51 protein-coding genes (2 of these 51 cut by a window edge) are annotated in these 57,671 nt (G+C 39.4%); 29 read left to right on the forward strand and 22 right to left on the reverse strand.

The features are described from left to right. A protein-coding gene (locus tag KK487_RS15780) for a sugar phosphorylase (protein WP_128583288.1) crosses the window boundary here: on the forward strand, window positions 1-1,251 show its 3' portion. It extends 528 nt beyond the left edge of the window; the window shows 1,251 of its 1,779 coding nt (coding positions 529-1,779); its start codon lies beyond the left edge, outside the window; its stop codon occupies window positions 1,249-1,251. A gap of 52 nt (window positions 1,252-1,303) precedes the next feature. Here the strand turns inward: KK487_RS15780 and KK487_RS15785 are convergent, their stop codons facing one another. Continuing rightward, window positions 1,304-2,383, reverse strand: coding sequence for an ABC transporter substrate-binding protein (locus KK487_RS15785; protein WP_058155971.1), 1,080 nt, complete (start codon window positions 2,381-2,383; stop codon window positions 1,304-1,306). Window positions 2,384-2,519: 136 nt separating this feature from the next. Here KK487_RS15785 and KK487_RS15790 point away from each other — a divergent pair, with 136 nt between their 5' ends. Beyond that, entirely contained in the window at window positions 2,520-2,909 is a 390-nt protein-coding gene (locus KK487_RS15790; protein ID WP_128583287.1) for a cytochrome b562, read from the forward strand. Window positions 2,910-2,918: 9 nt separating this feature from the next. After that, the gene (locus KK487_RS15795) at window positions 2,919-3,305 is read left to right on the forward strand and encodes an OsmC family protein (RefSeq protein WP_016899710.1); all 387 of its coding nucleotides are present in this window, start codon (window positions 2,919-2,921) and stop codon (window positions 3,303-3,305) included. A gap of 54 nt (window positions 3,306-3,359) precedes the next feature. Here KK487_RS15795 and ykgO read toward each other — a convergent pair whose 3' ends face one another. Next, window positions 3,360-3,494, reverse strand: coding sequence for a type B 50S ribosomal protein L36 (ykgO, locus tag KK487_RS15800; protein WP_004586489.1), 135 nt, complete (start codon window positions 3,492-3,494; stop codon window positions 3,360-3,362). After that, window positions 3,491-3,757 carry a type B 50S ribosomal protein L31 gene (locus KK487_RS15805; protein WP_058155974.1) on the reverse strand — a complete coding sequence of 89 codons (267 nt, stop codon included), beginning with the start codon at window positions 3,755-3,757 and terminating at the stop codon, window positions 3,491-3,493. The genes ykgO and KK487_RS15805 overlap by 4 nt, the downstream gene beginning before the upstream one ends. A 252-nt stretch (window positions 3,758-4,009) precedes the next feature. Here KK487_RS15805 and KK487_RS15810 point away from each other — a divergent pair, with 252 nt between their 5' ends. The 3 genes from KK487_RS15810 (at window position 4,010) to KK487_RS15820 (ending at window position 6,279) form a co-directional block, all read left to right on the forward strand. Continuing rightward, window positions 4,010-4,279: a hypothetical protein gene (locus KK487_RS15810; protein ID WP_013463206.1), complete on the forward strand. Its 270-nt coding sequence runs from the start codon at window positions 4,010-4,012 to the stop codon at window positions 4,277-4,279. 277 nt (window positions 4,280-4,556) lie between these two features. Then, window positions 4,557-5,363, forward strand: coding sequence for an alpha/beta fold hydrolase (locus tag KK487_RS15815; protein ID WP_013463207.1), 807 nt, complete (start codon window positions 4,557-4,559; stop codon window positions 5,361-5,363). 4 nt (window positions 5,364-5,367) lie between these two features. Next, window positions 5,368-6,279, forward strand: coding sequence for a sensor domain-containing diguanylate cyclase (locus KK487_RS15820; protein WP_013463208.1), 912 nt, complete (start codon window positions 5,368-5,370; stop codon window positions 6,277-6,279). Between the two features lie 68 nt (window positions 6,280-6,347). Here KK487_RS15820 and KK487_RS15825 read toward each other — a convergent pair whose 3' ends face one another. Together KK487_RS15825 and KK487_RS15830 are read right to left on the reverse strand one after the other, a co-directional pair. After that, complete coding sequence (locus tag KK487_RS15825; protein ID WP_008115296.1) at window positions 6,348-7,388, reverse strand: metal-dependent hydrolase; 1,041 nt, start codon at window positions 7,386-7,388, stop codon at window positions 6,348-6,350. Between the two features lie 113 nt (window positions 7,389-7,501). After that, window positions 7,502-8,389: a LysR family transcriptional regulator gene (locus tag KK487_RS15830; RefSeq protein WP_171046524.1), complete on the reverse strand. Its 888-nt coding sequence runs from the start codon at window positions 8,387-8,389 to the stop codon at window positions 7,502-7,504. A 115-nt stretch (window positions 8,390-8,504) separates the two neighbouring features. On the opposite strand from KK487_RS15830, the gene KK487_RS15835 reads away from it, so the two are divergent. The 5 genes from KK487_RS15835 to KK487_RS15855 all read left to right on the forward strand — a co-directional run bounded on the left by KK487_RS15835 (window position 8,505) and on the right by KK487_RS15855 (window position 13,147). Then, on the forward strand, window positions 8,505-9,677 hold the full coding sequence (locus KK487_RS15835) for an MFS transporter (protein WP_029609950.1): 1,173 nt from the start codon (window positions 8,505-8,507) through the stop codon (window positions 9,675-9,677). 147 nt (window positions 9,678-9,824) lie between these two features. Continuing rightward, window positions 9,825-10,640: a 2,5-didehydrogluconate reductase DkgB gene (dkgB, locus tag KK487_RS15840; protein ID WP_013463211.1), complete on the forward strand. Its 816-nt coding sequence runs from the start codon at window positions 9,825-9,827 to the stop codon at window positions 10,638-10,640. Window positions 10,641-10,706: 66 nt separating this feature from the next. Continuing rightward, the gene (locus tag KK487_RS15845) at window positions 10,707-10,994 is read left to right on the forward strand and encodes a putative quinol monooxygenase (protein WP_016899714.1); all 288 of its coding nucleotides are present in this window, start codon (window positions 10,707-10,709) and stop codon (window positions 10,992-10,994) included. 494 nt (window positions 10,995-11,488) lie between these two features. Next, window positions 11,489-12,073, forward strand: a complete 585-nt coding sequence (locus KK487_RS15850) for a LemA family protein (RefSeq protein WP_016899715.1) — start codon at window positions 11,489-11,491, stop codon at window positions 12,071-12,073. A 12-nt stretch (window positions 12,074-12,085) separates the two neighbouring features. Then, on the forward strand, window positions 12,086-13,147 hold the full coding sequence (locus tag KK487_RS15855; protein ID WP_215522191.1) for a DUF3137 domain-containing protein: 1,062 nt from the start codon (window positions 12,086-12,088) through the stop codon (window positions 13,145-13,147). A gap of 241 nt (window positions 13,148-13,388) precedes the next feature. Here the strand turns inward: KK487_RS15855 and KK487_RS15860 are convergent, their stop codons facing one another. Then, entirely contained in the window at window positions 13,389-14,042 is a 654-nt protein-coding gene (locus KK487_RS15860; protein ID WP_016899717.1) for a DUF6058 family natural product biosynthesis protein, read from the reverse strand. Window positions 14,043-14,214: 172 nt separating this feature from the next. On the opposite strand from KK487_RS15860, the gene dapA reads away from it, so the two are divergent. Next, window positions 14,215-15,132, forward strand: a complete 918-nt coding sequence (gene dapA, locus KK487_RS15865) for a 4-hydroxy-tetrahydrodipicolinate synthase (protein ID WP_016899718.1) — start codon at window positions 14,215-14,217, stop codon at window positions 15,130-15,132. Between the two features lie 72 nt (window positions 15,133-15,204). Here the strand turns inward: dapA and KK487_RS15870 are convergent, their stop codons facing one another. Both KK487_RS15870 and KK487_RS15875 read right to left on the reverse strand, forming a co-directional pair. Further along, on the reverse strand, window positions 15,205-17,022 hold the full coding sequence (locus KK487_RS15870; RefSeq protein ID WP_016899719.1) for an Lnb N-terminal periplasmic domain-containing protein: 1,818 nt from the start codon (window positions 17,020-17,022) through the stop codon (window positions 15,205-15,207). Between the two features lie 39 nt (window positions 17,023-17,061). Beyond that, window positions 17,062-17,529: a DUF3015 family protein gene (locus KK487_RS15875; protein WP_008115277.1), complete on the reverse strand. Its 468-nt coding sequence runs from the start codon at window positions 17,527-17,529 to the stop codon at window positions 17,062-17,064. 317 nt (window positions 17,530-17,846) lie between these two features. On the opposite strand from KK487_RS15875, the gene KK487_RS15880 reads away from it, so the two are divergent. After that, the gene (locus KK487_RS15880; protein ID WP_016899720.1) at window positions 17,847-19,148 is read left to right on the forward strand and encodes a DEAD/DEAH box helicase; all 1,302 of its coding nucleotides are present in this window, start codon (window positions 17,847-17,849) and stop codon (window positions 19,146-19,148) included. A gap of 29 nt (window positions 19,149-19,177) precedes the next feature. Here KK487_RS15880 and KK487_RS15885 read toward each other — a convergent pair whose 3' ends face one another. Both KK487_RS15885 and KK487_RS15890 read right to left on the reverse strand, forming a co-directional pair. After that, a complete protein-coding gene (locus tag KK487_RS15885; protein WP_016899721.1) occupies window positions 19,178-20,683 on the reverse strand; it encodes an amidase family protein in 1,506 nt (501 codons plus the stop codon). Between the two features lie 92 nt (window positions 20,684-20,775). Further along, complete coding sequence (locus KK487_RS15890; RefSeq protein WP_013463219.1) at window positions 20,776-22,383, reverse strand: NAD(P)/FAD-dependent oxidoreductase; 1,608 nt, start codon at window positions 22,381-22,383, stop codon at window positions 20,776-20,778. A gap of 188 nt (window positions 22,384-22,571) precedes the next feature. On the opposite strand from KK487_RS15890, the gene fdxA reads away from it, so the two are divergent. Together fdxA and KK487_RS15900 are read left to right on the forward strand one after the other, a co-directional pair. Beyond that, a complete protein-coding gene (fdxA, locus tag KK487_RS15895) occupies window positions 22,572-22,895 on the forward strand; it encodes a ferredoxin FdxA (protein WP_008114035.1) in 324 nt (107 codons plus the stop codon). 141 nt (window positions 22,896-23,036) lie between these two features. Further along, complete coding sequence (locus KK487_RS15900; RefSeq protein ID WP_016899724.1) at window positions 23,037-25,283, forward strand: carbohydrate binding family 9 domain-containing protein; 2,247 nt, start codon at window positions 23,037-23,039, stop codon at window positions 25,281-25,283. 352 nt (window positions 25,284-25,635) lie between these two features. Here KK487_RS15900 and KK487_RS15905 read toward each other — a convergent pair whose 3' ends face one another. From KK487_RS15905 to KK487_RS15935, 7 genes are all read right to left on the reverse strand, one after another. Beyond that, window positions 25,636-26,340 carry a TorF family putative porin gene (locus tag KK487_RS15905; protein ID WP_028834775.1) on the reverse strand — a complete coding sequence of 235 codons (705 nt, stop codon included), beginning with the start codon at window positions 26,338-26,340 and terminating at the stop codon, window positions 25,636-25,638. A gap of 8 nt (window positions 26,341-26,348) precedes the next feature. Next, entirely contained in the window at window positions 26,349-27,566 is a 1,218-nt protein-coding gene (locus KK487_RS15910; protein ID WP_013463220.1) for a BCCT family transporter, read from the reverse strand. Between the two features lie 166 nt (window positions 27,567-27,732). Continuing rightward, entirely contained in the window at window positions 27,733-29,400 is a 1,668-nt protein-coding gene (gene betA, locus KK487_RS15915) for a choline dehydrogenase (RefSeq protein ID WP_036954848.1), read from the reverse strand. A 9-nt stretch (window positions 29,401-29,409) separates the two neighbouring features. Continuing rightward, entirely contained in the window at window positions 29,410-30,873 is a 1,464-nt protein-coding gene (betB, locus tag KK487_RS15920; RefSeq protein WP_024600893.1) for a betaine-aldehyde dehydrogenase, read from the reverse strand. Window position 30,874: 1 nt separating this feature from the next. Then, window positions 30,875-31,450 carry a transcriptional regulator BetI gene (gene betI / locus KK487_RS15925; RefSeq protein ID WP_024600892.1) on the reverse strand — a complete coding sequence of 192 codons (576 nt, stop codon included), beginning with the start codon at window positions 31,448-31,450 and terminating at the stop codon, window positions 30,875-30,877. A 438-nt stretch (window positions 31,451-31,888) separates the two neighbouring features. After that, entirely contained in the window at window positions 31,889-32,191 is a 303-nt protein-coding gene (locus KK487_RS15930) for a hypothetical protein (protein ID WP_024600891.1), read from the reverse strand. Then, a complete protein-coding gene (locus tag KK487_RS15935) occupies window positions 32,191-32,448 on the reverse strand; it encodes a DUF3081 domain-containing protein (protein ID WP_013463225.1) in 258 nt (85 codons plus the stop codon). Before KK487_RS15935 ends, KK487_RS15930 begins: the two co-directional genes overlap by 1 nt. Before the next feature lie 146 nt (window positions 32,449-32,594). Between KK487_RS15935 and KK487_RS15940 the strand changes: the two genes are divergently transcribed. Next, window positions 32,595-33,875, forward strand: coding sequence for a flavohemoglobin expression-modulating QEGLA motif protein (locus tag KK487_RS15940; protein WP_024600890.1), 1,281 nt, complete (start codon window positions 32,595-32,597; stop codon window positions 33,873-33,875). 213 nt (window positions 33,876-34,088) lie between these two features. Here the strand turns inward: KK487_RS15940 and KK487_RS15945 are convergent, their stop codons facing one another. From KK487_RS15945 to KK487_RS15960, 4 genes are all read right to left on the reverse strand, one after another. Further along, on the reverse strand, window positions 34,089-34,892 hold the full coding sequence (locus tag KK487_RS15945; RefSeq protein ID WP_013463227.1) for a DUF1338 domain-containing protein: 804 nt from the start codon (window positions 34,890-34,892) through the stop codon (window positions 34,089-34,091). A 27-nt stretch (window positions 34,893-34,919) separates the two neighbouring features. Then, entirely contained in the window at window positions 34,920-36,386 is a 1,467-nt protein-coding gene (gene astD, locus KK487_RS15950) for a succinylglutamate-semialdehyde dehydrogenase (protein WP_024600889.1), read from the reverse strand. Between the two features lie 8 nt (window positions 36,387-36,394). After that, window positions 36,395-37,429: an arginine N-succinyltransferase gene (gene astA, locus KK487_RS15955; RefSeq protein WP_013463229.1), complete on the reverse strand. Its 1,035-nt coding sequence runs from the start codon at window positions 37,427-37,429 to the stop codon at window positions 36,395-36,397. An 81-nt stretch (window positions 37,430-37,510) separates the two neighbouring features. After that, a complete protein-coding gene (locus KK487_RS15960; RefSeq protein WP_024600888.1) occupies window positions 37,511-38,716 on the reverse strand; it encodes an aspartate aminotransferase family protein in 1,206 nt (401 codons plus the stop codon). Window positions 38,717-38,907: 191 nt separating this feature from the next. Between KK487_RS15960 and KK487_RS15965 the strand changes: the two genes are divergently transcribed. The 3 genes from KK487_RS15965 (at window position 38,908) to KK487_RS15975 (ending at window position 41,142) form a co-directional block, all read left to right on the forward strand. After that, complete coding sequence (locus KK487_RS15965; protein WP_013463231.1) at window positions 38,908-39,336, forward strand: Lrp/AsnC family transcriptional regulator; 429 nt, start codon at window positions 38,908-38,910, stop codon at window positions 39,334-39,336. A 256-nt stretch (window positions 39,337-39,592) separates the two neighbouring features. Then, window positions 39,593-39,967: a hypothetical protein gene (locus tag KK487_RS15970; RefSeq protein ID WP_024600887.1), complete on the forward strand. Its 375-nt coding sequence runs from the start codon at window positions 39,593-39,595 to the stop codon at window positions 39,965-39,967. A 149-nt stretch (window positions 39,968-40,116) separates the two neighbouring features. After that, the gene (locus tag KK487_RS15975) at window positions 40,117-41,142 is read left to right on the forward strand and encodes a GGDEF domain-containing protein (RefSeq protein WP_013463232.1); all 1,026 of its coding nucleotides are present in this window, start codon (window positions 40,117-40,119) and stop codon (window positions 41,140-41,142) included. Between the two features lies 1 nt (window position 41,143). Here the strand turns inward: KK487_RS15975 and KK487_RS15980 are convergent, their stop codons facing one another. Continuing rightward, window positions 41,144-42,067, reverse strand: coding sequence for a hypothetical protein (locus tag KK487_RS15980; protein WP_058155990.1), 924 nt, complete (start codon window positions 42,065-42,067; stop codon window positions 41,144-41,146). 384 nt (window positions 42,068-42,451) lie between these two features. Between KK487_RS15980 and KK487_RS15985 the strand changes: the two genes are divergently transcribed. The 10 genes from KK487_RS15985 to rluF all read left to right on the forward strand — a co-directional run. Next, window positions 42,452-42,754: an isoamylase early set domain-containing protein gene (locus KK487_RS15985; protein WP_013463235.1), complete on the forward strand. Its 303-nt coding sequence runs from the start codon at window positions 42,452-42,454 to the stop codon at window positions 42,752-42,754. Window positions 42,755-42,763: 9 nt separating this feature from the next. Next, window positions 42,764-44,752 (forward strand): 4-alpha-glucanotransferase, encoded by a 1,989-nt coding sequence (malQ, locus tag KK487_RS15990; protein WP_128583283.1) that lies wholly within the window; start codon window positions 42,764-42,766, stop codon window positions 44,750-44,752. Continuing rightward, window positions 44,753-46,975 carry a 1,4-alpha-glucan branching protein GlgB gene (glgB, locus tag KK487_RS15995; protein ID WP_058155994.1) on the forward strand — a complete coding sequence of 741 codons (2,223 nt, stop codon included), beginning with the start codon at window positions 44,753-44,755 and terminating at the stop codon, window positions 46,973-46,975. Then, window positions 46,968-49,031 carry a glycogen debranching protein GlgX gene (gene glgX / locus KK487_RS16000; protein ID WP_051894360.1) on the forward strand — a complete coding sequence of 688 codons (2,064 nt, stop codon included), beginning with the start codon at window positions 46,968-46,970 and terminating at the stop codon, window positions 49,029-49,031. Before glgB ends, glgX begins: the two co-directional genes overlap by 8 nt. After that, window positions 49,024-51,549, forward strand: a complete 2,526-nt coding sequence (locus KK487_RS16005; protein WP_036954834.1) for a glycogen/starch/alpha-glucan phosphorylase — start codon at window positions 49,024-49,026, stop codon at window positions 51,547-51,549. Before glgX ends, KK487_RS16005 begins: the two co-directional genes overlap by 8 nt. Window positions 51,550-51,569: 20 nt before the next feature. After that, window positions 51,570-52,844, forward strand: a complete 1,275-nt coding sequence (gene glgC, locus KK487_RS16010; protein WP_013463240.1) for a glucose-1-phosphate adenylyltransferase — start codon at window positions 51,570-51,572, stop codon at window positions 52,842-52,844. 58 nt (window positions 52,845-52,902) lie between these two features. After that, a complete protein-coding gene (locus KK487_RS16015) occupies window positions 52,903-54,435 on the forward strand; it encodes a glycogen synthase (protein ID WP_024600881.1) in 1,533 nt (510 codons plus the stop codon). Window positions 54,436-54,518: 83 nt separating this feature from the next. Further along, the gene (locus KK487_RS16020) at window positions 54,519-55,733 is read left to right on the forward strand and encodes an EAL and HDOD domain-containing protein (protein ID WP_024600880.1); all 1,215 of its coding nucleotides are present in this window, start codon (window positions 54,519-54,521) and stop codon (window positions 55,731-55,733) included. Window positions 55,734-55,745: 12 nt separating this feature from the next. After that, complete coding sequence (locus KK487_RS16025; RefSeq protein WP_502704884.1) at window positions 55,746-56,846, forward strand: DUF418 domain-containing protein; 1,101 nt, start codon at window positions 55,746-55,748, stop codon at window positions 56,844-56,846. A 43-nt stretch (window positions 56,847-56,889) separates the two neighbouring features. Beyond that, window positions 56,890-57,671 carry the 5' portion of a 23S rRNA pseudouridine(2604) synthase RluF gene (rluF, locus tag KK487_RS16030; protein WP_024600878.1) on the forward strand. It continues 208 nt past the right edge of the window, so the window shows 782 of its 990 coding nt (coding positions 1-782); the start codon lies at window positions 56,890-56,892; its stop codon lies beyond the right edge, outside the window.

A 57,671-nucleotide genomic window follows, 5' to 3' on the forward strand; every position in this document is an offset into this window, starting at 1 on the left:
TTTAAAACAGCCAGTTTAACTGACGATTTAAGCCAAGTAGTTCGTCCTCGTACATCGCCACTATTAAATACGGTAACAACAACCAGTGGTGAAAAACATGTATGGTGCACATTTAGTCATGATCAAGTGGATTTTGATTTTGAAAATCCCGAGGTGTTAAAAGAGTTTGTCGGCATTATTCGTCATTATTTAGACAACGGTATTCGCTTATTTCGCCTTGATGCTGTGGCCTTTTTATGGAAACAACTTAATACCAGTTGTATAAATTTACCGCAAACCCACGAAGTAGTACGTTTATTACGAACGCTGATTGAGCATGCCGAGCCAAGTGTGGTGATCATCACCGAGACTAATATTCCCAATCAGGAGAACTTGTCTTACTTTGGTAATGCCAACGAAGCCCATGCAATTTACAACTTTGCCTTGCCGCCGTTGTTGTTGCATACCTTACTTAGTGGCGATAGTACGGCGCTTAAGCATTGGATGATGAGTATGCCGCCTGCACAAAACGGCACTGCGTATTTTAATTTTATTGCTTCTCACGATGGCATTGGTTTAAGGCCAATTGAAGGCTTGCTGCAACCCAGTGAGGTTGCTTCATTAGTCAGTACCACCATGCAGTTTGGTGGGCGCGTTTCAATGCGTACTAGTCACGATGGCACACATACCCCGTATGAGCTAAATATTGCCTTGTTTGATGCCTTACAAGGGACGCATAATGGCGCGGATAAATTTGGCCTTGAGCGCTTTTTATGTGCTCACGCCATTATGTTTGCAATGGAGGGGATCCCAGGGCTGTATATACATAGTTTACTTGGCACCACTAATGACTATGATCGCTTTGATAATTCGCAGCACAATCGCGCCATTAACCGTCATCGCTGGCAAGAGTCAAAATTATTAGCGGCAATTGCAGAAAAATATAGTCATCATCATCAAGTATTCAACGGAGTAAAACAGTTATTAGCAGTGCGTAAAAGGCAAGCGGCATTTCATCCTAATGCAACACAGTTCACTTTGCATTTAGGAGAGGGGTTATTTGGTTTTTGGCGACAAAGCATTGACCGCCAGCAAAGTATTTTTTGTATTTATAATATCAGCAGTCAGCCACAAAGCTTAACCTTGGCCGATTTGAACTTAATAAATACACAGCAATGGCATGAGCTGCTCTCTAAAACAGTGCTGGATGAAGAGCTTAAAACTATGCAATTAGCACCGTATCAAACACTCTGGTTATCTAATAGGGCATAATTAACGACGTTTAAAGTAATCAATGTAACTGTAAAGGGGCTTTACAGTTACATTACTCAAGCGCGAGTAGTAAGTTTTCTATAGTAAATTCAACTTTGTCTGGGCGGGTTTTACTAAACTGCGAAAAGTCTATTTCGGCTAGGTTATTCGCATTAATTGCATTATATAAAGGCTTATTTGTATCGTTGAGTGGCTGAAAAATATCATTAGTGCTGTGAAAAAGTGGCCAATGCTTTAAATCAGTATGGTTATCAAATAAGTTTATAATTGCATGAGCCCCTAATAAAACATGACCCCCTATCGATATATCAAGCGTGTATGCGTTATTAGGCGCAGAATCCCAGTTAATCCCACCCACAATAACCTGCGATTGTTTGTTTAGTTGCGTTAATGCTCTTTTAGCACCAAACGCAATGGCATCATTAGCGCACCAAATAATGTTAATTTCAGGCGCAAGTTGCATATAGGCCATGGTTTTTATATAGCCTTCTTGCTCAGACCAATTTGCAACCTCTTTAGCGGTTAAGGTTACTTTGGATGTTTGCACTAAAAAATCCATTAACCCTTGGGTACGTAAAGTGGAAGCAGGGGTTGTGTAGTCTCCTAGTAAAGCTAATGTATGAGCTGGCGTTTTTGTTTTATTGGTAAACTTTTTATAAAGCTGCTGCATCAATGATTTACCTGCAACACGATTATTTGGGGTAATACTGCCGACCACATTGACGCCATTTTTTTGCAATTGCTCGAGAGACGCAGGGGAAGGACGATTTAATAAAAAATAAATGGGAACCTTGTTACTGTCTATTTTAGATAGGTATTGGCTGGTGACATTTTTTTCGTTTACCAATAACAGGTAATCAGGCTTATCGTTAATGGCCTGCTGGATCAGCTCTTTCATTAAAATATGATTTCGATTGGCGTATTTTATAGTTAATGTCACATCTAAATCTGTGGCAGCATTTTGCATAATTTTAGAAACATGAAACCAAAAATCACCGGTTTTATTGCTATTAGCTTCAGTTGAATTTGAAAAGCCAGGATTGATGAATATGATCTCTAAGGCATTAATACTGTAACTACTGAATAGCAGGCAGGTATAAGTTATCAGGCGGTATAATTTAAACAAAGGCATATGTTTCTCTATAGATTTTATAAAGCTCGATTTTTACCTTGCTAACTAGCTCCGTGGTGACATCTAAGCGTTATGCTATATAATACCCCAGTAAGTTTAGCATGTATGCAGCAATTAATTTTTTTAGGATTTATGAATGAAAGCAGTTTTATTGTTAATAGTATTACTCTTTAGTCAAACAGTTGCCGCTAATGACGTAAGTGATTTAGAAAAGACCATGAAAAATATTGGGCTGGCTTATAAACAAAGTGTTGAAGCAACCCAACTTGAAGAATTTAATGGTGCTATCGATCAATTTATTGGATTGATAGAGCAAGGTAAGCAAGCCAAATTTTATAAAGAAGCTGAGAAGTCGGTGCAAGGGCTCGATAAAGTACTGGTTCAAGCCCAGTTGGCAAAAAAAGTAGCGAATGAGCAGGGACTCGAAGCTGCAAAAAAACCACTTAAAGCCATCGATAATTTACGCAAAAAATATCATAAATTACATGAGCCTCCAGGCTTTTTTGAATTACTGTTTGGAAAATAAGGATTAGCAATGGAAATTTCAGTTTCAATGTTAGATGGTCAAAAGTTGAGTGCTAAGTTTGGTGAGCATGAAGTGATAAGCGATCAAAGCATCAATGCCGGTGGTGGGGCAGAGCACCCAGAACCATTTGACTATTTTTTGGTTAGCATGGTTTTGTGCGCTGGTTTTTATGCGCGTAAATTTTGTCAGCAAAGAGAGATCTCAACCGACGGCATGACGCTGACACAAAATAACGAGAATGTGGATGAAAACGGTAAAAAACGTTTTTCTATTGAAATTGGGTTGCCTGAAGGTTTCCCCGATAAATATAAAAAAGCACTTATTGCTGCTGTAAATACATGCACCGTGAAAAAGGTTATTCAGGCAGTGCCTGAGTTTTCTGTTGAAGTAAAGTAAATGCCCTTTAATAATAATGCCGAGTAATAAACTCGGCATTATTATTTTATCCCACTATTTTTTCTTCATACCCTGTACGGCCTTAAATCTTGGGTTATCTTTACATATCACGAACACGCGCCCTTTACGTTTTACAATTTGACAACCAGGTCGTTGCTTTGCGCTTTTTAATGAACTTAATACTTTCATTTGCTTTCCTTTTTAGCCGAAGATAAGTTTTTAAAACGACGATTAAATTGCGCAACGCGGCCATCAGTAGCGAGCGTTTTTTGTTTGCCTGTATAAAATGGGTGTGAGTCAGATGAAACATCAATAGGCACATAGGGATATGTATTACCGTCTATTTCGATAGTGCGGTCGGTTTTGATGGTTGAACCTATAATGAAATATGAATCGGCTGCAGTATCATGAAAAGCAACCACATGGTAATCAGGGTGAATATTTGGTTTCATTAAACGCCTTTAATGTTATGTGATAGTATATCATTTAATTTAGCGCATTTAATTTCCCTTTGCAAATCATTTTAAATAGCTTGAACTTTGGTTAAATAGTCTTTAATGCACCGTAATTGCTGCGTATTTGCACAATCTAGTCAAAAAATAAGCACTTAGATCAAAAGTACTGGCTATTAGTATTTAGGCTGCTATAACTAGTTTCAGCAAAAAAAATAATAAAAATTTAAACACGTAGAATAGAGGTAGTTTATGAGTGACGCTCAAACAAAACAGGACCAAATCGACCAAGGAGTTATGGACACTCTAAGGGAGCGCGATCATAGTGTATTGGCAAAACAAGTTGACTCACTCGCATGTTCTCATAACGATATCATTGAATTGCTTGCTCATTATTTAGCATTAAGCGAACAAGAAGATGATGAGTTATTTGATGACTGGTTTGACTCTCTTTCAAAAGAACAACACACCGTGCTAAAAGTATTTGAAGTATATCGCGGACAGTATGAGCACCAAAACTAACTGTTTGTATTAGGCATATTAATTAGTCATTATGCTAACACTGGCTATACGATTGTAATTTAATGTTAAAAAGGCATTGTTTTTATAGATAAGCGAAATAATTAATTACACTTATTCAATAAAATAGTATGTACTTTGCCCCTTGATTATTTTTCAACTAACTAATTGATGTTTAAAGCTTTATAATAAGTTAAACTACATTTAGTGTTAAAATAGTAGTTTCGGCTCGTAGTTGAACTACCATTAATAAGTTGAAATAAGAAAGGGATAATTCAGCATGCAACATTTAAATGAAATACTCAGCAGAAACAACGTCAAAATAATTGGCAAGGGTGATAAAACCTTGGTGTTGGCTCACGGATTTGGTTGCGACCAAAACATGTGGCGATTTATTATTCCTGCCCTTGAACAACATTTTACTTTAGTGCTGTTTGATTATGTAGGCTCAGGTAACTCTGATGTGTCTAAATATAATAAACAGCGCTACTCAACCCTTGATGGGTATGCCAAAGACGTACTAGAAATATGTGCCGCACTTGAACTTACCGATATTACATTTATAGGCCACTCGGTTAGTGGCACCATTGGCGCACTTGCTGCCATTGAGCAACCAGAGCTATTTTCTAAGCTGGTTATGGTGTGCCCCTCACCGTGCTTTTTAAATTTACCCCCTGATTATTTTGGTGGATTTGAAAAACAAGACCTTCACGAATTACTAAACCTAATGGATAAAAATTACATTGGTTGGGCTAATTATTTAGCGCCTCTAGTAATGGGCAACTCTCATCCAGATGAATTTATAGCGGAACTATCGGGAAGTTTTTGCTCAACCGATCCCCTTATTGCAAAAACCTTTGCAGAAGCCACGTTTTTATCCGACTACCGTTTTATACTTGAACATATAAAACAGCCTACTTTAATTTTACAAAGTGAAAATGATGCTTTAGCCGCGCCTTCTGTTGGGGAGTTTGTAGCGAATGAAATTTCAAATGCAACACTTAAGGTTATTAGTGCGCATGGCCACTGTATTCATATGACGCACCCAGAAACAGTCAGCCGTTTAATTTTTGATTTTGTGAGTTAGCCACATGTCACTTGATAAAGTAGATGAAAAGCTTGCTGATTATTCCGCAGATCACTTTTTAAATGGTGCATTAGTGACAAATGCAGATAACATTATTGTTTATGCAAATACTTATTTTCAAAAGGAATTACAGTGGAATTGTAATGAGCTTATTGGCAAGTCGGTTGATAAAATTATAACTAAATCATCAAAAATATTTTTACAAAGTTATGTGCTTCCTACCTTACTGCATGAAAAAGCGTGTCAAGAAATGCAGTTAATTATGCTCAGCGCCCAAGGCGAGCGTATGGCCGTTACCGTTAATGCTCAGCTTGATGAAAAGGGCTATATATACTGGAGCTTTTTTAACGCGACTCAGCGAGATAAGCTTTACGACGAGCTGATTAAAACACGGGAAAAGTTAGAAGCGCAAACTGAACGCTTACAATCTTTAGCGTCTACCGATGAGTTAACCAATTTATTAAATAGAAGAGAGATGAATTGCCGCAGCGTGCTGTTACTCGAACAGGCTATGCGATCAAAGCAGTCGGTTGCATTGTTAATTATCGATATTGATAATTTTAAAGTCGTTAATGATACCTTTGGGCATTTAGAAGGGGATCGAGTTTTAAAAGAGTTGGGGCAACGTCTTAAACATTTTGGTCGACAAACCGACCTTATTTCTCGTTACGGCGGTGAAGAGTTTTTAATTATGGTGCCAGATACAAATAAAGCAGATACTTTGTCATTTTGCCAAAGGCTGCATTTATTAATTGCTGAAATTAAAGTAGGTAATCGCCCAGTAACCGCCAGTATTGGGGCAAGTTTGAGTACTGCGAAAACGACGTTTACTGATTTATTTGCCCAAGCCGATAATGCGGTATATGAAGCCAAAGAGCGCGGAAAAAACAGAACCCAATTATACGATAACCCCTAACTAAATAGAGGTAAACTCAACAAGGTATTGAGTTGAGTTTACTCAAAAGATGGCAGTTATAGTTGGTATTATTGCTCTACACAATTATTTTTTGCTAATGGCGATGCCAATACGGTATCGGGGTGCCAAATTCTATCCCATATTTTAGGTAGGTTGTTTAAGTTGGGTCTTTGACTTATTTTTTCAAAATTACCGACACTGATTGCTGAGCCATCTTTCTGACCGACAACAAAATTAAACACATAAGCACACTCCATGCCCATGCGTAAATCAGAGAGAATAACTTTGTCTTGCTGCTCGCGAACGGAATAAAACCCTTTTGTAAACCACTGCAAGCGTTTAACACCCCATTCATTTTTAATCTCGTTTAGTAAAGAAGGGGTTGTTTGGTATGCATTTAAGGTAACCTCGTTGGGTGTATCAAACACCGATGCATAGCCTTCATAATATTTCCCATCCGACATCACAACCACCCGCCAAAGTAAAGTAGTAAACGGTGCTGGAGTGCTAATGTATTCATTGACTGTGATGTCTCTGTTTTGTAGCGCAGTGTTGACTTTATCGTCAATAACAACTTTAAGAATAAGCGAACAACATAAATAGAGAGTACTTACTGTGAGCGTAATTGCGTTAATTTTGTAGGCGGTTGGGGCGGTTATTTTTGGTATTAAAGTGCCTATAACCCCTACTAATAGCGGTAACGTGTAGAGGGGATCAATAATAAACATATTTGAAATTGCAAACGGATGCTCTGTAAGTGGCCACATTAATTGCGTACCGTACACAGTAAGTGCATCCAATAGTGCATGGGTTGATAAACACAAAAACACTAACCAAAACCAACGTGTTTTATACGCTTGCATGCCAGTGTGTATTTTTAAAATTAGCCAAACAATCAAAGGGCTAATTAACAAGTGCACAAAAAATGAATGGCTAAAGCCACGGTGATAAGTAAATGCTTCAACACTGCCGCCATAGGGTAAAAACACATCTAAATCGGGTAAAGTGCCCAAAATAGCGCCCCATAACACCGCTTTGCGGCCCACTTTGTTACCTAATACTGCGTACCCTACGGCGCTACCTAACGCAACTTGTGTTAAAGAATCCATACTACCTCATCTAAATAATGCAACTGCAATGTTTATACTCAGCTTAATCTTAAAACCGTCAATAATGTAAATTATTTCATTAAGTTGCTCTTTAAACTCAATTTAAAAGTGATTTATAAACTTAGTCGCGGTTGTATAAAATCTAAAAATGCAACGATACGGGAAGAAACCGCCTCATTTTTGTAATAAACGCCATAAATAGATTCTCGATTATTTGGGCTACTTACGCTGTGAGGTAAAACTTCTATTAATCGTTTTTTGGCTAAATCTTCTGCAATCATAAATTGTGAGAGAAGTGCTATGCCTTGATCAGCAATACATAAATGCCTAATGGTTTCGCCGCTGCTAGCCCTTAAATCAAAGTGCAGCGATTGCTCATGCTTCAAGGGCCATTGATTAAGAGTATTGGGTTCACTGAAACCAATTAGGTTATGGTTTTTAAGATCTGAAACTTGCTGTAACGGTGGCGCATTTTTTAAATAATCAGTGCTTGCGACCAATTTTAATTTACTTTGGCCTAATTTACGCGCATGCAGGTTTGAATCTTTTAAGTCTCCAATGCGAATAGCTAAATCTGTTTTGCGCTCAAGTAAATCAATAATATTGTCGTGTGAGGTAATATCGAGCGTGATTTGCGGGTATTGCTTTTTAAACTCATTAACTAGTGGCGCTAGTTGATGCAAAACAAAAGGGCTTGCTGCATCTATACGCAAGTGCCCGCTAGGTGCTTGCTTAAGTAGGTTAATTGTTTCTTCGGCGCAAAGCAGCGTGTTTAAAGCCTTTCGCGCATATTCTATGTATATATGCCCTTCCTCGGTAAGTTCTAAGCGGCGTGTTGTTCTATTTAGTAATGTGCAGTTTAGCCTGCTTTCAAGACGAGATAGTGCTCTTGAAACTTTAGCTACATTTAAATCAAGTAAACTAGCCGCACCGGAAAAACTGCCACAATCAACAATGGTAATAAACATTTCTAGATCTTCAGTTTTAGCTTGAACAGGCATAAATTCACTCATTTATATTTGCAAAATAAACAAAAGTATTTTGCCATTTATGCCATTTATTGCAAAGGCATTTTTACTCACACTGTACATCTATTTTAAAAATGAGGATGTAACTATGCCATTGGCTTTATGGGCGCTTACCTTAAGCGCATTTGCAATTGGAACAACAGAGTTTGTTATAGTGGGTTTAGTGCCAACTATTGCAAACGATTTAGGCGTGAGCTTACCATCAGCAGGCTTACTAGTGAGCTTATATGCGGTTGGTGTAGCTATTGGCGCACCGGTTCTCACTGCATTAACGGGTCGCTGGAACCGAAAAGTGGTACTTATAAGTCTTATGGGCTTATTTGTTATGGGTAACTTATTAGCTTGGCAAGCCCCTAGCTACGAAACGTTAATAATAGCACGCATTTTAACTGGACTTGCTCACGGTGTATTTTTCTCTATTGGCTCAATGATAGCGACAAGCTTAGTAAGTAAAGATAAAGAGGCTAGCGCCATTGCAATTATGTTTACCGGCCTTACGGTAGCGCTAGTAACGGGTGTGCCATTAGGTACTTGGATAGGGCAGCACTTTGGTTGGCGCGCTACATTTTTAGTGGTGTCATCACTTGGTATTATCGCTTTAATTGGAAGTGCTGTATTAGTACCTAAAAATTTAAAGCAATCAGTACCGGCAACCTTTAAAGAGCAACTTCAAGTTGTTACTAAACCTAGATTACTGCTTGTGTATTTAATGACAATTTTAGGCTATGGCGGCACGTTTACTGCGTTTACTTACTTGGCCCCCATTTTAGAGCAGCAGACAGGATTTGCATCTTCAACAATTGGCATAATTATGCTGGTATATGGTGTCTCAGTGGCTGTTGGTAATATATGGGGTGGAAAATTAGCTGACAAGCGAGGCCCGATCAGTGCGCTGAGCATTATTTTTAGTGCACTTACTGTAATTCTACTGATATTTACTTTTACCATGGAGTCAAAGGTTGCTGCCGTATTAACCATATTAGTTTGGGGGGCATTTGCATTTGGTAATGTACCTGGTTTGCAGCTTTATGTTGTTAAGCAAGCTCAGCAACATACTCCTAACGCAGTCGATGTTGCATCTGGATTAAATATAGCAGCATTTAACATTGGCATAGCATTGGGTTCTATTACGGGGGGCCTTGTAGTAGAGCACATGGAACTAAAAGATACCGCATGGATTGGCGCCGTTGTTTCATTGCTGGCTTTAATAGTCACCCGGTACAGTGGCAGGCTAGATAAACAAAATGTTCAGGCTAAATAAAGCGAAACTTATGTAGGTTAGTCTTGAAATAAAAATGAATGACCTCAGTATTTTCATGAGGTCGAAATTTTAAATCAAAAAGTAATCGGTGTATTTAGTAAACACGACGTTTGAATTTTAAACCAATTATTTAATAAGGATAAAGCTATGACACAACGTGTAATTGAAATGCCAGACTTAGGTATGGGTACTTTTCGTTTAGAAGGTAAAACTGCTTATGAATCTGTAAAAATGGCGTTAGAAGTAGGATTTCGTCATATTGATACCGCGCAAATTTATGGCAACGAAGAGCAAGTTGGCCAAGCCATTAAAGACAGTAATATTCCCAGAGATGAGTTATTTATTACTACCAAAGTATGGAACAATAAACTCAATAAAAACGACTTTATCGCAAGTGTAGAAAAATCATTAGAAAAGTTACAAGTTGACTCGGTTGATTTATTGCTAGTTCACTGGCCTGCACCATCAAACAATGAGCCTATGAGCGAATACCTGACTGAGCTACTAAAAGCTAAAAAGTTAGGGTTAACCAAACATATAGGTGTATCAAACTTCACTATTGCGAACTTAAAAGAAGCGATGCAAACGTTAGACTCGCGTGAAATATTTACTAACCAAGTAGAAGTGCATCCCTATTTAACCAATACCAAACTGCGCGCCTTTTGTGCTCAACATGACATACATGTAACAGCCTATATGCCGTTTGTGGTTGGTAAAGTGTTAAACGATCAAACCATTATAGATATTGCTAATAAACACGATGCAACGCCAGCGCAAGTGGTTATTGCATGGGAAAATGCCAACGGCATGACCACAATTCCATCATCGACCAAGCGTAAAAACTTAGAAGATAACTTTAACGACAAGGTAAAACTTGATGATGAAGATATAGCGCGAATTGATGGCCTTGATTGCAACGACCGCCAAGCAACGCCTGACTTTGCACCACAGTGGGATCAATAACCAAAAAGCCAGAACCAAAACAGGTGCAGTTGAGCTGCACCTTTATTATTGAAACAAGGAACACCCATGTTAACGGTAATTGCTACACTATCGAGTGAAAATAGCGATGCAGAGCGTCTATTAACCGAGCTCGAAAACTTACAACAGTCCTCGCGCCAAGAAGTAGGCTGCCTGCGTTACGAACTATCAGTTAAAAACGAGGCTGAGCAACCCACCTATTTAGTGAGTGAGCAATGGGCGTCTAATGAGCACTTTGAAGCCCATAAAAACGCGCCCCACTTTAAAGCGTTTGGTGATGCAGTCGGTACATTTATTACCTCTACTAATATTGATGTGTATAAAACCATTGGTTAGCAGCACAAAGCTAATGCCCAAGTAGGGGCTGTAACTTACAGCTCCCTTTTTTAATATGATTTCCAAATACTCCCTACAAATATAAGCCATTCTATAAGTATAATGGTGCAACTCACTCAAATCCTCTGCGTGAAGAACTGTCGCCGGAAGAGTCGAAAGAGCGCTTGAAGTGTTTTTTTGAAGATATTGTTTCGATTACTGGAGATACCTAACAATCTGGTACTTACTTTAACTACAAAGAGCTTGCACTTTCATGTCTGTGATTTAAGTTTTGCAACGACATTTATTTAAAATTGAAACTAACCTTCTCAAGTTGCAAGAAATTAAATGTAGAGTTTAATAATAGTAAGTTTTGTAGAACAATTTCAGGATCTTTTTTAGGTTGGGATCATTTAATAAAGTTAATTTATCTCAGGTTATTTATTTAACGTTTTTTTTTAAAATTAATTATGTTATAAAGTTTGTGATGGACTATTTTTTAACAAGGGATTGATATGTCAGAGTTTTTCAGTAATAACTGGGTTGTGATCGCAATCGTCGTTGTTTTTGTTGTTATTTTTTATGCATGGTATGTATCAATTATTACTAAACGAAATGCGATGCAAGAGGCTTTTTCTGGTATAGATGTACAATTGAAAAAGCGAACAGAATTAATTCCTAATATTTTAGCTATCGCTAAAAAGTTTATGAGTCATGAAAAAGAGCTGCTTGAAGAGATAACACGTTTACGCAGCAACATATTACAATCAAGTAGTAATAATGATACTGATGAGCGTTTTAAATTAGAGGGACAGTTGCAAAACTCACTATCGGGTTTAATGGTTGCTGTGGAAAACTATCCAGAACTTAAGTCAGATAAAACTATGCTTGATGCACAACGTACCTATGCTGACATCGAAGAACATATTTCAGCGGCAAGACGCAACTTTAATAGTGCAAATCGAGTACTTAGAAATAGTATTCAGGTGTTTCCTGGGAATATTATTGCAAGCATAATAGGTGTTCGAACTGTTGCTTTCTTTGAGGTCTCAGAGTCTGAACGTCAACCAGTCATTGCCACAGACATATTAGATTCTTAATAAGGATTTGATATGTTGAATAAAATATCAGAATTCACTGATTATTTTGATGCTTTTAAACTACGCTTTGGGCAAAAAAATAAAGAGCTTAATAACGCTTATGCATCAGATGAGTTAAAAAATACATTTGAAAATGACATTAAGCCTCAATTAAAGTCAATTGAGCTAAATCGTGAGTCATTGCATGCAAAATTTATTAAACGTAAGCGTCAGCTAAACTTTGTAATTTTGCCTATCGCGGCTTTGATTACTATTTTTGCTTTATTTGCAGGTGAAGACGGTAGTTTCTTGTATATAATTCCAGTATCTTTTTGTATCGGAACCGGATGGGCATACAAGCCAGCGCTTGATTATGTTCGTCATTATAAACTTAAAGTAATGCCAATCCTTGTGAAAATGTATGGCGACTTTACTTATTCACTTAAATCGAATTTACAAGCAAACGACATCAAAAATTTAGCTATTGCTTCTAATTTTGATTATCTAAAAACTGAAGACTGCGTAACAGGAAAGATAGACGACATTGGATTTGAATTTACTGAGTTAACTCTTCATAAAAGAAGTAAAAATGGTAGTAATAGAGTATTTAAAGGGTGTTTAGTCTTACTTACAATGCCTTTTAATTTTAATTCACATACGCTTGTGAAACATGATCATGGCAAGGTATTAAACTGGCTCACTAAAGATAACAAAGCAACTGAGAAAGTCGCCCTAGAAAACGTCGACTTTGAAAATAAATTTGAAGTTTATTCAAATGATCAGGTTTTAGCGCGTTATATTCTAACACCGGTTATGATGGAACAACTGCTGTCGTTATTATACGCCTTTGTTATGAAAGTTAATGCTACTCAACTTGAATGTGAATTTGTTGGCAATAAAGCCGTATTTTTTATTCGGCATACAGAAAACCTCTTAGAGCCAACTTGGATCGACCAGTCAGCATTTGAAATTAATGCGTTACCACTTATTGAACAAGAGTTGGCCTTGCTCATATCAATAGCAAAACAATTGAATCTAGATCTAATGGCAGCTCGTAGAGTCTCAAAAGAAAATAACTTGGACAGTAAGTCTTAATATAGGTCCTAAAGCTCCACTACAGCTAAGTTCTTATCGATTTATGTCGAATAGAAGAAAGATAGCCATAACTTAGGGCTCTAAAACACGGTTAATATTCTCACATAATTCGTTACTGCTATAGGGATTAAAAACAATCAAGCTTGAGCAAACAATAAAAGCGCAAAAAATGTGTTCAGGGCTTTAGCAGCATTCAAATAACAACCTTAAATAGCTAAACTCCTCAGCCAAACACGACCCTTTACTTAATCGATAAATCGTATTTTAAAATAAGAGCATCAATATAGCGGCTACGTAATGTGAGTTGCTTTTCGTGATCGGCGCCATGGCTGAGGGCTTTATTTAAAAGCTTCATAGCAGGATGAATGCGGGTGCGCTCATCCTTATCTAAACTGGCTTTGCTGCGCAGTTCGGTTATATCGTCTACTAATAATCTGCCAATATCCACAGCCACAATTTCATCAATTAAGCCGTTTTGGGTGAGCACGCCATATTTGCTGCATAAAAATTGTTGCCATACTTGCTGTAAATGTTCTTCTATTTCACAGCCAAACAATTCTTCGTTAAATATAAAGCCTTGCTGTGCAAGCTTTGCCAAACATTGGGTATAGTGCTGGGTAAACAGATTAAAAGCTTGGTTAGATGATTCAATTTTTTGTTTAACTAATCCTTGCCCCCAATTTACACAACCTCGGGGATAATAATCGTCGTATTCTTCACATTCATATAACCCTGAATAAGAGCTGCAGCTCATTTGATTTTTAATGCAATAACTGGGTTTAGGGAAAATGCTCTGTGCTTGCCAATTTTCAAGAGTTTCAGTGTCTATGTTGAGTGCTTGGCATAACTCATCAGTGTGATAAAAGTGAGTGCTTAAATAGTCAGATAAACGCATAGTGGCTCGCTTAATAGTAAAAAACAAAATACTGTTTATTTATACAGTTGTTTATTTTGTATCATCAAACTCAATAACACAAGCCATTTTATAATTAAATACTGGCTATCACTGCAAATAGCGCGGTAAATATGGTACAAATAGGGCAAGTATTAATAACAATGATTTTTTTATGCGCACCCTAGAACAAATTAAACAAGCAAGCCTTATTACTGCAATTAAAACACCTTACTTAGCCAATGGTGAGATAGATATTGCAAAGTATGATGAACTCGTTGAAATACAAATTGCAGCGGGTGTTGACGGCATAGTTGTTGGTGGCACTACCGGTGAAGGCCAATTAATGAACTGGGAAGAGCACTTAATGCTAATTGCGCACAGTGCCAATAAATTTGGTGAGCAATTACTGATTGTAGGTAACACCGGCAGTAATAATACGCGCGAAGCAATTAAAGCAACAAAATATGGTTTTGCCAGCGGCATGCATGCCTCATTACAAATTAACCCTTACTACGGGCGCACATCAATTGCCGGTGTTAAAGAGCACTTTAAACGTGTGCTTGATATTGGTCCGGCGTTTATTTACAACGTAGCAGGGCGCACAGGTCAAGACCTCACCCCTGATATTATTGAACCACTGGCCCAGCATGAGCACTTTATTGGTGTTAAAGAATGTGGTGGCAATGAGCGTATAGCGCACTATGAACGACAGGGTATTGCGTGTTGGTCTGGTAATGATGACGAAGCACACGATGCACGCCATACTCATAAAGCACATGGCGTTATTTCAGTTACGTCTAACCTGATCCCGGGTTTGTTCCGTCAATTAATGGATAGCAAAAATGATGCGCTAAATAATTCATTACAACCATTAATGAACTGGCTGTTTTGCGAGCCAAACCCAATTGCCATTAACACCGCGATGATCATGACAGGCGCGGTTAACCCAGTGTTTAGAATGCCTTATGTGCCGCTTAGCGATGAGCAACAGCAACAAGGTGAAACCCTAATTAATCAGCTTAATGAGCAAGATTTTGTCGGTAGTCGAGCGCAGTGTGTGGATATTAGTAAGGTTTTGATTTTATCTTAAACTGTTAGACTATTTATTAAATACTAAATTTTCAAAGCAGCCTACTGTATACACAGAGGCTGCTTTTTTATATCACTGCCAATAGTAGTTGAGTTTAAGCTGCCACATAGCTGAATTAGCGTGAGTGACCGCTAATCTAATATCAATATCTTGGCTTAAAGGCACTGCCATTTCTAGTTTGGTTTGCGCAGGGTTTTTGGCATTTAAGAATGACTTTTCGTAGGATGCTTTAAGTTTAATACCTGAGTCAGTACCAGTAATAACCCCCACTTCTACCGACGAATCATAAAAGTGGCTGTTTTTAGCTAAATCACCTAAATAACCATTAATTAAGCTATAGGCTAAGGTGTTGTTGCTAAATTGCCAAGCTTGTCCGGCTCCCCCCATAACAAACCTACGTTTACAGGTTCTGCACAGTGCTGGTTGTCTGTCGAATCCAACATTAATTTTCCACGACCACTTAGATTCATTAGCCCAAGATAATTGGTTTGGATTGAATGACTCCAAATCTAATAAATGAACTTTGTTTATGTAAGTTTCGCCATCAGTAAACATCAGCTCGGTATCTAACATTTCTAAATTAGAAAATGGAATGCGGGCAATATCAGAGGCAAGGGTATCAAAATAACTCAACCTAAAACCCAAAGTGTACTGTGTTTGCTCAGCCGTGTGCACCGCAGAAACTGAGCTATTAGAGGGCTTTTGCCCTTGATGTGGTGGCTGTTGGGTAAATTGAAATTTTACTTTGTTTTCGCCCATTGGCAGCTTTAAGCGCGCTTTAATAAGTGCATTCTTTAACTCACTTATTTTTACTGGGGTTTGCTTTTGAATTTGTTTTACTTGTACGAGTTCAAATAAAGCGCCAATAATGGCTTTTTGAGAGTGTACTGGCAAAGCTAAAAACGATTCGTTTTTAAGTACAGGTGATTCGGCAAAGATTTGTTTTGCAAAGCTGAGCTCTTTTTCACTTAAAGATTGAACGTGCTTGGCAAATACAGTGTCGCGCGAGGGGGTAAATGTGATATTTTTAACCGCCGATTGGCCTTGGTAAGTGGCCGTGTTTAATCTTGAAAAAATAGTGGCTGGTATTACCCAAGGAGCGCCTTCGCTGGTTAGTTGATCGCCAATAACAAGTTCAATAATTTGCGCAAGATGAAATGCACAGTTTTCATCGGCAAAGTAATAATCAAATTCAGTGCCTAAAATTTCCCATAAGTGATTAGCAATAAAAGCCACGTCGCGCTCGTTTAGATTAAGCGTATATTCCCATAAATCTCTTAATTCTATCTCACCGTAATTATGCTGGTGGCGGTAAAATAGTTGATCTGAAAAACCGGCTTTATAACCACCAAACAAGCCCTTGAGAATATACACCAAGCCGTTTTCATTATCTGGAACGTGTGCGCCATAGTTAATACTGTAATCTAATAATTTGTTTTTTGATTCGGTCGAGCGATTAAGTTTAAGTAATAAATGACCATATAATGATGCGGGATTACTCATATAACCAGATGCAAATACTAAACTAACAGAGTGAATTGCTTGTTGCTCTCGCCATTGCTTTAATTTTGGGCACTCTGCAGCTGGCATTGAAAAGGTTAAACCTTGCTCTTTGAGCCATTGGTAACGAGCAGGGTAGCGACATGGCATTGAGGGCAGGTTATTAAAAGCATGGATTGTTGCTTTTAATTCGGCAGCCGGATCAGTACGTCCGTTATCTGCAATAAAAAATGATGCGTTAGTAATATAACTGATGGTAGCTGGTTGGTTTTTGTAATGCCCTAATTTCAACCATATTGGGTGTTTGGCTAAAACAGAGATAGATTTCGTGGCAGAGCTTGAGAAAGAGATGAATAAAAAAGCACTAATTAAATAAAATAGAGGTTTCATTGTTTAACCAAAAAAAAGGGCTGTTAAGCCCTTTAATTATTAGATTGCAGCGCATTGAGATGAAAAGTTAGTTGTAATTTTACCTTCAACTAATTCATAAAATGCTTGTGCATTGTCTATTGGCGCGTTTGCGTAATCGTTACGTACCGAAGTGATAATTTGTTGATGTGCAGTTACATCACAACCACGTACGTTAAGCATTGCAGCGATATACTCGCCTTCACCCTGTGCTATTTCTTGTTCTAATACAGGAAAAGTTTGTTGAATAAACTGCGCTGTTTTTACGTTAGCGCCTTCACAACTTTCTACTGAAGAGATGTTAGAAGACACTGCAGTTGTGCCTAAATCCCAAATAATATTAGAAATTGCTGCAGCAACGCCATTATCTGGGAAAACCATCGCGCCAATACCACATTGTTGCCATGGGTTGATGCCACTTTTTGCTTGTGACGGCATTGAAACAAACGCGCTTACTAATACCGCAGCAGTTAAACATCTTTTTATCATTATTAATTTCCTTTAATTTATATTCACCCAACAAAATGGGCGGGAAAGTGTACCTGCTTTTTTTATTTAAATGCAAATGGTTATGTAACACAATGTAAAAGAACGGTGTAAAGTTTATAAAATCGCAATAAAGAAGTGAATAAGCGAGGATTAATATTGCGAGTTAAAATCATTTAGCTAATTCAAACAGCGGCTAATAATAGCTAATTACCCTGCATTTTATAAATTAGTGGTTTCTGGTGTTTAAAACTAACTGTTTAAGCGATTTTACTGTATAATTTGCGACCCTTGATAATGTGGCCGCAGGTTATACAGCAATGAATTTTAAATCTTTTAGTTTTGCCCCTGAACTTATTCAGGCGTTAGACGAACTTAATTACCACACCCTTACGCCCATTCAGCGCGCAGCTATTCCGGCTGTTCGTAAAGGTAAAGACGTTTTAGCGAGTGCACAAACCGGCACAGGTAAAACCGCTGCCTTTGCACTCCCTATTATCCAAAAGTTATTTGAGTCAGATTGCAGTACTACGAATGCGCCAAGCGCCTTAGTCCTTGCGCCTACGCGTGAGCTTGCAGAGCAAATAGCGAATAACTTTAAAGACTTTGCTAAGTACACTTCGCTAAAAGTAGTGAGTTTATTTGGTGGTGTTAATACCGCAGGACAAGAAATTGCACTCAAAGAAGGTGTGGATATTGTAGTAGCAACACCAGGGCGTTTACTTGATCATATTCGTTTAGGTAACTTAAGCCTTGCCCAAGTAAAACACTTAGTACTTGATGAAGCTGACCGTATGCTCGATATGGGCTTTATTAATGACATGCAAAGCGTGATAAAAAGCTGTGCTGATGAGCGTCAAATCTTATTGTTTTCAGCAACTTTCCCAGCAGCAATTAAACAATTTGCCTCTAAAGTGCTAAAGCAACCTGAAATTGTGCGTGTTGATCAAACTAACAGCACCGCAAGCACAGTACAACACGTGGTTTACCCGGTAGAAGAGCGCCGTAAGCAAGAGTTACTTTCTGAGCTAATTGGTAAGAAAAACTGGCAGCAAGTGCTGGTGTTTGTAAACATGAAAGAAACCGCAGATGAGCTAGTCACTGAGCTTAACCTAGACGGTATCCCAGCGGCAGTGTGTCATGGTGATAAATCGCAGGGTAACCGTCGTCGTGCGTTACGTGAATTCAAAGAAGGCAAAGTACGCGTTCTAGTTGCAACAGAAGTTGCAGCACGTGGTATTGATATTGACGGTTTACCGCGCGTTATTAATATTGATTTACCTTGGCTTGCTGAAGATTACGTACACCGCATTGGCCGTACAGGCCGTGCTGGTAACCAAGGTCAAGCAATTTCGTTTGTTAGCCGCGAAGAAGAAAACATGTTGTTTGAAATTGAAACCTTAATTGGTCAAAAAATTAAACGTGTTTACTTAGAAGGTTACGAAGTAAGTAATCGTGAAGTACTGATTGATAAAATTGGTAAAAAGCCAGCGCATTTACGCCGCACCCGTGCTAATAAGCCATCAGGCCAAGCTACCGGTGAAGCGAGAGCGAAGAACCGTTCGCGTATTTCTAATGTACGTAAAAGCTTAAAAGGCGAAAAGCTATCACTTAAAAAGTAAGATAGCTAAGCCATTAAAAAAACCTGAGTTTACTCAGGTTTTTTTATGCCTAATACATTATCGATAATAGCAGCGTACGCATAAGCAGCCGCTTCAGCATTTTGATTAGCAATAACCGACAATCCAACCGGTAAGTGGCTTACTTTACCTACTGGCAGAGTGATATGGGTTGTTCCTGCAATAGCAGGCAATGAACTACTACTGCCTTTAAAGTTATCACCGTTAATTAAATCGGTTTTCCAGGCGGGCGAAACGGTGGGCGCAATCACAATATCGAGCTTATTATTGCGGTATAAATTGCTAATAGCGCGGTTTGCTAGTGCGCGATAACGCGCCTTGGTTTTTTGATATTGTTGTTTCTCACTCAAATCAACCGCGTTGGCTTGCTGTAAAATATCTTGCTCAAAGTAGAGCATTTCTTGCTTTTTATTTGCGGTATTGAATGCGATTAAATCGTCTAAACTTTTTACCGTTACTTGCGTTGGTGTTTGGCTTAAATAGTGATTAATTTCGGCTTTAAAGTCGTAAAGCAAGATGGCGTATTCATCAACGTAAAGTGTGCTTAAATCATCTTTTACTTCAACATTGACAACGGTATGACCTCCGTCTTTTAATGCTTGTAGCTGTTTAGCGTAAAGTTTTTGTGTTTCCACAGTAAACTTACTGGCAGGTAAAGCGCCTATTCTCAGTGACGGCTTAGGCGCTATACTATCAAGCTTTCTATTTACGTTGAGTGTTGATACATCATTAGGGTCTTCCCCTTGAATGACGGACAATACTGCGAGTGCATCTTTTAAAGAATGTGCCATTGGGCCTACCGAATCTTGGCTACTAGAAAGTGGCACCACGCCTGCGCGCGAAACTTGTCCCATACTGGGTTTTATGGCGTACACCCCATTAACAGATGCAGGGCAGGTAATTGAGCCGTCGGTTTCAGTGCCCAGCGCAATAGGTGCAAAATTTAAAGCAACCGCGACAGCAGAGCCCGAGCTTGAACCACACGGATTACGCGTTACATCATGGGCGTTATGGGTTTGCCCACCTATTGCACTCCAACCAGATGACGAATACGATGAGCGAAAATTAGCCCATTCACTTAAGTTAGCTTTGCCTAAAATAATAGCGCCTGCTTGGCGTAATTGTTTAACCACAAAGGCATCTTTATTGGTAATGTTATTTTTAAGTGCTAATGAGCCCGCTGTAGTGGGTAATGTACCTGTTGTTTCAATGTTATCTTTTAGTAATACCGCAATACCATGTAAAGGGCCTGCCCATTTTCCGGCTTTAAACAGTGCATCGAGTTGTTTGGCTTGTTCAATTGCAGTGGGCTCAATACTAATTACTGCATTATATTTAGGATTGAGCGCGTTTATTCTGTCGATATAAGTGCGGGTAAGCTGTTCAGCTGTAGTGCTATTATTTTTATAGGCGCTGTGAATGTCACTAATGGTTTTAAGCTCTGTATTGTTAGCCGCTGCGTGTAAGTTAGTTATTGTACAAACACATAAGGTTAAAAGTAGCCGTTTTATAATCATTGTTATTATCTATTTTATGGAAACACAGGTTATTTTTAGCACAAAAAAACCTCACATTGTGAGGTTTTTCGATAAAGGTCGATTAAATCGAGTTAGGCGTTTTCTAGCATCGATAACGCAACCGCCTCTGCGGCTTTAATACCATCAATACCCGCTGATAAAATACCACCCGCATAACCCGCGCCTTCACCTGCAGGGTAAAGCCCTTTAGTATTAATACTTTGGAAGGTTTTATCGCGCTTGATACTTATTGGTGATGAAGTACGCGTTTCTACCCCAGTGAGTAAGCCATCATTAGTTGAAAAACCACGAATTTGCTTGTTAAAGGCTGGAATTGCTTCACGCAAGGCTTCAATCGCAAAAGGAGGTAATACGTTGCTCAAATCAGTCAGTTTTATGCCCGGCGTATACGAAGGCTGTACATCGCCTAAATTAGCCGATGATTTACCTTTTAAAAAGTCGCCAATAAGCTGTGCAGGGGCATCGTAGTTTTTACCACCAAGTTCATAGGCTTGCTCTTCTAGTTTACGCTGTAAATCAATGCCGGCTAGGGGATGCCCAGGGAAGTCTTTTTCTGGCGAAATACCCACTACAATAGCGCTGTTAGCATTACGTTCACTACGTGAATATTGGCTCATACCGTTGGTGACGACTCGGCCTTCTTCAGAGGTTGCGGCAACTACAGTGCCGCCAGGGCACATACAAAAGCTATATACAGTACGGCCGTTATTACAATGGTGTACTAATTTGTAATCTGCAGAGCCTAAAATAGGGTTACCCGCATTATCGCCAAAGCGGCATTCATCAATCATTGATTGCTTATGTTCTATTCTAAAGCCCACTGAAAAGGGTTTAGCTTCAACATAAATGCCTTTATCGTGGATCATTTTAAACGTATCGCGGGCACTGTGGCCAACCGCTAATATCACATGGCGAGTTTCAAGCTGTTCACCATTAGAAAGCGTAAGCCCAGTCACTTGGCCGTTGTCTAAATGGATATCGTCAACGCGGGTGCTAAAACGAATTTCTCCACCAAGTTCAATAATACGTGCACGCATTTTTTCAATCATGGTTACCAGTTTAAAGGTACCAATATGCGGCTTACTCACGTATAAAATTTCTTCAGGAGCGCCGGCCTCTACGAACTCAGTAATGACTTTACGACCATAATGTTTAGGATCTTTTACTTGGCTGTAGAGCTTACCGTCTGAGAACGTGCCTGCGCCACCTTCACCAAACTGTACGTTTGATTCTGTATTAAGGGCCTTTTTACGCCAAAAGCCAAAGGTGTCTTTGGTGCGCTCACGCACTTCTTTACCGCGCTCTAAAATAATTGGGTTAAAGCCCATTTGTGCCAACACTAAACCGGCAAATAAGCCACAAGGGCCAAAGCCAATTACCACAGGGCGTTCTTTAATACTGCTATTGGCGTGCGCTACAAATTTGTAGTTGGTGTCAGGGGAGACTTTAACGTGTTGGTCTTTTTCAAACGAGGTTAACAGTTGTGCTTCGTTATCCACTTCAACATCAAGCGTGTAAATCAGTAAAATGGCGCTTTTTTTACGTGCATCGTAACCGCGTTTAAACACATTGTAGCTGTGTAGCTGCTCTGGGCTTATATTTAATTTATTGATGATGGCTTGGCCAATGGCATTTTCGTCATGGTCAAGCGGCAGCTTTATTTCGGTTAAACGTATCATTAATATCTCTTTAGGTGTCATAGCGGGGATTAAATTCCGCTCACAATAAGGGGTGTGCACAAAGCGCTGATTTATAAGCGCCATATGTTACGTTAAATTGCCCACTTTTGGCACTTATTTATTGTGTTTTGGTAAGGGTTGGGTATGATCCGCAGCTGTTATTGTGAAACATTAGGTATTAAACCATTATGGCGTTTGTAGTCACCGAAAATTGTATAAAATGTAAGTACACTGATTGCGTATCAGTATGCCCTGCAGATGCATTTTTTGAAGGTCCTAATTTTTTGGCTATTAGTCCTATTGACTGTATTGACTGTGGTTTATGCGTACCTGAGTGTGCCGCTGATGCTATTTTTCAAGAAGATGAATTACCTGAATCGCAAAAAGAGTTTACCCAATTAAATGCGGAGCTAGCAGAAATATGGCCACGCATCACCCAAGTTAAACCCGCCCCGGAAGATGCCGATAGTTGGAATGGTGTGGCTAATAAATTAAAACTTCTCGACACATAATCATTCCATTTTGTTGTGTATTAGTTTTTTGTTAATTTTATTGCAAATATTAACGCGCAAGTATTAACAAACGTACCTGTATAATTTACACTCCAGACCAAAGTTTACTTTTAACAAGTAAATAAATCTAAATGGATGTTTATGCAGTACTTTATACCTACAAAAATAATAAAATGGCTGTTGTTGATCAGCTTCAGCCTCGGTTTAACTCTCAGCCCTAATGCACTTGCCGATAAGCTTAATTATCAACTCGCGCACATTAATAAAAATATTGATGTAGATGGCGTGCTTAACGAGCCACATTGGCAACAAGCAACACATGTTGCGGTAAATTACCAAGATGAGCCGAATGAAAAAGGCACACCGCCAGTAAAAACAGATGCATACCTTTATGACGATGGTCATAATTTATATGTGGCGTTTGTAGCTTATGACCCGGATCCGAGTAAAATTCGCGCGGCGCTTCGTGACAGAGATACCCTCTGGCAAGATGATACTGTCGGTTTGGTGATTGATACCTTTAACGATGAACGTACAGGCTATGAGTTTTATGTAAACCCACTGGGCGCTCAAGGTGATCTTCGCATGACGGATACCGATGAATGGGTGTCAGACTTATCATGGGATGCCATTTGGGACAGTGCCGGTACCATAAACGAGCAAGGTTACGTAATTGAAATGCGTATTCCGTTTAAAGCTCTGCGCTTTGCACAAAATAAAGATCAATCTACCTGGGGTTTTGCTGTAATGCGCAACTATCAGCGTGATGTGTTGTATCAATTATCAAGTACAGGCTTTGACCGTGATATTAAATGTAGTTTGTGTCAGTTTGACAAAATAACTGGATTTAATAATTTAGCACCGAGTAAAAATCTGCAATTAACGCCAACCTTAACCGCATTAAGAAACGATCAAAAAACACAGGTACCTGGTGCGTGGGATAACGGCGATGTAAATACAGAAGTAGGGCTTGATCTGCGTTGGGGCGTCACTAAAGATGCAGTTATTAATGCCACCATAAACCCTGATTTCTCTCAGGTAGAAACCGATTCGTTAGAACTGGATGTAAACACCACATATTCTATTTATTACGCAGAAAAACGCCCGTTTTTCTTAGATGGCGCATCTTACTTTAAAAGTAACTTATTTGAACTCCTTTACACCCGTACCATAGCTGAGCCAAATATTGGCGCCAAGCTCACCGGTAAAACCGACAGCCACAGTTATGCGCTGATGTTTGCAGATGACGATAACAGTAATATTTTATTGCCAACTAACCAAGGCTCGGGCTTTGCCAACTTAAATGATAAAACCAAAGCAGTGGTGGCACGTTATCAATATGATATTGGCCAACAAGGTACTATTGGTGTCACTTCTACACATAGAGAAAGTAGTGACTACCATAATACGGTGCTATCGGTTGATGGAAGCTATTGGTTTAATCAGTCAGATACGCTTAATTATCAAATCGCGAATGCTGATACCAATAACTCGCCGTTTTTAGTTGATAACTACAATTTAGCAGACTCTCAGTCGGATATGGCGTATGCATTAAAGCTGACACGCGATAAGCGTGATTATAAGCTCTACGCGACCTATGACAATATTGGTGAGGATTACCGGACCGATTTAGGTTATCAAGAAAAGGTAGACTATGAAAAGGTAGGCTTTGGTGGCGGACAAACTTGGTATGGTGATGAACATGACATGCTAACAACCTGGTCATACACCGCCGATTGGGATAAAACCTGGGCGCAAAATGGCGAGTTACTTGAAGAAGAATACGAAGGTTACATGACCTTTCAAGGTCAAAAGCAGTCTGTATTTGAGCTGGGTTTGTTAAATCGCTATGAAAATTATAACGGCAAGTTTTATAACCAAAATATTGGTTATTTTTATACGGCTTTTAGACCGTCAAAAGATCTGAGATTATCGTTATATGCCGAATATGCAAGCCGTATAGATTACACTAATGAGCAGCTAGGCGATGTTTTAACCACACAATCGCAGGCTGTTTGGGATATTAATAACCATTGGCAGGTCGATGTTAGGCATAATTATAGCCATTTAGATGATTACCAAGGGCGACGTGTTTTTACCGCAAACCTTATTGATTTTAGGCTTTATTATAAGTTTAGTATGCGCGCTATGCTTAAGCTGATTTTACAGTTTGAAGATATAGACAGAAATGAGGATGCTTACTTTTATCAGGTTAGCGAAATCAACAAAGATTACGGTAGTCAGCTGGTGTACTCATACAAAATTAACGCACAAACCTTATTTTACTTAGGGTATTCAGATAAAGGTTATCAGGATGACTCGTTAAAAAGCATTGAGCGAGACCAACGTACTTTCTTTACTAAAGTCAGTTATGCGTGGCAGTTATAACGCTATAAATAATATAAAAGTAAGATTTTGCTAGGCAATAAAAAAACACGCTAACCAGTAGCGTGTTTTTTTATATTTACTAGGGTCTGTTGACCTTTGTGGATTGAAATTTGTTCAAACTAGGGGGTGTTTAATCGCGGCGCGAGGTTTGTAACCTAGTGGGCTAAGTAAAAACCGAGCAACAAAGAGTAAATAGCCCCTAGGAAGAACCCTTTGGGCAGCGCCTGTTTGGCATTAATGCTACGTTATCGCCTATTTATGGGGAATAACACTACATAGGCTCTGCTTTGCCTAAATACCAAACAGGCTGCTGCAAATTCAATCTTAAAAGTACAACAGACCCTGCTAACTATTACAAATCAAATGTACGTGAGATAGCCAGTACAATTCGCTCATCTGCGTAATCGTAATCTAGGCTGGTATTCTCAGCAGCCACTTCAATGCCAAACCCTTCATAGCTCGTTTGGTATGCTAAGCGGTAGTGATAATACGATTTGTCGCCCTTAGCTTCATCCCATTGGAACTTATTGCCATCGAGTGAGTTTGAAATATCAAAGCTGGCACGAATCGCATGATTTGGCGCAAGCTCGTAAGTGTGCGCAATCATAGAAATCACATGGCCAGTATCGTAGCCAAAGTAATCCCAGCTGTACCAAAAGTTAAGCTCTGTTTGGCCGTAGTCACTGGCGTAACCAAATTTAGTATACGCTTCTGCGTAGTTACCATCGCTGTTATTACCTTGGTAAGTGTAATAAGCAATACCGTAATCCAGGCTTACTTGTTCGTTTAACTGAATGTATCGGCCTACGTAAGCATCTAGTTCAAAGTCGGTGTCATCACCAAAATCTACGTTTGATGCCCATACACCGGCATAAACACCGTTATCATAAGCGTAGTCAAGGCTTGCTTGTAGTGCCGGATCGTTATCTGTTTGTGATACACCATTAAAGGTGTAATCAGATGCAGCCGTAATCGTTGTTGACCAGTTAGCCGCTGCCGTTGTTGATAAAACGGTGAACGGTAAAGCGATAAAAAGTTGTTTTAATTTATTGTTCATGTGTTTTCTTAGCTGATAGTTTCTATTTTTGTGTAATCAATTTTATTCGCTTTAGGCGATCCTTCGATATTGCTGACCGTTTTAAGTTTGCTGTAGGCAATAAAACCAAGGCAAATAAAGAATAACCCTATAACTAAAGCACCAACCCATTGAATTTGCAAAAACTCAAGCTTAAATAGCAGTGTTAGTAGCGACAAAGCGACAACGTTCATGGCAATATATTTAAATTTACCAAAGCGTTTTACGGTTAGGTTTAAATTATCTGTGTATAAACGGATCAGGGAATCGAGCGAATTAATAACAAATACGATACCTACAAACACCATAGCAAAGTTTTTAATTCCCTCGGTTGGAATACCGGCTTCATGGTAGTGATATAACACACTAAACCAGATAGCGATTGGAATCGATGGGAAAATCAGCATAGCACCAAGGACTTGATAGGTTTTTAAACCGCCCACAAAACGCGATGTAAATTGACCAATCATAATGCTCCACGCAAACCACCAAAATAAGTAAAACTCATGGTAATCATTCAGTGGTAATACAAACTCATTGATGTTGGCAAAGTAATTACCAATTAATCCGATGTTTTTAGTAAATGCAGAGAGTTCACTGTCGCCAAATAAGAAGGCATCAGCCCACATAAAGCCAATTAGGGCGATAAACAACCAAGTAGTTGCAATACTTAAAAAGCGCACATATTTAATATCGGTACTTGAATACACCGCAAAGCAAATAGCGGCAAGCACGATTAAGTAAAACGCAGGAATAACATTTGAGCCATCACCGAGTTCAGGTAAATACCACGGCAAGTTACTCAGTAATAAGTAAGCGGTAAACGCACAAGTACCAATAATGACCACGTTGTTTAAAAACTTAACCCATGGAATTTCAAAAAACTTCACTTTGGGTTCTATTACACAGAAATAAAAGCACGTAAGAAAATAAAATCCCCAAATTAAAAATCCCCAATAACCAAACTCAATTGAGAGAGGATTGGCAAATGCATATTCTGGGCTTGCTTTTATGTCTGCATAACCGGCAAATTCGGTTAAAGGGAACATAATAAGGCCAACGTCTAGGCCTGAGGTAAACAGGATTGCTATAAAAGTGAATGTTCTCACTGGTGTGACGCCCACTACGCGTACATTGCCCCATTTTATTAAAATAGTAACAATGGCAAGTAAGGTGAAAATAATGCCTGCATTAAGCCAAATAGTCATTATCGCCCTCCCAGAATGAATAAAAATAACACATATATACTCCGTTTTTTTATTGTGCTTGCATTAACACAGGCATAACCTATTTATGCTTGTGAGCCACTGCAAGGCGCATAAAGGCACTCCTTAAAGCATTTTGCTAAAAGAGTGGCCTTTATGGCAGGCTAAATTAAAGGGTTTTATTTCGTTGTGAAGTTTGCCAATCAGTGGCATTCACAACATCAACTCCTGTATGAGCTAAAGGCTTATTACCTAAAATAATATCAGCGGCTTTTTCGGCCACCATGATGGTAGGCGCATTTAAATTACCATTAGGTATGGTTGGAAAAATCGACGAGTCAACTACACGCAAGCTTTGCATGCCATGCACTTGGGTATTTGAGTTAACTACAGCCATGTCGTCTTCACCCATTTTACAAGAGCAAGAAGGGTGGTAAGCACTTTCCACTGCTTGGCGCACAAAGGCATCAATTTGCTCATCCGTTTGAACTTGTTGCCCTGGTTGAATTTCTTCACCACGGAAGTCGTCAAAGGCAGGTTGTTCAATAATTTCACGCGTTAAACGTACGCACGCCCTAAAGCCTTCAATGTCGTCTTGATGCTCAAGATAATTAAACACAATCTTTGGCGGCTGCGTCGGATCTGCTGAGGCAATAGTGACACTGCCACGACTTTTAGGTTTGTTATGACCTACATGCACTTGAAAACCATGCCCTGCAAAAGCACTGCGTCCATCATAACGCATTGCTGCTGGTAAAAAGTGATACTGAATATCAGGCCATTCAACACCGGGTTTTGAGCGAATAAAGGCACACGATTCAAAGTGATTAGTTGAGCCTAAACCTTTACGGGTAAGCAGCCATTTTGCACCAATTAAACCTTTAGAAAACAAGCCTAATTTACCGTTTAAGGTAATGGGTTGTTTACACTTATATTGAAAGTAAAACTCTAAATGGTCTTGCAAGTTTTGACCAACACCTGGTAGGTGATGTTTTACTTCAACACCTGCTTTTTCAAGTATTTGTGTATCACCAATACCGGACAGTTGTAACAGGTGAGGTGAACCGATAGAGCCCGCACTTAAAATAACCTCTTTACTTGCTGTGGCTGTTTTAACTGTGCCATTGAGCTTGTATTCAACACCGGTTGCTTTTTTACCGTCTAAAATAACGCGCTGCGCAAGTGCACCGGTTACAATTGTTAGATTACTGCGATGCTTAATCGGATCTAAATATTCACGAGAGGCTGAGCTGCGCACACCGTTTTTAACGGTCATGTGCATAGGGCCAAAGCCTTCTTGTTGAGCACTATTATAATCAGCTGTAGTGGCATAACCCGCTTGAGCACCAGCATCAATAAAGGCGCTATACAAAGGGTTTTCCATGTTATTACCGTTATTAACGCCAAGGGGGCCTGTTCCACCACGATGGCTGTTTTCACCTAGATAAAAGCTTTCTGCTTTTTTAAAATACGGTAAACAGGCTTGATAATCCCAGCCATTAGCGCCATGTTGCTGCCATTCATCAAAATCTTTCGCATGACCACGTACATACACCATGCCATTAATAGATGATGAGCCGCCAAGCACTTTACCGCGTGGGCAGTGCATTTCACGGTTATCTAAGTACTTTTCTGGCTGCGTATGAAATTGCCACGCATACTTATCGGTATTCATTGGAATCGACAGAGCAGTGGGCATTTTAATAAAAATGCTTTTATCGCTGCCGCCGGTTTCAAGTAACAATACCTTGTTACTTGAATCTTCAGACAAGCGATTTGCTAACACACAACCTGCTGAGCCCGCGCCTACAATAATATAATCAAAAGAGTGGTTCATAATGATTCCTTAAAATGGGCTTTCTATGTCAGCCATACCAACATAAACAGACTTAGTTTGCGTGTAATGATCAAGCGTTTGTATGCCGTTTTCGCGGCCGATACCTGATTGCTTATAGCCACCTACAGGCATTTCTGCCGGCGAGTTACCGTAAGCATTGATCCAACAAATCCCCGCTTGTAGCTGATGAATAACGCGATGAGCACGTTTAATATCGCTTGTGAATACGCCAGCAGCTAAACCTAAGTGAGTGCAGTTAGCACGTGCAATTACATCATCTTCGTCATCAAATACTAAAACGCTCATTACTGGGCCAAAAATTTCTTCTTTAACGATGGTCATTTCATCGTTGCAATCAACAAATACGGTTGGCGCTACAAAATAACCATTTGGCGCAGATGCTGGTGAAAGCGTTGAGCCACCGGTTAATAGCGTTGCCCCTTCTTCAAGGCCTTTGTTGATGTAGCTCAGTACTAAATCTTGATGCTTTTTAGAAATAAGCGCGCCAAAGTTAGTGTTTAAATCTTGTGGATCGCCGGCAATAATATTGTTTTCGGTGCGAGTTTTAAGCTCATCAATAAACTGCTGGTACACATTTTTGTGAACATAGATACGAGTGCAATTAGTACAAATTTCACCTTGGGTATAAAAGTTCCCTAACATTGCCGCGCTTACTGCTTGCTCTATATTGGCATCGTCAAAGACAAGTAACGGCGATTTACCACCTAGCTCCATAGTCACATCTTTTAATGTACCTGCTGCACTGGCGACGACTTTCTTACCGGTACCTACTTCACCAGTAAACGATACTTTTTCAATATCTTGATGTGCAGTAAGCCATTGGCCTACTTCACCCGCGCCTTGAACTACATTGAATACGCCAGCGGGTACACCTGCTTCAATAAATACCTCGGCTAATTTAATTGCGCCAAGCGGGGTTTCTTCTGAAGGTTTAAAAATAAATGCATTACCCGCAGCAAGGGCAGGGCCAGACTTCCAACATGCAATTTGTAATGGGTAGTTCCATGCACCAATACCAGCACAAATACCTAAAGGCTCTTTGCGTGTGTAGTAAAAATCATCGCCAACCATTTGTTGTTGACCAACTTGCGCAGGGGCAAGGCCTGCAAAATATTCAATTACATCTGCGCCTGTTTCAACATCTACGCAGTTAGCTTCTTGCATTGGTTTACCGGTATCGAGCACTTCAACTAGTGCAAGCTCATCATTACGCTTGCGTAAAATAGCAACGGCGTTTAATAAAATACGGCTGCGCTCAATAGGGGTCATGGCTGACCAAACTTTAAAGCCTTGTTTTGCACTTTCAATTGCTGCGTTTTGAACGTATTCATCGGCAACTTCAACGGCATAAATTACTTGGCCGGTTGCAGGATTTACTACATCAAATGTTTCGCCGCTTTTGTTTGCAAGGAATTGACCGTTGATAAAGTTTTGATAGATAGGTGTAGTCACGTTAGGCTCCATATTGCTTGATAAGTGAATGCACGTAGTTTTTAGCCAGTGATTCACTGTGTTTAAACTGATTTTCGTCTGATTGGCTTAATACGGCTCGTAGCCATAAACCATCGATCATTGCTGCGGTTAACTCTGCCGCGAGATTTGCTTGCGCTAAAGGCATTAATTGCTTAAATGAAACGGTTAAATTGCTTTGCAAGCGTTTGCTGTTTACATTTTGTAAACGATGAAGTTCCTTGTCGTGCATTGATTGCGCCCAAAAACTTAACCACGTCCGAGTGGTGTCTTTTCGTTGTTGTACTAGCGCAAAGTTTGATTCAACAATAAACATTAACCTTTGAGTTGGCGTGGTCTTTTCATCTACTTTGCTGATCAAGTCATATTTCAAGTTAGACAGTAAGTAACGCACAGTTGCTTCAATTAGCCCCTGTTTCCCACCAAAGTAATGGCTAATTATGCCAGAAGACATCCCCGCATTTTTGCTAATACTATTAATTGTGGTTGCTTGTAACCCTTTTTGAGCAACTGACTCTATTGTTGCGTCAATTAGCTGCTGACGCCTTACAGGTTCCATTCCAACTTTAGGCATGATTTTTATTAATTGATCGTTCAATAAAGATAAGCTTAAGGTAATAGCTCTAACAATTCAAGGTTCGTGCAAATGGTGAGTGTCTGAAATGTGGATAAATAATTAATAAAATAAGTCTAAAATGAAGTTATATCAACAAGCTGGGTTTTTATAAAATATCGTTTAATAACAATTTGTTATGTGTGTTTCTTTGATTGCCTTTTGCGGTGTAATTATTTGTTTACATAATTGGCGAAACTTTTAGTGATTTATTTATTAGTGTGATAACTATTAGAGTACTAATTGTATTTTTTGTGGGCAGATTACTTTAAAAAGCGGTAAGGCGAGTTTGTGGGAAGATCCAAGAAAAAAGATTTAGGAAGTGAAATATGAGATTAATTTACAGAAATGTTAACTTAGTTAAGAGATAAATAAAGACGCTGTTTAGGTTTCAACAACGCCTTTAAAGAGCAAAGGATAACGTCTTAAACGGTTGCCAATATAATCATCAGCCATAATTTGGTCGCAAATTTCATCAATATTATCGGTCGCTTCAAATACCCAATCAAAACGTTCTATTGCAAGTAAAAATCCACGTTTTAAATGCGTTTGCGCACGGTAATAAGCAAGGTTGTTTTTGATGAGTTGCAGTTTTTCAGGCTCTGCTTTTAATTGCGCAATAACTTGATTAATAAACTGCAAATTGCGCGAACTGGTTGGTCTGTTTCTTCTATTTGTTGATCGCATCACTCTTCATTAGCTATGTTGTAAAGTTTTTTCAAAAAGTCGTCTTTGTGTTTGTCGTGTTCATAATCAAGGTGATAAGTATTATGAAACCCAAAGCGAAGTAAAACACCACTGCCTTGTAAATAGACGGTGTAGCCATCTATATCAGAATATGCAGTGATCCCTTGATAAAATTTACCTTCTTCTGTGACTTCTCCGCGTTGTTGAATGCGTTCGTAAACCGCTAGAATCTGTTTATTGTCGATTTCATTTTTCATTGTTTGTCCCTTTTATTTAATCACTCATACGCTATAGAAGTGAGGGTCGATCATCATAAAAACAATAGTCTAAAAAGTATGATATTGCTTTGTTATTTTTCATTTATAAATTATGCTCAAAGTTCACTTTTTGTTGAGCTTTTACCATGATAGACAAAGCGTTACTTTCGAAAACTCGTGAATTATCCGACCAACTCATTGCATTGCAAACACCTATTAGAATACTCGATGCAATAAATTGGGATAAACAAATTAAAGAGGAATTTTTTAGACAAAAATGTCAAAAAAATCCACTTATTGATCGTGCTTATTATCAACAGCGCGATTTAGGATTTGTTCCTAGCGAGTTGCGCCAAGCATTTTCAACACTGCACCGCAATATTATTAACCAGTTGGGGCAATTAAACCCAATTGCACAATATATGGGTAAAATGTGTACCGAATATAAAACGGTTCTGAGCATGCTTGAATACCGCGGTACGCCAGAGTTTCATGACTTATCAGTGGAGCTATTTGGTCATCCTAAAGATTTGTTTCATGCTGGTGAGCCATCGCTATCAGAACTGGCTAATATGCTTGAACAGCCTTTAAAAAATTTACTTGCAGCGGATATTTTGCCTGAAGATCCTAAAAATATTGATGCCAGCGACGCGGTGCGGATTTTATCTGAACAGGTCAATGCCAGCATGCCGGGAATAAACGTAGAAGTGATGCTAAGTGATGGTATTGTCAGCGATGCGGCAGCAGGTGCTAATAATATTAAGCTCAATCAAGATGTTAAGTTTTCTCAGCGCGAATTAGATATTTTAGAAGTGCACGAGGGCTGGATCCATGTAGGCACCACTCAAAATGGCTTAGCGCAACCTTATTTAACTTGCTTGAGTAAAGGCACACCAAGCTCTACGGTTACCCAAGAGGGGCTTGCAGTACTGACGGAAATTATTACTCTTAAATCAACACCACGTCGTTTATCAAAATTAGTAAACCGTATTCAAGCGGTGACGAAAGTGATTGATGGTGCTGAGTTTATCGATATTTACCGAGATTACGTTGCTCAAGGTTTATCAAAAGACGACAGCTATACTCTTGCACAGCGCGTTTTTAGAGGCAGTACCGCAACCGGCTTACCCTTTACCAAAGATATTGCTTACATAAAAGGCTTTGTTTTAGTTTACAACTTAATTAGGGTGGCGATACAGCTTGGTCGAATTGATCAGTTGCCATTATTGCTGGTGGGTAAAATATCAATTGATGACTTTAGATTAATATCGCAATTGCATGACTTAGGTGTCATTGAAAATCCGCAATTTGTGCCGCCTCATTTTAAAGATTTAAGAGGCCTTGCTACGTGGCTCAGCTTTGGTCGATTTATTGGCGATTTGTCTTTTGAACAATTAGAAAATGACTATAAACCGTTGTTTTTATAATATTAAAGAGGAAAGCTGCTCCTTTTTTAGTAAAAAACGCAGTGGGAATAAGCAACTGCGTTTAAGTTTACACACATAAGCCTGCATGCCCATAAGGGGGCAATTAATTGTTCTCATTTTTTATTGTTTTATCGATACATAAAATTGTTTTAAACCATTCATTAGGCATAAAAAAAGCCCAAAAGTGGGCTTTTTAAATTCAACACACTTTGGTTATCGTGCGTTGGTGCTTTCAAATATTTTGTCTGCAGAGGCAGCGACAAAACCGGTGTAAATTTCACCATCAGGTTTTGGATAACGAATAGCAAACTCGTAAAAACAGCTAGGAATGCGCATATCGCCATCGCTAAAGGTTACAGCGTATTCATCAGCTAATGTTGATGATTGCTCTAATAGTACCTCTGGTGAGCCTTTTACTTCACCCCCTGAGGTATTAAGTGAAAAACCAGCATCTTTAAGAGCTTGGTTTACATCATGGATGTTATCAAACTTAGCTAAGGTATTAATGTTCACAGTAAAGTGATTTGCACGGTAACCCCACGCAGACATCCACGCCGCATATTCGCTCTCTGCTAATAGCTTTTTGTAAGTATCAGTGCTTACTTGCCAATGTGTACCTGAATATAAAAAGTTATCGGCAGTCACCGCACTTTCGTCAATTTGTGCAACCATATCAGTAACAATTGCTTGAAGCTCAGGTGAACATTTTTCAACTAATAACTCAGAAATAAACACTTTAGGTTGCGTTGGATCGCTGTGCTCGTAGTGCTTAGCGTAGAGTTTTTTTGCTTCAAAATGGTACTCACCACATTCTTTGTAGCCAATGGCTAAAAAGTGTGCAGCTAGTTTTTCAAGGCCTACTTTTTCAATATTAAAAGTACGCAGCGCAATATGATCGTTGATTATGTCGTCTTTTTGCGTTGAGCCTAATAGGTCATGAATTTTGTCAGCCGATGGCGTTACGCTTAGGTAGTTTTGCCACAGGTTATCAAATAATGTGTTTACATCAGTATGCATGGTAAATCCTTAAATCTATTTAAATTGTTATTCAATTATTAAGCCCGGCGCGAGGGTTTGCGGTAAGTTAACTTTTTCTGACTCTACAGAGGCCACTGGGTATGCGCAATAATCTGCAGCGTAGTATGCACTGGCTCTGTGGTTGCCACTGGCACCTATACCACCAAATGGCGCTGCGCTTGATGCGCCTGTAATAGGGCGGTTCCAGTTAACAATACCGGCACGAATACGTTTTAAAAAGTGACTGTAATCATCTTCGCTATCAGCAAGTAAACCAGCAGATAAACCAAAGCTGGTGTTGTTTGCTTCTGTTATAGCGCTATTGAAATCAGTGTAACGATATACTTTTATAAGCGGGCCAAAGTGTTCTTCATCGGCAATTTCGCTTATATTAGTGACATCAATAATGCCCGGGCTTACAAACCCAGTGCCTGATTTTAACTGTTTAAGCTCAACAAGAATCTCAGCACCTTGTTTAACTAGCTCAGCTTGCGCTGCAACCATGCCTAATGCGGCTTTTTCACTGATCATGGCACCCATAAAAGGTTGATCGTCCGCAAAGCTATCGTCTACTAGGATATTTTTGGTGGCGCTGATCAGCTTTTCTAAAATAGCATCGCCATTGGGCGACTTTTCAATAAATAAACGGCGTGCACAAGTACAACGCTGACCCGAAGTAATAAAGCCCGATTGAATAATATCGTGCACGGCGGCGCTAACATCAGCAACATCTTTAACCACTAGCGGGTTATTACCGCCCATTTCAAGCGCTAAAATTTTACCTGGGTGGCCGGCAAATTGTTTATGTAATAAATGACCTGTGTTTGAGCTACCAGTAAAAAATAGGCCATCTATATCTTGATGTGAGGCCAGCGCTTTACCTGTTTCTAACTCACCTTGAACAAGGTTTATAACCCCAGCAGGTAAGCCTGCTTTTAACCATAGTTCTAGCGTAAACTGCGCTACATGAGGAGTTAATTCTGATGGTTTAAATACCACGGTATTACCGGCTAGTATGGCTGGTACAATATGGCCGTTTGGTAAATGCCCAGGGAAATTATACGGACCAAAAATAGCGACCACACCGTGAGGTTTGTGGCGAATAAAGGCTTTTGCACCAGGCATTGGGTTTTCGGTTGTACCAGTACGTTCATTGTAAGCACGGATCGCAATGGCCACTTTGCCTTTCATCGCGCCCACTTCTGTGCGTGTTTCCCATAGCGGTTTACCTGTTTCACGAGCAATAATAGTGGCAAACTCTTCGCTGTGTTCTTTTAGTTGGGCTACGAAGTTTTCTAAAATAGTAATACGTTGCTCAATTGGCATGTCTGCCCATTGAACTTGCGCGGCTCTTGCCGCTTTAATGGCACTGTCAACTTGCTCTGCGTTGGCGCCATTACCTTGCCATACAATTTCACCATTACTTGGGTTAATAGAATCAAACGCTGGGCCTTTGCCTACAAGCCATTGATTATTAATTAGTTGTGTGTTCATAAATAATGTTACAGGCGGAAAAATCGCGCTGCATCTCCTTGTTTTAAATGAAGTGCATCAGCTACTTCTTGGCTGATGATTAAGGTGTGCTTTGCCTGATTGTAATGAGCATGTTTAGTAAATGTGGCTCTGAAATCGCTAACCCCTTGATTACAAATAGCAAGGGTGTCTGAGCTTTGCTCATTGATATGTTCAAGCTCGCCAATAGTAATAGGGCACACCTGTGAATCACGAATACTGCGAATATTACCGAGCTTTGCTTCTACTGTGGGGCCTGCGTCAAATAAATCAACGTATCCGCGGTGTTCAAAGCCTTCTTTTTCAAGCAGTTTAAGTGCTGGTTTGGTTTTATCATGCACATGGCCAATCACCGCTTGTGCTTTTTTGCTCAGCAAATTCACATAGATAGGGTATTTAGGCATGAGTTCGCTAATAAACACTTTATCGCCTAATCCCACTAAATGGTCGGCTTGTGGGAATTCAATGCTAAAAAAGTGTTCCTGCAACCATTGCCAAAATGGCGAGTGACCGTCTTCATCGCTAACACCACGCATCTCAGCAATTACTGTGTCGGCAAAGCGCTCGCTGTGTTGCGCCATAAATAAAAAACGTGAACGTGATAAAAAACGTCCCGTCAGGCCTTTTCTACTGTCTTCACGTAAAAATAAAGTACATATTTCTGAGCAGCCAGTGTAGTCGTTACACATACTCAAAATATCTACGGTATTGTAAACGTTTAAAGTGGGTGAATGGTGAACGGTTTTACCTAGATGATAATGATACAAAGGTACAGATAACCCGACGGCCGCTTCAATGGCGGTAGTACCAATTACCTTGCCGGTTTCACTGTCTTCTAAAACAAATAGATAGCTTTCGTCGATGGGCTTATCTACGTTTTTAGTAAAACTGTTTTGCGCACGATCAATTTTTTCTTGTAGTTGCCCATCATCGACAGGTAAAGAGGTAAAGCCATGGCCAGACTCAATGGCAATCTCTTTAAGTGCTGCAAAATCATTGACAGTAATAGGACGTAATACTTGCATTAACTACTTGCTCCAACAACATATAAAATCCTGAGGTAAACGTGTGTTTGCCTCAGGACTTAGTTATGTTTTACTTAGTTATTAACCGTTTACTACATCGCTTACTGCTTTTTCAAAGCGAGCTAAGCCTTCTTTAATGTCCTCAAATGGAATCACTAATGAAGGTGTAAAACGAATAACGTTCATACCGGCTACTAAGTTCATTAAGCCGTTATTTGCACTTGCTACTAAAAAGTCACGAGCACGGCCTTCAAATTTCTCATTTAGTACCGCACCGATTAGTAAGCCTTTACCACGGACTTCGCTAAATACATGGTATTTTTCATTAATTGCATTTAAACCATCACGGAACATTTGTTCACGCTCTTTTACGCCATCTAATACAGCAGGCGTATTAACGGTATCAAATGCCGCTTCTGCAACAGCACAAGCCAACGGGTTACCACCATATGTAGACCCATGCGTGCCTACTTTTAGGTGTGCTGCAATTTCAGTGGTGGTGATCATAGCGCCAATTGGAAAACCGCCACCTAAGGCTTTAGCCGTAGTTAATATATCAGGAATAACATCTAAGCCTTCGTATGCGTATAAGTGACCTGTACGGCCAACGCCTGTTTGCACTTCATCAAAAATAAGTAGTGCGTTGTGTTTAGTACACAGTTCACGTACTTTTTGTGCAAATTCATTAGTTGGTGGCACAATGCCGCCTTCACCTTGTAATGGCTCCATCATTACCGCACAGGTATCATCACCAATTAAGGCTTCAAAAGCGGCAATATCATTGTAGTCACAATGAACAATATCAGCAGGTTTTGGACCAAAACCGTCAGAATAAGCAGCTTGGCCACCCACTGTTACAGTGAAAAATGTACGACCATGAAAACCTTTATTGAAAGCAATAATTTTAGTTTTTTCAGCACCAAATTTATCCAGTGCAAAGCGACGTGCTAATTTTAATGCTGCTTCGTTTGCTTCAGCCCCTGAGTTTGCAAAGTAAACTTTTTCAGCAAACGTGGCATCAACCATTTTTTTAGCTAGACGAAGAGCTGGCTCATTGGTCATTACATTTGATAAGTGCCAAATTTTTTCGCCTTGCTCTTTAAGTGCACCGACTAATGCAGGATGGCAATGCCCTAAACAATTAACTGCAATACCACCGGCAAAATCGATAAATTCGTTATTGTTCTGATCCCACACACGTGAGCCTTCACCGCGAACAGGAACAACAGCCGAAGGGTTGTAATTAGGGACCATTACGTCGTTAAATAAATCTCTGGTTACTTGCATTTTTACACCTAAATTATTCACATAAAAAAATACGTTGCTGAAAAAATAACGATAAGGTCAGGATGATTCAGCAATACAATGTGTTTTACTTATTAAAAATGTCATTATCAAAGGTTATGAATGAAATTTGCAGTGCTATTTTGTGAAAAATGATTAGAATAATAGTCAAATTAACGAATTTAATTAGCATTATGATAACTCCCCAAGATGAAAAACTACTCTCAGTATTAAAAACGAACGCCCGCGCTAGCATTTCTGACTTAGCAAGGCATTTGAGTTTATCTCGTTCAACGGTGCAAAGCCGAATGCTAAAATTAGAGCAAAGTGGGATCATTAAGGGTTATAGCGTTGACTTTGGAGATGACTTTTTAAATAGCTTGGTCTCTGCGCATGTTTCAATAAAAGTAAAACAGAAGCTAACAACAAAAACTAATATTGAATTAAAGCAAATTGATGCGATTTCTCAGTTGTATGCAATCAGTGGAGAGTTTGATTTAATTGCTATTGTAGAAGCACAGAACCTTGAGCAGTTAAGCCACTTACTTGATGATATTGGTAACTTAGATGGGGTAGAGCGTACCCGTTCATCGGTTATTTTAGAGACTAAATTTAAGCGTTAATTCGATTTATTTAGTACATTCAGTGAGCATTAATTATTTGCATTTAAGCTAACTTGATTGTAGTCTACTTGATATTAGGAACAAGGAATGTTTTTAACCAAATCAATAGGCTTATTGCCCTACATTTGTTGCAATCCTCCAGTACTTAAAAAATCTCATCAATACAGTTATTAATCTTATTAGCATTGGCTAATAAGGTGTGAGTGAAATAGGACGTTTTTGGCACCACTGGGCTAAGACTTTACAAGGAAATGTTATGAAATACACAACAATGGCTGCTGTGGCATTATTAATAGCTGGCTCATATTTAAGTGCAAAAGCGACTTTATTTGACCCTGCACAGAGCATAACGGTTGAAACTTACAGCGATATATTCTTCAAATTAGAATCCTCTCCTGTCAGCATTAATGAAATTATTACCGGGGCGAGTCAATTTGCCGATAGCTTGTGTGATGAAAGCATCTACCAAGAAGTAATTGGCGAATCGGTAAACTCATGTAAGCAAAAATTCAAACAATCTCAAGCACAATGTGCTGAGTTTATAATAAAAAATAACGAGCCTATGTACACTGATAAAGTGGCAATAACACAGCTCTCTGAGAAGTTTATTAATTGCATGACCAATAGCTAAAATAGCGCTTACAGTTCTTAATTTATTAAAAATGCGGCTCCTAAACTGGATGAGCATTGATGCTTTAATTTTTATTTAGCATATTCCACTGCGTGGTCTATGCTAAATTTTATTAATGCTCAAACGCCCAGTTTGCTTTAGGGAGTACAATGCAAGAAAATTTACTGAATTCAGTCATCAAAATAACAAAAAATAGAGATGTAGATTCTCTTGAATATAGTTTGATATCGACCATCCAAGAATTTATAGGCTGTAAAGAAGTCTCAGTTTATAAAGATATAGAAGTTCAAGGCCAACTGACTATTGAGCAAAGTCTTTGCTTAAAAGTGACGGGTGAAAAGCAATTCGAGTGGGTACAACGACAAATTGTTGCACAGCCTGAGGATGAACTTCTATCGTGTTTACGTTCTGCCTGTATTATTACTGTTCAGTCTGCCGATGGAATTGAACGCCGTTGGCTCCCCATTACCCGCCAAGAAAAAACAGTTGCTGCCATTTCTGTGGTTTCAAAAAGTTTAGATAGTTCGGCTCAAGTGATGCTAAATGCTTTTTGCCGCATATTTGAAAACTATTTAGTGATACTCCATGAAAACGAAAGAGACAAATTAACGGGTCTGTTAAATAGACAGACCTTTGAGAAAAAAATAAAACAGCTAATTGAAAAACAAGTATTAAAAATGCACGGCTCATCCCGAGATAAAGATAAAAGGCAACAAAAGCAGGCATCAACATCTTGGCTGGCTATTTTAGATATTGATCATTTTAAAAATATAAATGATCAATACGGTCATATCTGTGGAGATGAAGTGTTACTCGTATTAGCGCAAAAAATGCGTCACTTTTTTCGCTCAACAGATTTAATTTTTCGTTTTGGTGGGGAAGAATTCGTGATTGTTTTTGAGCCCACAGATGCTGACTCAATCAGTAATAAAATGGCTGAATTTATACAGCTCATTAGAGATACATCGTTTCCTTTTGTTGAAAATATGACGATCAGTGCTGGTTTAGCGCGTATTAGTCCTTATGATTTTCCAATTGCAGTGCTAGAAAGCGCAGATAAAGCGCTTTATTATGCAAAAAATAATGGCCGAGATAAATTTTGTATCTATGAAGATTTACTTGCCGAGAACTTAATCAGTGTACAAGTTAATTCCTCAGAAATAGATTTATTTTAAACTACTGCGGCTGAGGATGGCTTCGCTGCACTTTCACTTTGGTTACTTGGTCGAGCTTTATAAAATAAACATTGCCGCCAATGCCTTTAAACTCCTCATCGGTAAAGGCGATTGTATTGTCATCATAAAAGGTGATTGCCTCTTTTTGGGTTACAATACCTAAGTCAATTTTAAATACATCGCCAGAGAAAAACTTATCGCCTTTAAAGTTTTCAAACAGCCAAATACTGGTTGAATCTAATAGCGCGAGCTTTTTTCTATCTGGGCTAAGTGCTGCGGATGTGATCCAGCAAAGCTTTTCCATGGTGGTGCACGTTTTAAATGAATCTATCAGCTGGGCATCAAAATTCGCTGCATGGTCACCTACTTTGTAAACGTTAGTAATTCCATCGAATGGCTCTGTGCGATTTTTAGTAAACAAGTATAAATGTCGACCAAAAGCCACAAACGCTTCTAAGTCATAATTACGTTGATCAGGTTGTATTGGGCTGCCATCTAATTCTGGGTAGGTAAACTTTATAATTTCAGCTTCTGTTGTATTGGTTTTTATATCTATAGGGTTTTCTATTTTATAAATTGTTAGCCATTTACGATCATTTTTATTATTACCAAAGTCGCCTAAAAAGAAATGACCAAACTTATTTTGCGTCATATCTTCCCAATCTATATTTTTTGCATTCGTGACGAGTACTTCTTTTGCAATTGAACCATCGTCATTGAGCCTATAAAGCTTAGGCTCGTCGCCACTGTCGTTAATAGCCCAAAGCCGTTTATGTTTATCAAACTCAATGCCTGAAATTTCTTTTAGTTTTGGGTCTACAGAGACCACCTTTTTACTATATAGTGTATAAATTGAACTGCCTACAACAGCCGTAATGATGCTAAAGACGATAACAGAAGTAATAAGGATGCTTTTTTTCAACATTGTATTTAAGTGTTCATCGGGTTGGCTGAGTAGATAGTTATTATCGCTGATGATGTTGTTAAGCTAAAGGTTTTTATAGTTTTAATGTAGTAATAAAAATTAATAAGTATGTGTATAAGGACAAAAGCAAATTAATTAGCTGTTATGGTGTAGTTGGTTTAAAAGTTGCTCAGTTGCAGTGCTTACTTAAAAATCAGTTTTAATGGTTAAAATTGCACCAAACCAGTGCGGTAAAATAAATAACGCACTGTAATAATGCGTAAATAAAGTTTTGATTAACTTTAAAGCTGTTTTTATGTGAATGAATGGATTCCACATCGCCTTTTTAAGCTGTTTGGCCTGTGGCAAAGATGAATAACCCTTATGGTTTAGTTGGAGCCTATTATGTTGAATAAACGCTTTTTTAAAACAAAAAATGAAGCAGAAGTAACCTTTGAATTTTCTCACCCAGATGCAGATGATGTCTGTTTACTTGGAGAATTTAATGATTGGCAGCCGGTGCCAATGAAGCACAACAAAAAGCTTGGCGTATTTAAATGCAAGCAACGTCTTCCCGTTGATAAAGAGTTTCATTTTCGCTATTTAATAAATGGTAAACAGTGGGATAACGATCATCAGGCTGATGGGTATATTGCTAATAATTTTGGTACAGAAAATAGTATAGTAAATACACAACGCATTAATTAAGGTCGCTGAATGGACGCACTATCGCAATTGTTTTATTTGCATGGTATTGGTTACGAATACACTAAGTATACGGGTGAACACGTTATATTTAGCGAAGACACCCGTATATCTGCTTTGCACTGCTGTGGCGTTGACACACGTGATACGGCGCAAATAACCCAGTTAAATTATCAATTGGATGCGGCTACATGGTTAACACTCGCACCTGCTGTTAGCATAATAGATCAGGCTAGTAATGTGCTAAAGGTGCGTGTTAATGAAGCTGATACGCATCACAAAATTACATTAACTGTGGCAGCATTAAATATAAAGCTGCAATTTGAACACATTGCTCAGTATGCAGCATTAGGTGAGTACTTTGTAAATGGGTGTCGTTATATAGAAATAGCGCTACCACTGACGCATTTACCAACCGGCTATTATGATGCGTTATTAACGATGGGTGAGCAATCAGCTAAAACACAAATTTGGTCTACCCCTGAACAAGCCTACCAAATAGCGGATAAAAAACGCTTTGGCTTATCAATTCAGTTATATACATTAAAAAATAAAGCCGGACTCGGGATTGGCGATTTTAGTGATTTACTTGAGTTGGCAACCTTATGTGCAAAGCAAAATATGGATTATATTTTACTTAACCCATTGCACTTATTGTTTGCAGATAACCCTGAGTGCGCCAGCCCCTACAACCCAAACAATCGTGCCTTACTCAATCCGCTATATATCGCAATTAATTTATCGCCAGACAGCTTTAACAATCCGGATTTAACTGAGTTGTTATCTGCTTATACCTCAAGTAAATACAGCGACCAAGATGTAGCCTTTATTGATTATAAAACGGTTACTGAGTGTAAATATGCTGCTTTTAAGCTGCTTTTTAAGCATTTTCAACAACAGGGCAGTCAAGCACGGCAAAACGAATTTAGTGCGTTTTGTAAACAGTACAATGATGTGCTGGCTATGTTAGAAACTACAGAGCCCACATTTGAATATTACCTCCAATGGCAAGCACACAGCCAACTTACGCAATGCCAACAGCATTGTATTGCCCAAGGGATGGCGATTGGTTTAATTAATGATTTAGCGGTGGGCTGTGCTAATGAGGGCACTGAATTTAAATATCAGCAGGGATTATTTAGTCAAGATGCAACCCTTGGTGCACCACCAGATCCTTGGGCACCTAACGGCCAAAATTGGGGGCTACCAGCAATAAACCCGCAGCGCCTTGCTGACAATAACTATCAGTTTTATCGTTCACTCATACGCGCTAATATGGATGCAGTAGGCGGGTTACGAATCGACCATGTAATGGCGATTAGGCGTTTGTGGTGGTGTTTCATAAACAATAATACCCAAGATGGCTGTTATGTGTACTACCCATTTGAGCATTTATTAGCAATTTTAAAAATTGAATCTCATCTTAATCAGGCCATAGTAATAGGCGAAGATTTAGGGGTTGTACCACCTGAGGTAAAAGAGGCACTGGTTGATAGTGGCATTTTCTCAAACAGCTTATTTTATTTTGAAAAACAACAAAATGATGAATTTGTAAATAGCGATGACCTTAGCGATCAATGCCTGCTAATGATAGCCAATCATGATGTACCGCCATTTGTGGGCTGGTGGCAGCATAGCGATTTAAAAATTAAACAGCAGTATGGGCTGATTGATACTGATGAGTATCAGCAGTTAGTTCAGCAGCGAGAGCAAGAGCAACACCGGTTATTACGCTTTTTAAATCCACAAAACACTTCCTTTTCACTTAACACGGATGCTTTTGATGTTTATAGCGCTTTGGCTGTATGTTTAGCTAAATCGCCGTCTCGTTTATTTGCATTACAGCTTGATGATTTAGACAAGCAACACTACCCAGTCAATATTCCTGGCACCGATAAAGAGTATCCTAATTGGCGACGGGTACTCACACATACATGCGACGATATTTTTAAAGATAATGCTGCTCTTTTGGCTGCAATACATTCAATAAGGAATGCGTAAATGGGCAGTACTAAAAATAGGGTATCAACGCAATTAGTTGATTATGACGCACAGGTAAACGCATTAACTGCAGGGCGATTTAAAGACCCGTTTAGTTTTTTAGGCGCGCACAACACCCAAAGTGGCACTGAAATACGCGTCTATTTGCCAGCGGCATTACGCGTCGAACTGTTAATTGATGGTCAAGTTATTAGCACGTTACGCTATAAACACAGTGATTTATTTATCGCTGAGTTATCAAGCATGCCTAGCAGTGTTTACCAATGCCAGGTTAGTTATGAAAATAGCGATGTTACATTTTATGATGAATACAGCTTCAGCAGTACATTGGATGAACAGGCTATGTACTTGTTTAACGAAGGTAGCCTTGAGCATGCTTATACTCACCTAGGTGCGCAATTTACTACACAACAAGGGGTAGATGGTGTTCGTTTTTGTGTGTGGGCGCCTAATGCCGCCAGTGTATCGGTTATTGGTGAGTTTAATTTTTGGCAAGCGAATCGCCATTTTATGCGATTTCATCCGGCAAGTGGGGTATGGGAATTATTTATCCCGGGTTTAAGTGCAGACATGTGCTACAAATTTGCTATTACTACGCTCAGTGGCGAAGTTTTAGATAAAGCCGATCCTTTTGCATTTAAAATGCAGCAAGCACCGGGCACTGCCAGTATATTACAGTACAAACCAGCGCCTATTTTGCTAAGTGAACAAGCGATTATAAATCGCCAAAAGCGTAATCATATTGATGCCGCTATTAGTATTTATGAAGTGCACTTAGGCTCTTGGCAACGCGCTGAGCATAACCGTTACTTAAGCTACACCGAGCTTGCAGATAAGCTTGTAGGCTACGTGATTGAAATGGGGTTCACGCATTTACAACTTATGCCGATCAGTGAATACCCGTTTGATGGCTCTTGGGGTTATCAGCCAGTAGGGCTGTTTGCACCTACGAGCCGCTTTGGTGATTACAACAGCTTTAAATACTTAGTTGAGCAATGTCATAAAGCTAACATAGGCATATTACTTGATTGGGTTCCTGGGCACTTTCCAAGCGACCCACATGGCTTACATTGCTTTGATGGCACCCATTTATACGAACACGCTGATATGCGCCAAGGGTTTCATCCTGATTGGAACACTTATATTTATAATTATGACCGCCCTGAAGTAAAAAGCTTTTTAATTTCTAATGCGATGTATTGGCTTAGCCAATTTGGCATAGACGGACTGCGTGTAGATGCGGTGGCGTCAATGCTTTACCTTGATTACAGTCGTAAAGAAGGACAGTGGGTAGCTAATTGTTATGGCGGTCGAGAAAACTTAGGGGCAATAGAGTGCCTAAAACAAGTGAACTTACGCAGTTATAAAAATAACCCCGGCATTATGATGGTTGCCGAGGAGTCAACGGCTTGGCCTGGGGTCACGCAAAGTGTTGAACACAATGGCTTAGGTTTTGGTTATAAATGGAATATGGGCTGGATGAATGACAGCTTAGATTATATGCAGCAAGATCCGTTATTTAGAAAATATCACCATCATAAAATGACATTTTCTATGGTGTATGCATTTAGTGAAAATTATATTTTACCGCTAAGTCATGATGAAGTGGTGCATGGCAAGGGATCACTACTAAACAAAATGCCCGGTGACGATTGGCAGCAGTTTGCAAACTTACGTGCTTATTATGCGTTTATGTGGGCACATCCAGGCAAAAAATTACTGTTTATGGGCGCCGAAATAGCACAGCGTAAAGAGTGGGATCATGACCATTCACTAGACTGGCACTTGCTTGAGCATCAAAGCCATCAAGGGATTCAGCATACGGTTAAACGTCTTAATCAAGTGTATCAAGCGCATCCATCTTTATATGAGCTCGATAGCTGTGCAACGGGCTTTTCATGGATAGATAATAATAACAGCCAGCAGAGTATGTTTAGCTTTATTCGTTATGCTAAAAATGCTGACCAGTTTATGGTTATTGTCGCTAACTTTACACCAACGGCTTATCAACACTACACCTTAGGTGTGCCAGCGAAGGGCACATATAAAGTGGTATTAAATACCGATGAAGTTTGCTTTTTTGGCTCAGGTTATCGTGTCACAGAGGATAAAAACCAGCTTATCCATTCAGTCGTTCAGCCAAGTCATGGGTTTGATCACAGTATTACAGTTAATATTGGTGGCTTAACCACACTTTACTTAGAAAAGGTGAATGATGAGTAATTGCTTTGAGGTTACTCAGGGTGCGCCTTTGCCACTGGGTTCGAGTGTACAAAACCAAGGCGTCAACTTTGCCTTGTATGCCCCTAATGCAAGCCAAGCTTTTGTGTGCTTATTTGATAAAAGTGGTCATACAGAAATATTAAAAATAGCCATGAATATTAATGAAGGCGGCGTATGGAGCATTCATATAGCCCCATTAAGCACAGGCGCATTGTATGGCTTTAGGGTTGATGGCGAATACATCCCAGAAAAAGGCATGTTATTTAATGAGCATAAATTACTGATTGATCCGTATGCAAAAGACTTGTTTAACGAATTTACTTGGAGCGAACGTCATTACGGGCAAATGCCCATTGGCACTAAAAGCGTGGTTAATAATGCGATAGATATGCCTAAATCAAAAGTGACTGCGCCGGTTGCTTATTCAAATAATAAGCCACAGCATAGTTGGGCCAATACCGTTATTTATGAGTGCCATGTTAAAGGTGCTACCTGTCGCCATCCTGATATCCCTAAAGCGCTACAAGGGACATTTTTAGGTTTGAGTCATCCCAGTTTTATTGAGCATTTAAAAAGTTTAGGGGTAACGGCTATTGAGCTTTTGCCTGTGCATGCTTTTATAAGCGAACAGTTTTTAACCGCTAAAGGACTGCAAAATTACTGGGGCTATAATAGTCTTAATTTTTTTACTCCTCATAAAGACTATTTGGTTAATGACGATATAAACGAATTTAAACAAATGGTGAGTGAGTTACATCGCGCCAATATTGAAGTTATTTTGGATGTGGTATACAACCACACCGCAGAGGGAGGAAATGATGGCCCTATTTTATCTCTGCGAGGGCTCGACAACCTGACATATTATCGCACCATTGAGCGGCAACCCAATGTTTATATTAATGATACAGGGTGTGGCAATACGTTAAATATCGATCACCCTAAAACCTTACAATTGGTACTCGACAGCTTACGTTACTGGGTTGAAGTTATGGGCGTTGATGGCTTTCGATTTGATTTAGCCACCATTTTAGCGCGTTCAAATACGGGCTTTAGTGCGTCTCACACCTTTTTACAAGCAATTGCCCAAGATCCTGTGTTAAATAAAGTTAAACTGATCAGTGAGCCGTGGGATATAGGCCCTGGTGGTTATCAGCTTGGTGCATTTCCTTCACCTTGGCGAGAGTGGAACGATCAATATCGTGATGTGATTAAACGCTTTTGGCAAAGTGAAAAAGGCATTATTAGTGATGTGGCAAAGCGTTTACATGGCTCGTTTGATATTTTTGAACACAGTAACCGAGGCCCGCTAAATAGCATTAACTTTATTACCAGCCATGATGGGTTTACGTTAGCCGACTTAGTCAGTTATGAGCAAAAACATAACCAGGCCAATGGTGAAAACAACCAGGATGGCCATAGCGCTAATTATTCGTTTAACTGCGGGGTTGAGGGATATACCAGCGACCCAGAAGTAATGAGTTTGCGCTTACAACAACAAAAAAACTTTCTACTCACCTTATTACTCTCCAAAGGCGTGCCAATGATAGCCGCTGGCAGTGAGATGGCGCACTCGCAAGGCGGTAATAATAACGCTTATTGTCAAAATAATCGCACCAGCTGGCTTGCCTGGAAAGACTCACAACTGAATCATTCATTGATTCAGTTTATTGATGATGCGCTAAAAATCAGGCGTGGTCACAGTGCATTTAAACACAGTGTGTTTTTGGATGATATTGATGAGCGCTTCACCGTTAAGTGGTTTACCGAGCAAGGTAAAAAAATGGATGAAACACATTGGCATGAAGATACACGGCAATTTTTAATGTATAGCTTACTTGATAAGCAAAATAAGCATGCGTTATTAATTATTCTTAATGCTAGTAAACTGCCTGTGGTCTGCCAATTACCACAATCGCCCATTATCGCGCCATGGACGTTAGTATTATCAAGTGTAAATAACGCATCATCTGTTATTCAAGAAGATGCAACCGTGAATATTTCAGCACAAAGTAGTTGGGTTTTTAGTGCCAATTTAGAAGGCGATGATTATGACTAAGCAAGACGAGCAAGTGTGTGTAGTAAAAGGCTGGCAAGCAGGCCCAGTGATAGACGAAAGTACTTTAAGTGATGATTTAACACGACACTTTTATTACACCTTAGGGCGTGATGTGGTGGGCGAGTCACAGCTGTATTTGTATCATGCATTAGCACTGACGATCAGAGACCGGTTAGTGGCACGCTGCAGGGAAACCAATCAACAAATAAAACAACAAAAACGCCGTAAAACAGCCTATTTATCGTTAGAGTTTTTAATGGGCAGAGCGCTGGGTAATGCAGTATTAAATCTAGATTTAGAATCACAAGTTACAAAGGCACTGCAAGCTTACTGTACTGAGCTTGAAAGTGTTGAACAAGCTGAGCATGATGCCGGTTTAGGCAATGGCGGCTTAGGGCGACTAGCGGCCTGTTTTTTAGATAGCTGTGCCAGTTTAGCGCTGCCAGTAGTCGGTTACGGTATTCGTTATGAATATGGCATGTTTAATCAGTCAATAAAAGAGGGTAATCAGGTTGAGCAACCAGATAACTGGTTACGAGAAGGTCATCCTTGGGAATTAAGCGCACCGGAGCAAGCTAAACGGGTTAAGTTTTCTGGTTATGTACAAAGCTACACCGATAAATTTGGCCGTGAGCATCGCCAATGGATCAGTTCTCAAGATGTATTAGCAGTGCCTTATGATGTACCTATTCCGGGCTATAAAAATAATATTGTTAATACCCTTAGACTTTGGAAGTCTGAAGCAACGGACGAATTTAATTTAACAGAATTTAATGCCGGAAGTTATTCTGAAGCAGTAGCACAAAAAAATCTCGCTGAGCAAATAACCATGGTGTTGTACCCTAACGACAGCAGTGAAAATGGTAAAGAGCTGAGATTACGTCAACAATACTTTTTATCATCGGCAAGTATTCAAGATGTACTTACACAATGGATTGAACAATACGGTAATGATTTTACTGAATTTGCTCAGCATCATGTGTTTCAGCTTAACGATACCCACCCAAGTATTGCGGTTGCCGAGCTGATGCGAATTTTAGTTGATGACCATGAACTGGATTGGGATCAGGCATGGAATATCACCACCAAAACCATGGCTTACACAAATCATACCTTACTACCAGAGGCATTAGAGAAGTGGTCGGTATCGTTATTTGCTAAATTATTACCGCGTATTTTAGAGATTATTTATGAAATTAATGCCCGCTTTTTAGCCGAGGTGGCCATGCATTGGCCAGGTGATGTGCAAAAACAACGGGATTTATCATTAATTGAAGAAGGGGGCGAGCCGCAAATACGTATGGCCTTTTTAGCCATTGTCGGCAGTTACTCTGTCAATGGTGTGGCAGCGCTACATACGCAGTTATTAACCGCGGGTTTGTTTAAAGATTTTTACGCGCTATGGCCTGATAAATTTAACAACAAAACCAATGGTGTTACTCCACGGCGCTGGCTTGCATACTGCAATCCGAGTTTAAGCCAGATCATTAGCGAAAAAATAGGCAAAGACTGGATAGGTGATTTTGCACAAATTGGCCAATTACGTCGTTACTACGATGACCCGCAGTTTCATATAAAGTGGCATCAAGCAAAACAGCAAAACAAACAACGCTTCGTTGATTTAGTAAAACAAAGATGTGGCGTAGAGTTTGATATCAATATGCTATTTGATGTGCAGGTAAAACGTATTCACGAATATAAGCGCCAGTTACTTAACATTTTACACGTTATTCATTTATATGACCGCATACGCCGTGGCGACACACAAGGCATGGTGCCTCGTTGCGTTTTATTAGGTGGTAAAGCAGCACCGGGTTACATGATGGCTAAAAAAATCATTAAACTCATTAATAATGTTGCTGAGGTGATCAATAAAGACCCACAGGTATCTGCTTTTCTAAGAGTCGCGTTTTTACCTAATTATAATGTCACCGCCATGGAAACCATTTGCCCTGCAACGGACTTATCGGAGCAAGTATCAACCGCAGGCAAAGAGGCCTCAGGTACCGGCAACATGAAGTTTATGATGAATGGCGCGCTAACAATAGGCACCCTAGATGGCGCTAATATCGAAATACGTGACGCTGTTGGGGCTGAGAACTTCTTCTTATTTGGCGCACAAGCTGAGCAGATTGACGACATAAAAGCACATTATAACCCCAGTGAAATAATTGCGAATAACCCTGATTTGAATAGTGTGATGCACTTACTCGAAAGTGGCCATTTCAATCTATTTGAACCTGGCTTATTTGACGATGTGATTAATGGCATTAAAAGTAACAACGATCCTTGGTTAACCGCCCATGACTTTGCCAGCTATATAGCTGCGCAACGTGATGTTGATAAAGCCTATGCAGATCAAACCTACTGGACTCAAATGAGTATTTTAAATACTGCCGCCAGTGGCTCATTTTCTAGTGACAGAACAATTAGTCAATATTGTGATGATATATGGCATTTAACTCCACTAGATACCACACACCAAACAGTAAAAACAAACACTGACACTAATAGCTGACACTAAACGGAGAGAGTAATATGCCCAGTTATGCAAATCGTTATATAAGTAATTTAACAAGAGAAACCTACGCTTTAATTCTTGCCGGAGGTCGCGGTTCTCGCTTGCATGAGCTAACCGACTGGCGTGCTAAACCCGCCGTTTATTTTGGTGGTAAACATCGTATTATTGATTTTCCACTATCAAATTGCATTAACTCAGGTGTAAGACGTGTCGGAATTGCAACGCAATATAAATCACACTCACTGATTCGCCATGTAAATCGAGCGTGGGGGCATTTTAAAAAGGAATTAGGTGAGTCAGTTGAAATATTACCTGCGTCACAGCGCCATGGTGATGAATGGTATTGCGGTACTGCCGATGCGGTATTTCAAAATATGGATATTATTCGCCATGAGTTACCTAAATATGTAATGATTTTATCTGGCGACCATGTGTATCGTATGGATTATGGCGGGCTGTTGGCAAAGCATGTAGAAAATGGCGCCGACATGACGGTATGCTGTTTAGAAGTACCGGTTGAAGAAGCTGCGGGTACCTTTGGTGTGATGACGGTTGATGAAGAAAGTCGTGTACGTCGGTTTGACGAAAAACCTGCCGAGCCCAGCTCAGTGCCTGGTAAACCAGGCACCTGTTTAGCATCAATGGGAAATTATGTATTTAATACTGAGTTTTTATTTGAGCAGCTACAAAAAGATGCGCAAACAGAGGGCTCAGGGCGTGATTTTGGCCATGATATAATTCCGGCTATTATTGAAGAGCATAATGTGTTTGCCTACCCGTTTAGAGATCCCGCACAGGTAGGACAACCCTATTGGCGCGATGTGGGAACTCTAGATTCGTTTTGGGAAGCAAATATGGAACTGGTTATGCCAGAGCCTCAACTGGATTTGTACGATCCTACTTGGCCAATTTGGACTTACCAAGAGCAACTTCCTCCTGCCAAATTTATTTTTGATGATGATGATCGCCGAGGGATGGCGGTTGACTCAACGGTGTCGGGTGGGTGTATTGTTTCCGGCTCTTTAGTGAGAAAATCATTATTATTTTCTAATGTACATATTCGTTCATATTGTACCATTGAGGAGTCGGTCATTTTACCCGGTGCTATTGTAAATCGAGGGTGTAAAATTAAGCGAGCAATTATAGATAGAAGCTGTGAGATCCCACCTGGATTAGAGATTGGTTTTGATCGTAAAACCGATGAAGCCAATGGATTTCGGGTATCAAAAAAAGGGATTGTATTGGTCACCCGCGATATGCTGATGAAGTTAGACAATAAGTCACATCGTTAATAAATAATAATTAAAAGAGCAAGGCGAAAGCCTTGCAGCAAACTATAAGAGTAAATTAATGCATGTATTAATGGTTGCTGCAGAGAATGATGCGTTACCTAATGCCAAAGTTGGTGGTGTTGCTGATGTTATTCGTGATGTACCAAAGGCGTTAGTGGCGCAGGGGCTGACGGTAGATGTGGTTATTCCTGATTATGGTTTTGAACTAGGTGAGCGCTGTTTTATTGGTGAAGTGAGTGTGGCATTTAAGTCAGAGACACACGTTTTATCTTTGTTTGAAATTACACAGAATCAAAAAGGGGTGAGGCAAATAGTTATAAGTCATCCTCTTTTTAGTCAATCATTGAGTGTGTATTGTAACGACAACGATAATAGACCATTTGCTACCGATGCAACCAAGTTTGCACTGTTTAATGCCGCTATTTGTGAAGCCCTGATACAGGGCGTATTAACACAACCCAACACTTTACATTTGCATGATTGGCACAGTGCCTGTGTGGCCGTGTTACTTAAATTTAATCCTCGTTATGGCAAGCTTGCTAAGCTGCGCTTGGTATATACGGTGCACAATTTAGCTTTGCAGGGAATTCGTCCTTTTAAAGGGGATGATTCAAGCTTAGAAGCATGGTTTCCCTCGTTAAGTTACGACGGGCAACGATTATGTGACCCTCGTTATCCGCATTGCTTTAACCCTATGCGCAGTGCCATTAATTTAGCCGACAAAGTACATGTGGTTTCACCGAGTTATAGCCAAGAAGTGCAAATAGCAAGTAATGACGCCCACGGATTCTTTGGTGGCGAAGGACTTGAACGAGATTTACAACAAGCGGCTGAGCAAGGCAAATTAATTGGCATACTCAACGGCTGTGATTACGCAATTCAAGACGAACATGAAGCAACCTATAGTCAGCTATTAGAGCAAATAGAATCGACTTTGTTTAGTTGGATGGCAAAAAGCGCGCAATTACACAGCAGCCACTACATCGCCCATCAGCGTGTTTTACAATTTATGGCGTGTGATAAGCAAGGGCCACTTGTAACAAGTGTAGGGCGGCTCACTGAGCAAAAAGTATTGTTACTTTGCCAGCAACAAAGCAAAGACCTGACTATTGATTCAGTGTGTCAGATCATTAATCAATTTAAGGGGCGTTTACTTGTGCTGGGCTCAGGCGATAGTAAACTTGAACACCTTTTTACCTGCGCCATGGCACGTAATAACAACTTTTTGTTTTTAAAAGGCTATGGGCAAGATGTTGGCGATTTAATGTATCAATTAGGTGATTTATTTTTAATGCCGAGTTCTTTTGAGCCCTGTGGGATTAGCCAGATGCTCGCAATGCGAGCCGGCCAACCTTGCTTAGTGCACAGTGTCGGAGGTTTAAAAGATACCGTAGAGCATAATGTCAGTGGATTTTGTTTTAACGGCGATACGCTAAGTACACAAGCTGATGCACTCTTGCAGAGTTTAACTGAGGCACTTAGCCTATATCAAACAAACCCTAAGCAATGGCAAGCAATAAAAAGGCGAGCTGCTGATGCACGATTTAGTTGGGATAGTGTGGTAACTGATTATATAACATACTTATATTAAAAAATTTTATAAAGTTCAGTGACATCCGTTCTTATTTACGCTTTAATTACTTAGTCTGGTGGAAATAATATAAAGTAGGTAATGTGTCTGTATTTGTGGCAAGGCAAGCAATACTAAATCGGAATCAAAATGTAGTTGCTTATGAACTGCTATTTCGCGATAGTCCTGAAAATTGCTTTCCTGGTGTATCTGATGGTCAAGCAACGGCGAGGCTTATCATGGAAAACCAGCTTAACCTAGGTACTCGTCACATTACCTCGGGTAAAAAAGCATTGATCAATATTGGCCCTGAGTCATTAAAACTTGATTTGTGTGATTTTTTACCTTGTAAAGATGTTGTAATTGAATTACTTGAAACCATAGAGCCCACCGACGATACCTACGAGCTATGTCGCAAGCTATTTCACAGTAACTACAAATTAGCCCTGGATGATTTTGTTTATACGCCGCAGTGGGAGCGCTTTTTAAAGCTGGTCAACTTAATTAAATTTGATATTCGCCTTACTCCACTTGCTGAAATTCCGCTGGTGGTTAATAAGCTTAAAAAGTACAAAAATATTAAACTACTAGCCGAAAAAATAGAAACCGATGAAGAATATAAATTGGCCCGTAAAATGGGCTTTGATTATTTTCAAGGTTATTATTTTGCGCGCCCAGTGATGATAGAACAAAAAGATATTCACTATAATTACGGCCTAGTGATCGCTATTTACTCAGAAGTAATGAAGCCAGATCCTGATGTTAAAGTGATCACCGGTTTATTTGAGCTTGATGCGGCATTGGCCTACAAGTTACTGCGTTTATTAAATAGCGGTGTGTTTCCGCTACAAAGCCAAATTTCGTCGTTAAAACAAGCGTTAGTTTACCTCGGCCAAGCACGTTTAAAAAAGTTTGTTAGTTTAATTGTCACTGCCCATACAGCACGCTCTAAGCCTATAGAGCTCATGCAGATGTGCGTTATTCGCGCACGGTTTTGTGAATTAATAGCCGCTAAAGTTGCTAAGCAGGTTCAAGGTGAAGCATTTTTAACGGGGCTTTTTTCACTGCTCGATGCTATTTTAGACAAGCCAATGGACTTGCTGGTTGATAAACTTCCATTCCCGGAAGATATAAAAGCAGCGTTAACTGGTGAAAAAAATAACTTATATTATATCCTTGAAACAGTAAAAGCCTACGAAACAGGAAGCTGGTGGGCGCTTGAGAATGCAGTATTACTGATTAATTTAGACAGTGCTTTTTTACCAAAATTATACAAACAAGCGGTACAATGGGCCGATAGCTATAAAGATAATATTTAGGGAATTCATGCTTTGCGCAATTATAATATGGACTTTATAAGGGGCATAGCCGTACTTGGTCTGGTATTTATTAACTGTTTTTCCTTCGCTATTTTCGAGCTTAATTATACGCCACTCACAACACCACCACCTAGTGATCAGTTTCTAAACATACTAAGCCTTATATTTGTTGAAGGGCGGTTTCGCACTTTATTCACTTTACTGTTTGGTGCGGGTCTTTATATTCAGTATCAGCGATACCAATGCACTGAGCCACTAAAAAAACGATTACATTGGCTAATTGTGTTTGGCTTAATACATGGTTTTTTATTGTGGGCGGGCGACATTTTGTTTTTATATGGGGTGTCAGGTTTATTTATATTGCGCTATTTAGATTACACGAATGAAGAGCTTAAAAACAAAGCTGCGCTTTTTACTTTTATTTCTTTAATGACTATTGCCATATTTATGTTAGGACTTAATGAGGCGCCATTATACAGAGATTCCCCCGAGTACTACGAAATATACACTAGTTACTACCAAAGCATCGGTGCTCACTTTAGCCAAAATATAGCAATGAGCGCCTATATGTTGTTGGCTGTGCCTATTTTATTATTGTGGGCTAGTGCTGGGTTTATGCTAATTGGTATTTTGGCTTACAAATACGGTGTGTTTAGTAAAGGGCTTAGTAAGGCGCTGCTTATTAAGCTTATTCTATTAAGTGCGTTATTTATTAGCTTAAGGTTAATGTTAGTGCCATACAATCAAGGTATTGGTTATGCCTTACAAGAGCCTGTTAATGAACTTGCTGCCTTATGTGTTGCACTGCTTTATATTCATTTAATCGTTAAACTTTGTGACAACAGCGCCCACATAGGGGGGCTTATCCAACAAGTTGGACGCTTAGCGTTTACTTTATACATAAGCCAAACCATTATGCAGTTATTATTGTTTAAAGTGTTTTTTCCGCAGTGGACGCTCAAATTTAACCGACTCGATTATTGGCTCGTCGCTATTAGCTTAGTGATTGTACAGCTTATATTTACAGCTATTTATTGCCGGTATTTTAAGCAAGGCCCGCTTGAATACCTATGGCGTAAATTAGCGAAAATTAACCGCGAAAAAATAGCTTGAGTAGTTTAAACTATGCGCCTTTATATTTAAGAAGATTTGCCTGATGACAGACTTGAAGCGTTTAAATAAATTTATTAGTGAAACCGGGTTTTGCTCTCGCCGCGAAGCCGATAAATATATTGAGCAAGGTCGTGTTACCGTTAATGGCGAATTACCAGAAATGGGTGTTAAAGTTGCCCAATCAGATGTAGTTTTGGTTGATGGTAAACCATTAAAAGCACCACCTAAACGTGTGTATATTGCTTATAATAAACCTGTGGGCATTACCTGTACCACAGAGCGTAAAATTCAAAGTAATATAGTTAAAGCCGTTAATTATCCTGAACGTATATTTCCGATTGGTCGTTTAGACAGACCCTCAGAAGGGCTGATTTTTTTAACCAATGAAGGCGATATCGTTAATAAAATCTTACGAGCTGGCAATAACCACGAAAAAGAATATGTGGTTACTGTAGACAAACCACTTAATCGTCAGTTTGTAAATAAAATGGCGAACGGTATTCCTATTTTAGATACCGTGACTAAAAAGTGTAAAGTTACTCAGACTGGTGCGCAGCAATTTAGCATTATTTTAACCCAAGGTTTAAACCGTCAAATTCGCCGTATGTGTGAATACTTAGGTTACGAAGTGGTTACACTAAAACGTGTGCGTATTATGAACGTAACTCTCAAAGGCTTAAAAGTAGGGCAGTGGCGACATTTAAGCGACGCTGAAATGGCGGTCATTAACGACTCAATTGCTGATTCAGGTAAAACGCAAGAACACTCACTTTATGATGATACTGAACAGCGCAATTACACTGAACAAGCTAAAAATAGTGGCGC

The sequence above is a fragment of the Pseudoalteromonas sp. SiA1 genome (genome assembly GCF_018732205.1).
Taxonomy (GTDB): domain Bacteria; phylum Pseudomonadota; class Gammaproteobacteria; order Enterobacterales; family Alteromonadaceae; genus Pseudoalteromonas; species Pseudoalteromonas tetraodonis.

What these genes read in the sequence shown, in the direction of transcription:
- KK487_RS15785 (WP_058155971.1), bottom strand. Translation starts at nt 2,383, where the DNA reads ATGCCTTTGTTTAAATTATACCGCCTGATAACTTATACCTGCCTGCTA.
- KK487_RS15790 (WP_128583287.1), top strand. Translation starts at nt 2,520, where the DNA reads ATGAAAGCAGTTTTATTGTTAATAGTATTACTCTTTAGTCAAACAGTT.
- KK487_RS15795 (WP_016899710.1), top strand. Translation starts at nt 2,919, where the DNA reads ATGGAAATTTCAGTTTCAATGTTAGATGGTCAAAAGTTGAGTGCTAAG.
- ykgO (WP_004586489.1), bottom strand. Translation starts at nt 3,494, where the DNA reads ATGAAAGTATTAAGTTCATTAAAAAGCGCAAAGCAACGACCTGGTTGT.
- KK487_RS15805 (WP_058155974.1), bottom strand. Translation starts at nt 3,757, where the DNA reads ATGAAACCAAATATTCACCCTGATTACCATGTGGTTGCTTTTCATGAT.
- KK487_RS15810 (WP_013463206.1), top strand. Translation starts at nt 4,010, where the DNA reads ATGAGTGACGCTCAAACAAAACAGGACCAAATCGACCAAGGAGTTATG.
- KK487_RS15815 (WP_013463207.1), top strand. Translation starts at nt 4,557, where the DNA reads ATGCAACATTTAAATGAAATACTCAGCAGAAACAACGTCAAAATAATT.
- KK487_RS15820 (WP_013463208.1), top strand. Translation starts at nt 5,368, where the DNA reads ATGTCACTTGATAAAGTAGATGAAAAGCTTGCTGATTATTCCGCAGAT.
- KK487_RS15825 (WP_008115296.1), bottom strand. Translation starts at nt 7,388, where the DNA reads ATGGATTCTTTAACACAAGTTGCGTTAGGTAGCGCCGTAGGGTACGCA.
- KK487_RS15830 (WP_171046524.1), bottom strand. Translation starts at nt 8,389, where the DNA reads ATGCCTGTTCAAGCTAAAACTGAAGATCTAGAAATGTTTATTACCATT.
- KK487_RS15835 (WP_029609950.1), top strand. Translation starts at nt 8,505, where the DNA reads ATGCCATTGGCTTTATGGGCGCTTACCTTAAGCGCATTTGCAATTGGA.
- dkgB (WP_013463211.1), top strand. Translation starts at nt 9,825, where the DNA reads ATGACACAACGTGTAATTGAAATGCCAGACTTAGGTATGGGTACTTTT.
- KK487_RS15845 (WP_016899714.1), top strand. Translation starts at nt 10,707, where the DNA reads ATGTTAACGGTAATTGCTACACTATCGAGTGAAAATAGCGATGCAGAG.
- KK487_RS15850 (WP_016899715.1), top strand. Translation starts at nt 11,489, where the DNA reads ATGTCAGAGTTTTTCAGTAATAACTGGGTTGTGATCGCAATCGTCGTT.
- KK487_RS15855 (WP_215522191.1), top strand. Translation starts at nt 12,086, where the DNA reads ATGTTGAATAAAATATCAGAATTCACTGATTATTTTGATGCTTTTAAA.
- KK487_RS15860 (WP_016899717.1), bottom strand. Translation starts at nt 14,042, where the DNA reads ATGCGTTTATCTGACTATTTAAGCACTCACTTTTATCACACTGATGAG.
- dapA (WP_016899718.1), top strand. Translation starts at nt 14,215, where the DNA reads ATGCGCACCCTAGAACAAATTAAACAAGCAAGCCTTATTACTGCAATT.
- KK487_RS15870 (WP_016899719.1), bottom strand. Translation starts at nt 17,022, where the DNA reads ATGAAACCTCTATTTTATTTAATTAGTGCTTTTTTATTCATCTCTTTC.
- KK487_RS15875 (WP_008115277.1), bottom strand. Translation starts at nt 17,529, where the DNA reads ATGATAAAAAGATGTTTAACTGCTGCGGTATTAGTAAGCGCGTTTGTT.
- KK487_RS15880 (WP_016899720.1), top strand. Translation starts at nt 17,847, where the DNA reads ATGAATTTTAAATCTTTTAGTTTTGCCCCTGAACTTATTCAGGCGTTA.
- KK487_RS15885 (WP_016899721.1), bottom strand. Translation starts at nt 20,683, where the DNA reads ATGATTATAAAACGGCTACTTTTAACCTTATGTGTTTGTACAATAACT.
- KK487_RS15890 (WP_013463219.1), bottom strand. Translation starts at nt 22,383, where the DNA reads ATGATACGTTTAACCGAAATAAAGCTGCCGCTTGACCATGACGAAAAT.
- fdxA (WP_008114035.1), top strand. Translation starts at nt 22,572, where the DNA reads ATGGCGTTTGTAGTCACCGAAAATTGTATAAAATGTAAGTACACTGAT.
- KK487_RS15900 (WP_016899724.1), top strand. Translation starts at nt 23,037, where the DNA reads ATGCAGTACTTTATACCTACAAAAATAATAAAATGGCTGTTGTTGATC.
- KK487_RS15905 (WP_028834775.1), bottom strand. Translation starts at nt 26,340, where the DNA reads ATGAACAATAAATTAAAACAACTTTTTATCGCTTTACCGTTCACCGTT.
- KK487_RS15910 (WP_013463220.1), bottom strand. Translation starts at nt 27,566, where the DNA reads ATGACTATTTGGCTTAATGCAGGCATTATTTTCACCTTACTTGCCATT.
- betA (WP_036954848.1), bottom strand. Translation starts at nt 29,400, where the DNA reads ATGAACCACTCTTTTGATTATATTATTGTAGGCGCGGGCTCAGCAGGT.
- betI (WP_024600892.1), bottom strand. Translation starts at nt 31,450, where the DNA reads ATGGAACCTGTAAGGCGTCAGCAGCTAATTGACGCAACAATAGAGTCA.
- KK487_RS15930 (WP_024600891.1), bottom strand. Translation starts at nt 32,191, where the DNA reads ATGCGATCAACAAATAGAAGAAACAGACCAACCAGTTCGCGCAATTTG.
- KK487_RS15935 (WP_013463225.1), bottom strand. Translation starts at nt 32,448, where the DNA reads ATGAAAAATGAAATCGACAATAAACAGATTCTAGCGGTTTACGAACGC.
- KK487_RS15940 (WP_024600890.1), top strand. Translation starts at nt 32,595, where the DNA reads ATGATAGACAAAGCGTTACTTTCGAAAACTCGTGAATTATCCGACCAA.
- KK487_RS15945 (WP_013463227.1), bottom strand. Translation starts at nt 34,892, where the DNA reads ATGCATACTGATGTAAACACATTATTTGATAACCTGTGGCAAAACTAC.
- astD (WP_024600889.1), bottom strand. Translation starts at nt 36,386, where the DNA reads ATGAACACACAACTAATTAATAATCAATGGCTTGTAGGCAAAGGCCCA.
- astA (WP_013463229.1), bottom strand. Translation starts at nt 37,429, where the DNA reads ATGCAAGTATTACGTCCTATTACTGTCAATGATTTTGCAGCACTTAAA.
- KK487_RS15960 (WP_024600888.1), bottom strand. Translation starts at nt 38,716, where the DNA reads ATGCAAGTAACCAGAGATTTATTTAACGACGTAATGGTCCCTAATTAC.
- KK487_RS15965 (WP_013463231.1), top strand. Translation starts at nt 38,908, where the DNA reads ATGATAACTCCCCAAGATGAAAAACTACTCTCAGTATTAAAAACGAAC.
- KK487_RS15970 (WP_024600887.1), top strand. Translation starts at nt 39,593, where the DNA reads ATGAAATACACAACAATGGCTGCTGTGGCATTATTAATAGCTGGCTCA.
- KK487_RS15975 (WP_013463232.1), top strand. Translation starts at nt 40,117, where the DNA reads ATGCAAGAAAATTTACTGAATTCAGTCATCAAAATAACAAAAAATAGA.
- KK487_RS15980 (WP_058155990.1), bottom strand. Translation starts at nt 42,067, where the DNA reads ATGTTGAAAAAAAGCATCCTTATTACTTCTGTTATCGTCTTTAGCATC.
- KK487_RS15985 (WP_013463235.1), top strand. Translation starts at nt 42,452, where the DNA reads ATGTTGAATAAACGCTTTTTTAAAACAAAAAATGAAGCAGAAGTAACC.
- malQ (WP_128583283.1), top strand. Translation starts at nt 42,764, where the DNA reads ATGGACGCACTATCGCAATTGTTTTATTTGCATGGTATTGGTTACGAA.
- glgB (WP_058155994.1), top strand. Translation starts at nt 44,753, where the DNA reads ATGGGCAGTACTAAAAATAGGGTATCAACGCAATTAGTTGATTATGAC.
- glgX (WP_051894360.1), top strand. Translation starts at nt 46,968, where the DNA reads ATGAGTAATTGCTTTGAGGTTACTCAGGGTGCGCCTTTGCCACTGGGT.
- KK487_RS16005 (WP_036954834.1), top strand. Translation starts at nt 49,024, where the DNA reads ATGACTAAGCAAGACGAGCAAGTGTGTGTAGTAAAAGGCTGGCAAGCA.
- glgC (WP_013463240.1), top strand. Translation starts at nt 51,570, where the DNA reads ATGCCCAGTTATGCAAATCGTTATATAAGTAATTTAACAAGAGAAACC.
- KK487_RS16015 (WP_024600881.1), top strand. Translation starts at nt 52,903, where the DNA reads ATGCATGTATTAATGGTTGCTGCAGAGAATGATGCGTTACCTAATGCC.